52 protein-coding genes and 4 pseudogenes are annotated in these 55,402 nt (G+C 72.7%); 30 read left to right on the forward strand and 26 right to left on the reverse strand.

Going from position 1 to position 55,402, the window contains the following annotated elements; genetic code table 11:
- Positions 1-276: 276 nt before the first annotated feature.
- On the reverse strand, positions 277-2,115 hold the full coding sequence (locus ACIRL2_RS35715; protein ID WP_402237859.1) for a cytochrome P450: 1,839 nt from the start codon (positions 2,113-2,115) through the stop codon (positions 277-279).
- Positions 2,116-2,179: 64 nt separating this feature from the next.
- On the opposite strand from ACIRL2_RS35715, the gene ACIRL2_RS35720 reads away from it, so the two are divergent.
- From ACIRL2_RS35720 to ACIRL2_RS35730, 3 genes are all read left to right on the forward strand, one after another.
- On the forward strand, positions 2,180-2,788 hold the full coding sequence (locus ACIRL2_RS35720) for a TetR/AcrR family transcriptional regulator (protein WP_395860934.1): 609 nt from the start codon (positions 2,180-2,182) through the stop codon (positions 2,786-2,788).
- A 505-nt stretch (positions 2,789-3,293) separates the two neighbouring features.
- The gene (locus ACIRL2_RS35725) at positions 3,294-3,653 is read left to right on the forward strand and encodes a RidA family protein (RefSeq protein WP_402237862.1); all 360 of its coding nucleotides are present in this window, start codon (positions 3,294-3,296) and stop codon (positions 3,651-3,653) included.
- Positions 3,654-3,878: 225 nt separating this feature from the next.
- Positions 3,879-5,111, forward strand: coding sequence for a sensor histidine kinase (locus ACIRL2_RS35730; RefSeq protein WP_395860930.1), 1,233 nt, complete (start codon positions 3,879-3,881; stop codon positions 5,109-5,111).
- A gap of 16 nt (positions 5,112-5,127) precedes the next feature.
- Here the strand turns inward: ACIRL2_RS35730 and ACIRL2_RS35735 are convergent, their stop codons facing one another.
- Both ACIRL2_RS35735 and ACIRL2_RS35740 read right to left on the reverse strand, forming a co-directional pair.
- Entirely contained in the window at positions 5,128-6,564 is a 1,437-nt protein-coding gene (locus ACIRL2_RS35735) for a sensor histidine kinase (protein WP_395860928.1), read from the reverse strand.
- Positions 6,558-7,289 carry a response regulator transcription factor gene (locus ACIRL2_RS35740; RefSeq protein WP_395860927.1) on the reverse strand — a complete coding sequence of 244 codons (732 nt, stop codon included), beginning with the start codon at positions 7,287-7,289 and terminating at the stop codon, positions 6,558-6,560. The genes ACIRL2_RS35735 and ACIRL2_RS35740 overlap by 7 nt, the downstream gene beginning before the upstream one ends.
- Before the next feature lie 308 nt (positions 7,290-7,597).
- Between ACIRL2_RS35740 and ACIRL2_RS35745 the strand changes: the two genes are divergently transcribed.
- The 3 genes from ACIRL2_RS35745 (at position 7,598) to ACIRL2_RS35755 (ending at position 11,658) form a co-directional block, all read left to right on the forward strand.
- The gene (locus ACIRL2_RS35745) at positions 7,598-9,943 is read left to right on the forward strand and encodes an MMPL family transporter (protein ID WP_402238042.1); all 2,346 of its coding nucleotides are present in this window, start codon (positions 7,598-7,600) and stop codon (positions 9,941-9,943) included.
- Positions 9,944-10,089: 146 nt separating this feature from the next.
- Positions 10,090-10,521, forward strand: a complete 432-nt coding sequence (locus ACIRL2_RS35750; protein ID WP_402237866.1) for a hypothetical protein — start codon at positions 10,090-10,092, stop codon at positions 10,519-10,521.
- A 159-nt stretch (positions 10,522-10,680) separates the two neighbouring features.
- Positions 10,681-11,658, forward strand: a complete 978-nt coding sequence (locus ACIRL2_RS35755; RefSeq protein ID WP_402237868.1) for a S1C family serine protease — start codon at positions 10,681-10,683, stop codon at positions 11,656-11,658.
- Positions 11,659-11,694: 36 nt separating this feature from the next.
- On the opposite strand, the gene ACIRL2_RS35760 is transcribed toward ACIRL2_RS35755, so the two are convergent.
- Complete coding sequence (locus tag ACIRL2_RS35760) at positions 11,695-11,967, reverse strand: hypothetical protein (RefSeq protein ID WP_402237871.1); 273 nt, start codon at positions 11,965-11,967, stop codon at positions 11,695-11,697.
- A gap of 141 nt (positions 11,968-12,108) precedes the next feature.
- Here ACIRL2_RS35760 and ACIRL2_RS35765 point away from each other — a divergent pair, with 141 nt between their 5' ends.
- Positions 12,109-12,429, forward strand: coding sequence for a hypothetical protein (locus ACIRL2_RS35765; RefSeq protein WP_402237873.1), 321 nt, complete (start codon positions 12,109-12,111; stop codon positions 12,427-12,429).
- A gap of 291 nt (positions 12,430-12,720) precedes the next feature.
- Entirely contained in the window at positions 12,721-13,968 is a 1,248-nt protein-coding gene (locus tag ACIRL2_RS35770) for a malic enzyme-like protein (RefSeq protein ID WP_402237875.1), read from the forward strand.
- 200 nt (positions 13,969-14,168) lie between these two features.
- On the opposite strand, the gene ACIRL2_RS35775 is transcribed toward ACIRL2_RS35770, so the two are convergent.
- Together ACIRL2_RS35775 and ACIRL2_RS35780 are read right to left on the reverse strand one after the other, a co-directional pair.
- Positions 14,169-15,437: a serine hydrolase domain-containing protein gene (locus ACIRL2_RS35775; protein WP_402237878.1), complete on the reverse strand. Its 1,269-nt coding sequence runs from the start codon at positions 15,435-15,437 to the stop codon at positions 14,169-14,171.
- A 141-nt stretch (positions 15,438-15,578) separates the two neighbouring features.
- Positions 15,579-16,802, reverse strand: a complete 1,224-nt coding sequence (locus ACIRL2_RS35780; protein ID WP_402237881.1) for a serine hydrolase domain-containing protein — start codon at positions 16,800-16,802, stop codon at positions 15,579-15,581.
- Positions 16,803-16,887: 85 nt separating this feature from the next.
- Between ACIRL2_RS35780 and ACIRL2_RS35785 the strand changes: the two genes are divergently transcribed.
- Genes ACIRL2_RS35785 through ACIRL2_RS35795 form a run of 3 tightly spaced genes read left to right on the forward strand, consistent with a single transcriptional unit; the run spans position 16,888 to position 19,050 of the window.
- On the forward strand, positions 16,888-17,559 hold the full coding sequence (locus ACIRL2_RS35785; protein WP_331770445.1) for a response regulator transcription factor: 672 nt from the start codon (positions 16,888-16,890) through the stop codon (positions 17,557-17,559).
- The gene (locus ACIRL2_RS35790; RefSeq protein WP_395860911.1) at positions 17,544-18,797 is read left to right on the forward strand and encodes a sensor histidine kinase; all 1,254 of its coding nucleotides are present in this window, start codon (positions 17,544-17,546) and stop codon (positions 18,795-18,797) included. Before ACIRL2_RS35785 ends, ACIRL2_RS35790 begins: the two co-directional genes overlap by 16 nt.
- A gap of 40 nt (positions 18,798-18,837) precedes the next feature.
- On the forward strand, positions 18,838-19,050 hold the full coding sequence (locus tag ACIRL2_RS35795) for a DUF4287 domain-containing protein (protein WP_395860909.1): 213 nt from the start codon (positions 18,838-18,840) through the stop codon (positions 19,048-19,050).
- Between the two features lie 255 nt (positions 19,051-19,305).
- Here the strand turns inward: ACIRL2_RS35795 and ACIRL2_RS35800 are convergent, their stop codons facing one another.
- From ACIRL2_RS35800 to ACIRL2_RS35810, 3 genes are all read right to left on the reverse strand, one after another.
- A complete protein-coding gene (locus ACIRL2_RS35800; RefSeq protein ID WP_402237885.1) occupies positions 19,306-20,316 on the reverse strand; it encodes a Gfo/Idh/MocA family protein in 1,011 nt (336 codons plus the stop codon).
- 217 nt (positions 20,317-20,533) lie between these two features.
- Positions 20,534-21,523 (reverse strand): ornithine cyclodeaminase family protein, encoded by a 990-nt coding sequence (locus tag ACIRL2_RS35805; RefSeq protein WP_402237888.1) that lies wholly within the window; start codon positions 21,521-21,523, stop codon positions 20,534-20,536.
- A gap of 188 nt (positions 21,524-21,711) precedes the next feature.
- A complete protein-coding gene (locus tag ACIRL2_RS35810; RefSeq protein WP_402237889.1) occupies positions 21,712-22,659 on the reverse strand; it encodes a LysR family transcriptional regulator in 948 nt (315 codons plus the stop codon).
- A 72-nt stretch (positions 22,660-22,731) separates the two neighbouring features.
- Here ACIRL2_RS35810 and ACIRL2_RS35815 point away from each other — a divergent pair, with 72 nt between their 5' ends.
- Positions 22,732-23,658 carry a dihydrodipicolinate synthase family protein gene (locus tag ACIRL2_RS35815; protein WP_395860901.1) on the forward strand — a complete coding sequence of 309 codons (927 nt, stop codon included), beginning with the start codon at positions 22,732-22,734 and terminating at the stop codon, positions 23,656-23,658.
- A gap of 106 nt (positions 23,659-23,764) precedes the next feature.
- Here ACIRL2_RS35815 and ACIRL2_RS35820 read toward each other — a convergent pair whose 3' ends face one another.
- Positions 23,765-24,208: a protein-tyrosine phosphatase family protein gene (locus tag ACIRL2_RS35820; RefSeq protein ID WP_395860899.1), complete on the reverse strand. Its 444-nt coding sequence runs from the start codon at positions 24,206-24,208 to the stop codon at positions 23,765-23,767.
- Positions 24,205-24,795, reverse strand: a complete 591-nt coding sequence (locus ACIRL2_RS35825) for a CGNR zinc finger domain-containing protein (protein WP_402237892.1) — start codon at positions 24,793-24,795, stop codon at positions 24,205-24,207. The genes ACIRL2_RS35820 and ACIRL2_RS35825 overlap by 4 nt, the downstream gene beginning before the upstream one ends.
- A 356-nt stretch (positions 24,796-25,151) precedes the next feature.
- Here ACIRL2_RS35825 and ACIRL2_RS35830 point away from each other — a divergent pair, with 356 nt between their 5' ends.
- Positions 25,152-25,748, forward strand: a complete 597-nt coding sequence (locus ACIRL2_RS35830) for a GNAT family N-acetyltransferase (protein WP_331770435.1) — start codon at positions 25,152-25,154, stop codon at positions 25,746-25,748.
- Positions 25,749-25,876: 128 nt separating this feature from the next.
- Here ACIRL2_RS35830 and ACIRL2_RS35835 read toward each other — a convergent pair whose 3' ends face one another.
- From ACIRL2_RS35835 to ACIRL2_RS35845, 3 genes are all read right to left on the reverse strand, one after another.
- Positions 25,877-26,587 (reverse strand): hypothetical protein, encoded by a 711-nt coding sequence (locus ACIRL2_RS35835; RefSeq protein ID WP_402237895.1) that lies wholly within the window; start codon positions 26,585-26,587, stop codon positions 25,877-25,879.
- A 16-nt stretch (positions 26,588-26,603) separates the two neighbouring features.
- Positions 26,604-27,644 carry an NAD(P)/FAD-dependent oxidoreductase gene (locus ACIRL2_RS35840; RefSeq protein ID WP_402237898.1) on the reverse strand — a complete coding sequence of 347 codons (1,041 nt, stop codon included), beginning with the start codon at positions 27,642-27,644 and terminating at the stop codon, positions 26,604-26,606.
- A 163-nt stretch (positions 27,645-27,807) separates the two neighbouring features.
- Positions 27,808-28,500 carry a hypothetical protein gene (locus ACIRL2_RS35845; RefSeq protein WP_402237901.1) on the reverse strand — a complete coding sequence of 231 codons (693 nt, stop codon included), beginning with the start codon at positions 28,498-28,500 and terminating at the stop codon, positions 27,808-27,810.
- Between the two features lie 734 nt (positions 28,501-29,234).
- Here ACIRL2_RS35845 and ACIRL2_RS35850 point away from each other — a divergent pair.
- From ACIRL2_RS35850 to ACIRL2_RS35860, 3 genes are all read left to right on the forward strand, one after another.
- Positions 29,235-29,894 carry a TetR/AcrR family transcriptional regulator gene (locus tag ACIRL2_RS35850; protein WP_395860890.1) on the forward strand — a complete coding sequence of 220 codons (660 nt, stop codon included), beginning with the start codon at positions 29,235-29,237 and terminating at the stop codon, positions 29,892-29,894.
- A gap of 423 nt (positions 29,895-30,317) precedes the next feature.
- Entirely contained in the window at positions 30,318-31,331 is a 1,014-nt protein-coding gene (locus tag ACIRL2_RS35855; protein WP_402237904.1) for a phytoene/squalene synthase family protein, read from the forward strand.
- Between the two features lie 243 nt (positions 31,332-31,574).
- Positions 31,575-32,012 (forward strand): hypothetical protein, encoded by a 438-nt coding sequence (locus ACIRL2_RS35860; protein WP_395860886.1) that lies wholly within the window; start codon positions 31,575-31,577, stop codon positions 32,010-32,012.
- 149 nt (positions 32,013-32,161) lie between these two features.
- Here ACIRL2_RS35860 and ACIRL2_RS35865 read toward each other — a convergent pair whose 3' ends face one another.
- Together ACIRL2_RS35865 and ACIRL2_RS35870 are read right to left on the reverse strand one after the other, a co-directional pair.
- The gene (locus tag ACIRL2_RS35865; RefSeq protein WP_402237905.1) at positions 32,162-32,935 is read right to left on the reverse strand and encodes an alpha/beta fold hydrolase; all 774 of its coding nucleotides are present in this window, start codon (positions 32,933-32,935) and stop codon (positions 32,162-32,164) included.
- Between the two features lie 100 nt (positions 32,936-33,035).
- Positions 33,036-33,350 (reverse strand): annotated as a pseudogene (locus ACIRL2_RS35870) (hypothetical protein); the annotation flags it as partial.
- 8 nt (positions 33,351-33,358) lie between these two features.
- Between ACIRL2_RS35870 and ACIRL2_RS35875 the strand changes: the two are divergent.
- Both ACIRL2_RS35875 and ACIRL2_RS35880 read left to right on the forward strand, forming a co-directional pair.
- Positions 33,359-33,784, forward strand: a complete 426-nt coding sequence (locus ACIRL2_RS35875; protein ID WP_402237908.1) for a nuclear transport factor 2 family protein — start codon at positions 33,359-33,361, stop codon at positions 33,782-33,784.
- Positions 33,785-33,937: 153 nt separating this feature from the next.
- Positions 33,938-34,810: a Ku protein gene (locus tag ACIRL2_RS35880; RefSeq protein ID WP_402237911.1), complete on the forward strand. Its 873-nt coding sequence runs from the start codon at positions 33,938-33,940 to the stop codon at positions 34,808-34,810.
- Positions 34,811-34,861: 51 nt separating this feature from the next.
- Here ACIRL2_RS35880 and ACIRL2_RS35885 read toward each other — a convergent pair whose 3' ends face one another.
- On the reverse strand, positions 34,862-35,131 hold the full coding sequence (locus ACIRL2_RS35885) for a hypothetical protein (protein ID WP_395860880.1): 270 nt from the start codon (positions 35,129-35,131) through the stop codon (positions 34,862-34,864).
- A 115-nt stretch (positions 35,132-35,246) separates the two neighbouring features.
- Between ACIRL2_RS35885 and ACIRL2_RS35890 the strand changes: the two are divergent.
- The 4 genes and pseudogenes from ACIRL2_RS35890 to ACIRL2_RS35905 form a co-directional block, all read left to right on the forward strand.
- Positions 35,247-35,714: pseudogene (locus ACIRL2_RS35890) on the forward strand (LuxR C-terminal-related transcriptional regulator); the annotation flags it as partial.
- Positions 35,715-35,770: 56 nt separating this feature from the next.
- Positions 35,771-36,313 (forward strand): HAD domain-containing protein, encoded by a 543-nt coding sequence (locus ACIRL2_RS35895; protein WP_395860877.1) that lies wholly within the window; start codon positions 35,771-35,773, stop codon positions 36,311-36,313.
- 165 nt (positions 36,314-36,478) lie between these two features.
- Positions 36,479-37,072: a type I-E CRISPR-associated protein Cse2/CasB gene (gene casB / locus ACIRL2_RS35900; protein ID WP_395860875.1), complete on the forward strand. Its 594-nt coding sequence runs from the start codon at positions 36,479-36,481 to the stop codon at positions 37,070-37,072.
- Between the two features lie 308 nt (positions 37,073-37,380).
- The gene (locus ACIRL2_RS35905; RefSeq protein WP_402237914.1) at positions 37,381-37,821 is read left to right on the forward strand and encodes a hypothetical protein; all 441 of its coding nucleotides are present in this window, start codon (positions 37,381-37,383) and stop codon (positions 37,819-37,821) included.
- Between the two features lie 52 nt (positions 37,822-37,873).
- On the opposite strand, the gene ACIRL2_RS35910 is transcribed toward ACIRL2_RS35905, so the two are convergent.
- From ACIRL2_RS35910 to ACIRL2_RS35930, 5 genes are all read right to left on the reverse strand, one after another.
- Entirely contained in the window at positions 37,874-39,058 is a 1,185-nt protein-coding gene (locus tag ACIRL2_RS35910; RefSeq protein ID WP_402237916.1) for a hypothetical protein, read from the reverse strand.
- Between the two features lie 7 nt (positions 39,059-39,065).
- Positions 39,066-39,584, reverse strand: a complete 519-nt coding sequence (locus tag ACIRL2_RS35915) for a SigE family RNA polymerase sigma factor (protein WP_395860869.1) — start codon at positions 39,582-39,584, stop codon at positions 39,066-39,068.
- Positions 39,585-39,684: 100 nt separating this feature from the next.
- The gene (locus tag ACIRL2_RS35920; protein ID WP_402237919.1) at positions 39,685-41,475 is read right to left on the reverse strand and encodes a glycosyl transferase; all 1,791 of its coding nucleotides are present in this window, start codon (positions 41,473-41,475) and stop codon (positions 39,685-39,687) included.
- Entirely contained in the window at positions 41,472-42,248 is a 777-nt protein-coding gene (locus tag ACIRL2_RS35925) for a glycosyltransferase (protein WP_402237921.1), read from the reverse strand. The genes ACIRL2_RS35920 and ACIRL2_RS35925 overlap by 4 nt, the downstream gene beginning before the upstream one ends.
- 265 nt (positions 42,249-42,513) lie before the next feature.
- A complete protein-coding gene (locus ACIRL2_RS35930) occupies positions 42,514-42,924 on the reverse strand; it encodes a hypothetical protein (RefSeq protein WP_402237924.1) in 411 nt (136 codons plus the stop codon).
- A 619-nt stretch (positions 42,925-43,543) separates the two neighbouring features.
- On the opposite strand from ACIRL2_RS35930, the gene ACIRL2_RS35935 reads away from it, so the two are divergent.
- The 3 genes from ACIRL2_RS35935 to ACIRL2_RS35945 all read left to right on the forward strand — a co-directional run bounded on the left by ACIRL2_RS35935 (position 43,544) and on the right by ACIRL2_RS35945 (position 48,711).
- Positions 43,544-44,314, forward strand: coding sequence for a hypothetical protein (locus ACIRL2_RS35935; protein ID WP_395860862.1), 771 nt, complete (start codon positions 43,544-43,546; stop codon positions 44,312-44,314).
- Between the two features lie 558 nt (positions 44,315-44,872).
- Positions 44,873-47,017, forward strand: a complete 2,145-nt coding sequence (locus ACIRL2_RS35940; protein ID WP_402237926.1) for a hypothetical protein — start codon at positions 44,873-44,875, stop codon at positions 47,015-47,017.
- Entirely contained in the window at positions 47,014-48,711 is a 1,698-nt protein-coding gene (locus ACIRL2_RS35945) for a purple acid phosphatase family protein (RefSeq protein WP_395860858.1), read from the forward strand. Before ACIRL2_RS35940 ends, ACIRL2_RS35945 begins: the two co-directional genes overlap by 4 nt.
- A gap of 193 nt (positions 48,712-48,904) precedes the next feature.
- Here ACIRL2_RS35945 and ACIRL2_RS35950 read toward each other — a convergent pair whose 3' ends face one another.
- The gene (locus tag ACIRL2_RS35950) at positions 48,905-49,378 is read right to left on the reverse strand and encodes an RrF2 family transcriptional regulator (RefSeq protein ID WP_395860856.1); all 474 of its coding nucleotides are present in this window, start codon (positions 49,376-49,378) and stop codon (positions 48,905-48,907) included.
- An 83-nt stretch (positions 49,379-49,461) separates the two neighbouring features.
- Between ACIRL2_RS35950 and ACIRL2_RS35955 the strand changes: the two genes are divergently transcribed.
- Positions 49,462-50,205 (forward strand): SDR family oxidoreductase, encoded by a 744-nt coding sequence (locus ACIRL2_RS35955; protein WP_395860855.1) that lies wholly within the window; start codon positions 49,462-49,464, stop codon positions 50,203-50,205.
- A 91-nt stretch (positions 50,206-50,296) separates the two neighbouring features.
- On the opposite strand, the gene ACIRL2_RS35960 is transcribed toward ACIRL2_RS35955, so the two are convergent.
- On the reverse strand, positions 50,297-50,818 hold the full coding sequence (locus ACIRL2_RS35960) for a GNAT family N-acetyltransferase (protein WP_402237930.1): 522 nt from the start codon (positions 50,816-50,818) through the stop codon (positions 50,297-50,299).
- Positions 50,819-50,961: 143 nt separating this feature from the next.
- On the reverse strand, positions 50,962-51,534 hold the full coding sequence (locus tag ACIRL2_RS35965; protein ID WP_402238051.1) for a hypothetical protein: 573 nt from the start codon (positions 51,532-51,534) through the stop codon (positions 50,962-50,964).
- On the opposite strand from ACIRL2_RS35965, the pseudogene ACIRL2_RS35970 reads away from it, so the two are divergent.
- The 4 genes and pseudogenes from ACIRL2_RS35970 to ACIRL2_RS35985 form a co-directional block, all read left to right on the forward strand.
- Positions 51,478-51,630, forward strand: a pseudogene (locus ACIRL2_RS35970) (alpha/beta hydrolase fold domain-containing protein); the annotation flags it as partial. The gene ACIRL2_RS35965 and the pseudogene ACIRL2_RS35970 sit on opposite strands and share 57 nt — an antisense overlap.
- 103 nt (positions 51,631-51,733) lie before the next feature.
- Positions 51,734-51,808, forward strand: a pseudogene (locus tag ACIRL2_RS35975) (hypothetical protein); the annotation flags it as partial.
- Positions 51,809-52,330: 522 nt separating this feature from the next.
- Positions 52,331-52,780 carry a phospholipase gene (locus ACIRL2_RS35980; RefSeq protein WP_395860851.1) on the forward strand — a complete coding sequence of 150 codons (450 nt, stop codon included), beginning with the start codon at positions 52,331-52,333 and terminating at the stop codon, positions 52,778-52,780.
- A 723-nt stretch (positions 52,781-53,503) separates the two neighbouring features.
- Entirely contained in the window at positions 53,504-54,124 is a 621-nt protein-coding gene (locus ACIRL2_RS35985; protein WP_395860849.1) for an HdeD family acid-resistance protein, read from the forward strand.
- 17 nt (positions 54,125-54,141) lie between these two features.
- Here the strand turns inward: ACIRL2_RS35985 and ACIRL2_RS35990 are convergent, their stop codons facing one another.
- Complete coding sequence (locus ACIRL2_RS35990; protein ID WP_402237934.1) at positions 54,142-54,687, reverse strand: cupin domain-containing protein; 546 nt, start codon at positions 54,685-54,687, stop codon at positions 54,142-54,144.
- Between the last annotated feature and the right edge of the window lie 715 nt (positions 54,688-55,402).

A 55,402-nucleotide genomic window follows, 5' to 3' on the forward strand; every position in this document is an offset into this window, starting at 1 on the left:
CACCGACTCGATCAACGCCAAGAAGCAGGCCGGCGACGCCAAGGAAGACCTCCAAGTCGTCGACGTCGCACAACTGCTCCTGCAATCGGTCAAACACCCCGAACCACCGGCGGCCCGGGGGGAGTCCGAGGATGCCGCGGAGCCGGCACCGGAACCGGTGAAGTGACGCGGGACCCGGTGCGGGAGCACCGGAGCCGGTGAAGTAACCCGCGGCACGAGGCTTTCCCTCGATGTCGCGACGCAGCCCCTGTTCCCGGTCGACGCCGGGGGCGGGGGCTACTGCGTCTTCAGGTGCCGTTCGAGCGCGGACAGCGTCGCGCGCATCGACTGTTCGTTGTGGTCGGCGCGCGGGCCGGTGCGCAGCGCCGCTTCGGAGAGGCCTGTCATCAGCGTGCCGAGCGGGCCCACCCGGCGGTCCCGCCAGGTCTGTTCGACGAGGGTGCCGGTGGGGGTCGGGGAGAGCACGAACGACCAATGGGCGAGGGGGATGCCGAGCCGGGTGTCCCATGCGATGGCGCGGCCGGGGCGGGCGTCGGTGATGGTGCACCGCGTGGTCCAGCGCAGCAGACCCTTGCGGTTGGTGCCGATGAAGCGGGCGCCGACGACGGGCTCACGGCGGGCGCCGAGCCAACTGCCGCCGGTGCATTCGGGGCTCCACTCGCCCATGCGGGTGATGTCGGCGAGCGCGGCCCAGACGACCGCGGGGGCGGCGGCGACCTCGCGGCGCACGGTGACGGCGCGTCGGGCCGGCAGGTCCTCGGGAGGAACGGCGCTGTCGCGGGGGCGGGCCACCACGACGGTGCGCTTGGCCGGGATGAGCGTGACGTGCCGCGCCCGCGGCCGTTCCGGGGTCGGATCGGGGGCGGTCAACTCCAGGCGGGTCAGCACCTCACGGATGATCACCGTCATTTCCAGGACCGCGAGTTGCGCGCCGACGCAGTACCGACGACCGCCGCCGAAGGGCATCCAGGCTCGTTGTGCCCGGGCCGCGTCGGGGCCGAGGAAGCGCTCGGGGCGGAACCGGGAAGGTTCCGGGAACACTTCGGGGTCGTGATGGATGAGGGTGATCACCGGCGACGCGAACGAGCCCGCGGGCACCCGGAATCGGCCCAGTTGGAGTGGCTCGTCCAGGAGGCGCGGGGCCTCGTACACCACGGGACGCGAGCGCAGCGCCTCCTTGACCACGGCGTCCAGGTAGGTGGTGTGGCGGCCGTCGTCGATCTCCTCGCGGAGTTCGGCCAGGACGGCGGGGGTGCGCAGGAGGCGCTCGAAGGTCCACGCCAGGGCGGTGGCGGTGGTCTCGTGGCCGGCTTCGAGCATGGTGATCAGTTCGTCGCGCAGTTCCTGGTCGCTCATCGGCCGGCCCTGCTCGTCGCGAGCCTGCAACAGCCGGGACAACACGTCGGTGGCGCCGGGGACCGGTTCGGTACGGCGATGCGCGATCTCGTCGAACAACATCGCGTCCACCGCGTCGCGGGCGCGCTGGAATCGGGTCGTGGGCAGGAAGCCGAGCCGGGTCGCCGGTGGGCTCTGGGTCCAGGCCCGAACCCGTGGCGGCAACATCAGCATGACCGGCGAGCCGCCTACCTCGATCAGTTCGGGGATGGCGGTGCGCAGCCGGGCCAGACGATCGTTGTCGCGGATCCCGAACACCAGCCGCAGGATCACCTCCAGGGTGATCTCCTGCATGCGGTCGCGCAGCGCGAACGGCCGGTGTCGCGGCCACTCGGCGATGTGTTCGGCGGCTATTCGGGCGATCTCGTCGCCGTAGTCGGCGATGGCCTTGCCGTGCAGGGGTGGGCTCAGCAGTCTGCGGTGCCGCCACCAGGGGTCGCCGTCCAGCGTGAGCAGCGAGTTCCTACCGACCATGCCCTCCAGGAATTGTCGGCGCACCTCGCCGGCCCGGCCGCCGCCGGCGTCGACGGCGTAGACCTGCTGGGCCAGTTCGGCCGTGGTGACGTAGGTCTGCGGCGGGAACCCGAGGAACCTGGCCTGGAAGACCGGCCCATGGCGACGCCGAGCCGCCCGGAGCGAACGGCCGGGGGCGGCGAGGTAGAGCGCGGTCTGGATCCAGCTCGGCAGCCGGGAACCCGGCGGCGGGGTGGCAGACGTCATCGACTCGCTCCTGATCCGAGAGAAGTCTGAACATTCGTGCTGCACGCTTGTCTAACATGGTGGGATGCCCAAGTCGCCCCTGTCCAGGAGTCATCGGGAGCGAGTCCTCGCCGGGGCCGTGCGCTGTCTGCGGGAGAAGGGCTACGCGCACACCACCGCACGCGATATCGCGCAGGCCTCCGGAACCAGCCTCGGCTCGATCGGCTACCACTTCGGCGGCGTGGACGCGCTTCTGGAGGAGGCGGTCGGGCAGTGCTTCGAGGTGTGGACCCGCCGGGTGCGGGACGCGGTGTCGGCCGCCGTCGCCGATGGTCCTCGTGCGCAACTGGCCGCGGCGCTCGTGGCGTTGATCGATTCGTTCGAGGAACTGCGCCCGATGGTGGTCGCGTGTGTCGAGTCGTTCGCGCCGGCCATGCGCTCGACGGCGCTGCGCGAACGCCTGGCCGCGGGATACGCCGACGCCCGTCGGGCCGGACGCGCCATGACCGACCGGGCGTTCGCGGATTCGGGAGTCGAGCCGCCGGCGGGCGCCGAGGCGATTCCGGCGCTGCTCATCGCGATCTGCGACGGCCTGATGCTCCAGTGGCTGGTCGACCCGGAGCACACCCCCGACGCGCGCGGGATCCTCGATGCCCTCACCGTCCTGGCGCCGGTCCTGGCTCCCCCGCGCTGATTCGTGGCGCATGGCCGTGACCGGTGACGCGCCGGCGGCATGGCGACGCCGTGGCGGGCGCTTCTGCTTCCGCGAACGATGCGGTGGTACAGCGGTATTCGGCCAACCCGGGCGAGTGTCGGCGCCGGCGCGTCCCGACCCCGGCGGGCGCCCGAGGGGCCGTTTCGATCCGGCCGCGACCGACCCGCGGTCCCGGAACCGGGCCGGGTGCGCGAGTCGGGCAACCGACGGTTTGTGTCGGTTGGCGCGGGCGGCAAGGCCGGCTTGTTTGCCGCCTGTTCCCCGGCCGTGACCGGGGCCTAAAGTCGTGTTCACGGGTGGTGACGAGGTGATCACGCAAACGTGATCGACTTCGTTGCGGCCCTGGGGGGCGACCGTGATTCCCGTGTCACGCCGGGAGTCGATGGTCGGATGGGGGAGGAGCGCTCGACGATCCGTCCGGAGACGTTGCGAGCGACACTCGACGGGTGGGAACCCGCCGAGGTCGCGGGCAAGGTGTCGGGAGGTGGCTCGCAACGCGTCCGAGACGAACCTGCCGGGGTGGCGGGCCGTCTCGGCATCGTCCGGTCGGTATCGAGGGCGCGCCCGCGTGGTGTCCGGGTACGGCGGCACGCTCGCCGTACCCGGAACCGCCTGCGCCACCGTGTCGGCCGGTGTCGGCGGATCCTTCGACGACGTGGCGAAGCCGACCGTGTACGTGGTCGACTGGACCCCCGACAAGATGCCGCTCCTGGGCGAGGGAGTGATCCGGGCGGCCGCGAGACTCGGCGTCGACCCGGTCAAGCCGATCACTCTGCTCGGCGTCGCGGCCCTGGGCGAACCCGACCTGCTGGTCGAGGTGGAGGCCACCGCCGTACTCGACTGACATCCCGTCGGATTCGCGGGCGGCTCGACGCGCGTTCGAAGACCGGCTCGCCCCGGGGCGAGCGGTGCCACCGAGTGGCCGGTGGTGCCGTGTCGTCAGCCTTCGGCCGGATCCGCCGGGGGCGTGGGAAGGAGGCACCGCCCGCGAGGGTGAGACCTGGGGACGACGGGCCCGCTCGGCGCACCGGATGACGCCCGCGCGGGCCCCCGCCCGTAGCGTCCCGGTGTGCAAAGAATCTACGCCTGGCTGCGCGGGCACCCGTTGGTCGTGGACGCGATGATCATGCTGCCGGTGTTGTTGCTGAGTGCCGCTCAGGTCCACGACGACGACACCACACCGGCCGGCCGGGTCCGGTACGGGCTGTGGGTTCTCATCGTGCTCCACGGGCTGGGCGCGACGCTGCGCCGAGTGCGGCCCCGGACCGCGTTCGGGCTGGTGATGCTGGGCAGCGCGGGCCAGCTCGTGGTGAGCTCGGAGATCATGATGACGAGCATCGCGGTGCCGATGGTGCTGTACACGGCGGCGAAGATCGGCTCGCCGCGCCGGGTGCGGCTCGCTCTGGTCTGCGTGTTCGCGGTGCCCGGGCTCTACTTCGCGCGCTGGGGCACGAGCGTGAATCCGGACGTGCGCGAAGGCGCGTTCGTGTATACCTTCATCGCGATCACGCTCGGCATCGCCTGGGTGCTCGGCGACTCGATGCGGACCCGCCGCGCCTATTACGCCGAACTCGAAGAGCGAGCGACCCGGCTGGAGTTCGAGCGGGACCAGCAGGCGCTGATCGCCGCTGCGGCCGAACGCTCGCGGATCGCAAGGGAGTTGCATGACGTGGTGGCGCACAACGTTTCGGTGATCGTGGTGCAGGCGGACGGTGCGAGCCGGGCCATCGCCACCTCCCCCGACAAGGCCCGCGAGGCCCTGGAAACGATCGCGAAGACCGGACGCGAGGCGCTGGTGGAGATGCGCCGACTGCTGGGGGTGCTGCGCGCGCAGAACGAGACCGAGGGCCTGGTCCCGCAGCCGAGCCTGCGCCACCTGGACGATCTCGTCGACCAGGTCGGCCGCGCGGGCCTGTCCGTGCGGGTGGTCGTGGAGGGCGAGCCGATCGACCCGTCCCGGACCGTCGCGCTCACCGCGTACCGGATCATCCAGGAGGCGTTGACCAACACCCGCAAGCACGCCGGTCCGACGGCCGGCGCCGAGGTCCTGGTCGGGTACCGCGGGGACGCGCTGGAGGTGCGCATCAGCGACGACGGGCGGGGCGCGCAGGCGCCGGGCGACGGAATGGGCCACGGCCTGATCGGCATGCGCGAGCGTGTCGCGATGCTCGGCGGCCGGCTCGACATCGGCCCCGGCCCCGACGGCGGCTGGGCGGTACACGCGGTACTGCCCTACGGAACGACCCGCGGCGTGCCCGCCACGGCCACTCGATCGACGCTCGGGAAGAGGACCGGCCCGTGAGCGACGTCGACGTCGGTCATGCCGACGCGGGAGGCGAACGGGTGTCGCCGAGGGCGGGGAGGCGGACCCTGACCACGGTGCCCCGATCGGCGGCGGGGCCGATGTGGATGCTGCCGTGGTGCATGTCGACGATGGCCGCCACGATGGACAGGCCCAGGCCGCTGCCGCCCTGGGCGCGGCTGCGGCTCTTGTCCGCGCGGTGGAAGCGGTCGAAGACGTGTGGGAGATCGGCGGCCGGTATGCCCGGGCCGGCGTCGCGCACGGTCAGTTCCACGTGATCGCCCGTACGGCGCAGTTCGACCGCGGCCGGGGCGTCCGGCGGGGTGTGCATGCGGATGTTGCCGAGCAGGTTGGCCACCAACTGCCGCAGGCGGTCCTCGTCGCCCAGGACCAATACCTCCGCCGTGGACGCGGTGGCGGCATGGGTCAGCGGCCGGGCGGGTTCGACCGCGGCCGCGTCGCGGCAGGAGTCGGCCACGACCCGGGCCAGGTCCACGGGTTCGAGGTCGGTGTCCTGTTCCTCGTCCAGGCGGGCGAGCAGCAACAGGGCCTCCACGAGGCCGTTCATGCGCCGTATCTCGGCCCGCATCCGGGACACCGCGTCGTCGACCGAGGCCCGGTCCGGAAGCGCGCCGCGCTGGTACAACTCGGTGTATCCGCCGATCGACTGGAGCGGGGTGCGCAGTTCGTGGGAGGCGTCGGCGACGAAGCGGCGCAGGCGTTCCTCGGAGGTGTCCCGGGCGGTGAACGCGGCCTGGATCTGGTCGAGCATACGATCGATGGCGATGGCCAGTCGGCCGACCTCGGTGCGCGGGCCGATCAGCGGATTGCGTACCCGCCGCCCGTAGTCGCCCGCCGCGATCGAGTCGGCGACCTGGGCGGCCTGTTCCAGCGGCCGTAGTTCGCGCCGGACGAACAGCGCGCCGAGCAGGCCCAGGGTCGGCAGGGCGATGCCGACGGTGATCAGCACCACGTACAGCGCGTGGTCGGCGGCCCGTTCGGCATCGTTGGTGCTCAGCGCGACCAGTGCGGTGCGCCCGTCGGTCAGGTCCTGGACGCGAACCCGGAATTTCTCACCGGACCCGGGCTCGGCCGAGGGCGCGGTGACCGTGCTGCCGGTGGGCGGCAGGACGCCGGTCAGCCTCGGCCCCGGGCCCTGCGGCGGGCGGCGGCCGGGGGCGGCGAGGGCCACGCGCAGGCCGCCCGGGTACTTCAGCCAGATGCCCGGATCCAGGCCCAACCGCTGGTTGTTGCGTTCACGCTGGTCCAGGGCGCGCAACGCGGCGACGGTGGTGTCGAGTTGGTTGTCGAGACGGTCGAAGAGCGAGTCCCGCAGCACGCCCACGGTCACCGCCGCGCAGGTGTTGAGCACCACGGTGCACACCAGGACGAGCACGATCACCAGGCGCCGGCGCAGCGGTTGCCGGCGCATCCTGGGCCGCAGGCTCAGCACGGCGGTGTGCGCAGGCAGTACCCGACCCCGCGACGGGTGTGGATCAGCGGTGTGCCCTGGCCGTCGTCGATCTTGCGGCGCAGATAGCTGATGTAGGTGGCCACCACCGTGTCGTCGCCGTTGAAGTCGTAGGACCACACGTGCTCCAGCAGGCGGGCCCGGGTCAACACGTGGTCGGGATGCAGCATCAGGTAGCGCAGCAGCCGGAACTCGGTCGGCGAGAGGTCGATGGGGCGTCCGGCGCGGCGCACCTGGTGGGCGGCGGCGTCGAGTTCGAGGTCGGCGACGCGCAGGACGTCGCCACCGGGTGCCGCGCGCCGGGTGCGGCGCAGCACCGCCTCCACGCGCGCGGTGACCTCGTCCAGGCCGAACGGCTTGGTGATGTAGTCGTCGCCACCGGCGGTCAGGCCGCGGACCACGTCCTTGCGGGTGTCGCGCGCGGTAAGGAAGACCACCGCGACCTGGAGTTCGTCCGAGCGCAGTCGGCGCAGCACCTCGAAGCCGTCGCCGTCGGGGAGCATGACGTCGAGCAGGATCAACTCGGGCAGAAAGTCCCGGGCGACGGTGAGCGCCTGAAGGCCGGTGGCGGCGGTGCGCACGTCGTAGCCGACGAAGCGCAGGAACCGGGCGACGGTGTCCACGATCGCCGGTTCGTCGTCGACGACCAGGAGGCGGCCCCGGTCGTGGGTCGCTGGTGGGCCGGCCTGCGGATCCGGGATGCTCATCGGTGCCTTCCTCGCGACGCGCTCCGCCGGGTGCGGCGGGTGGGTTGGGGTCGGTGGGCGTGATCGCCGCGAACACTACGGTGCGCCGCGCCCCCGTCGGCACCGTACCCGGGCCCCGACCTCCGCAGGCGCCGGCGCGGCGGCCCGCACCTCTCCAGCGTGGCCTACGAACTGGGTCCGTTCTATGGGAGTTGCGTGTGAATGGCCCCGTCTGCGGGCCGGATCGCGGTGGTCGGGCCGAGTCGGCTCCTAGCGTGGCCAAGGCCGATCCGCCCCGCTACAAGCAGCGCACCGTCCGGGAGTTCGTGATGTCCACGTTGTTGTATCGCCTGGGCCGCTTCGCCTATCGGCGCCGCCGCCTCGTCATCGCCGGGTGGCTGGCGATCCTGCTGCTCGCCGCCGCCGCCGCGATCACCCTGATGCGGCCCTTCGCGTCGCAGAACAACATTCCGGGCACCGAGTCGCAACGCTCCCTCGACGTGTTGGAGGCCCGATTCCCCACCGCAGACGGAGCGGAGGGACGGATCGTCTTCCGCGCGGCGGAGGGGAGCACGATCACCGCCGACCCGGCGCGGCGGACGGTACTGGCCGCCACCGGCGCGGCCGCGGCCGTACGCGGGGTGGCCTCGGCCGAGGACCCGTACGACGCGGGCGCCGTCTCGGCCGACCGCAGCACCGCGATCACCACCCTGACCTTCACCGAGGAACCGGCCGAGGACGTCCCGGCGGGCACACGCGACGCGATCGAGGACATCGCCGAGCGAGCCCGGGCGTCGGGCCTGACGGTGGAACTGGGCGGGGATGTGTTCGTCGAGCAACCCGCCCCGTTCGGCGTCGGCGAGATCGCCGGCCTGTTCGTGACGCTGTGCGTGCTGGTGTTCGTCTTCCGTTCGTTGCGCGCCGCGGTCATCCCGCTGGTCACCGCGCTGATCGGGGTGACGGTCGGCGTCCTGCTCGTGCTCGCCGGCAGTCGGTTCGTGACCATGGACAGCAGTTCGCTGACGTTGGCGATGATGCTGGGCCTGGCGGTCGGCGTCGACTACGCGCTGTTCATCGTCTCCCGACACCGCGATCAGGTGCGGGGCGGCATGGCGCCGGAGGAGTCGGCGGGACGCGCGGTGGGCACCGCCGGGACCGCCGTGGTCTTCGCCGGCGCCACCGTGGTGATCGCGTTGGCCGCGCTCGCGGTGGTGCGCATTCCGTTCCTGACCGTGATGGGGGTGGGCGCTGCCGGCACCGTGGTGGTGTCCGTCCTGGTCGCGCTGACCCTGCTGCCGGCGCTGCTGGGCGTGCTGGGCACGCGGGTGGCCGCGAGTTCGATCCCGGTGCTGCGCCGGTCGGCGGATCGAGCCGATGGCGGGCGGCCGGGTGGGCGGCCGGGTGGGCGGTCGGGCGGGCAGTGGAAGGGGCGGTCGGGCAGGCGGCCCGGCGCGCCGGCGTCGGCCGGCCTGCGCTGGGCGCACGCGGTGACGCGCCGGCGGTGGGTGGTCCTGCCCCTGGGCGTCGCGGGCCTGGCCCTGTGCGCGCTGCCCGCCCTGGACCTGCGCCTGGGCCTGCCCAAGGACCGCGGCGACAGCACCGCCGTGCGGGCGCAGGATCTGATCGACGCGGGCTTCGGCCCCGGCTACACCGGGGCGCTGATCGTGGTCGTGCAGGGCTCGACGATGAACGTCGGGCCCGCCGCCGAGCAGATCGCCGGGCGGGTGACCGCACTGCCGCACACGGCCTCGGTCGCGGCGCCGGTGCCGAACGCGACCGGCGACACCGTGATGATCGAGGTGATCCCGGCGGCCGGGCCCGATTCCGCGCACACCCAGGATCTCCTCGACGACATCCGCCGGGCGCGGGACCCGATCGCCGCGCTCACCGGGACCCGGATCGACGTCACCGGCAGCACGGCGGTCGACCTGGACGTGGCCGCCAAACTCGCGTCCGCGCTGCCGGTGTACTGCCTGGTGGTGATGGGGTTGGCGATCCTGCTGCTGACCGTGGTCTTCCGCTCGATCGTGGTGCCGGTGAAGGCGGCCCTGGGGTTCCTGCTGTCGGTGGTCGGCGCGCTGGGCGCGGTCGTCGCGGTCTTCCAATGGGGTTGGCTGTCCGGCCTGGTCGGTCTCGACGGGACCGGCCCGATCGTGAGCTTCCTGCCGATCCTGGTGATCGGCATCCTGTTCGGCCTGGCGATGGACTACGAGGTGTTCCTGGTCTCGCGGATGCGGGAGGAGTACACCCGCGGCCGGCCCGCGCGGGAGGCCCTGCGGGTGGGCTACGCGCACAGTGCGAAGGTGGTCGCCGCCGCCGCGCTGATCATGGTCTCGGTGTTCGGATCCTTCGTGCTGTCCGAGAACGCGGTGGTCAAGGGCATGGGCTTCGCGCTGGCGATCGGTGTCCTGTTCGACGCCTTCGTGGTGCGGATGACGCTGGTCCCGGCCGTGATGGCGATCCTCGACCACCGGGCCTGGTGGCTGCCCGGCCTCCTGCACCGGTACCTGCCGCACATCGACCTGGAGGGCGAACGGCTCGCGCGACACCTGGACGGGGGGTTCGCGCCGGGGAACGGCACCCGCGAGCCACGCCATGCGGCCCCGGAATCGGCGCTCGCCGAGGATCCCCACGCCGGCGCGCGCGGCGGGCGCGGCGTGCGAGGCGACGGATGAGCGAACCCGCGCCCGCGCCGGCCGTCCGCGCCACCTCGTCGGGCGCACGCGTCGGCCCGTCCGCACCTTTGATCCCACCCTCGAACACCGACCGACACGACCCGGCGGTACGGGCCCACCATGTCACGGGAGCGAGTGCACACGCGATGAACGAGACCGAATTCCCGCTCTGGGGACCCGGCTTCCACATCCGCCTGGCGGAACTGGTCGAGGTCGTCCCGGACAACGACTGGCAGTGGAGCGTGCTGGAATGCATCGGCATCGGGACCATGCCGTGGGAGTCGAGATCCGGCCGGGCGAACGAGCTCGTGTTGGCCTCTCAGGTCGGATTCCTGATGTCCTGGCGCGAGTTGAAGGAATTCGCGGGCGGACTCGAATGGGTCGAGGAGTTGCTCGTCGTGGCCGCCGAATCCCGCGACCTGCTGATCCCGGAGCAACTGAGCGTGGACGACTTCTCCGGCTGCCTGATGATGCTGGAGGTTTTCGGCAACACCACGTGGACCGTGGCCGGTCGCTCCGGTCTGTTCGACGACATCGACGTCGTCGACCTGTTGCGGGCGCGGTACGGCGGCAGCTGACCCGAGGCGGCCCGCGGCCGGGTCCAAGGCTCGGGCGGGTGGGCGGGTCGGATCCGCGAACGGTTCTGCGCCGATTCCGAGGCTGCTCTCAGTCTTTCTTCATGCACACGTCCGACAGTCGTGAGCATGACGACAGAAGAGGCAAGGACTCCCGAACCCATGTCGACTCGCTCCGGCCCGGTCCCGTCGGGGGACGAGCACGCGGTGCCGACGATCCCGCCGCTGCCCCGGGTACCGCCGCCGGAAGCCGGCCGGCACCGGCCGTCCGGTCGGCGGGTCCACCGGGCCTCGGTCGCCCTGGTCGCCGCGGCGGTGGCGGCCGGATTGCTCGGAGGGCTCGCCGGGGCGACCGCCGTACACCGCTTCGGTGGATCCGACGGCGGGTCACCGGTGGCCATCGGCGCGCCGGCGCGGACCGCGGCCGACACCGACGCGGCGGCGCCGGTGTCCGCGGTGGCCGCCGCGGTCCAGCCGAGTGTGGTGGAGCTGCGGGTGACCACACGTCGCGGCTCGGTCACCGGCTCGGGCCTGGTCCTGGACACCGATGGCCGGATCCTGACCAACAACCACGTCCTGGCCGGGGCGAACGCGGGAACCGTCACGGTCGCGTTCGCCGACGGCCGGACCGCCCCCGCGGGTGTGGTGGCCGCCGACAGCGCGCACGACCTCGCCGTGGTGCGGGTCACCGGCGTCTCCGGTCTCACCCCGGCGACCCTCGGCGACTCGGGCTCCGCACGGGTCGGGGACGAGGTGGTCGCCTTCGGCTCACCCCTGGGCCTGACCGGGACCGTCACCTCCGGAGTGATCAGTGCACTCGACCGCCGGGTCACCGTGTCGGGGGACAGCGCGGTCGGCTCGTCCGAGGACGGGAGCGGTTCGAGTACCTCGCCCGTCGCGACCGGCGGGACCGACACACTGACCTACCCGGCGATCCAGACCGACGTCGCGATCACCTCGGGTAGCTCCGGTGGACCGCTGGTCGACCTCTCCGGCCGGGTCATCGGCATCGACTCGGCCATCTACAGCGCCACTCCCGACACGGGCACCGGCACCGAGGCGGGCAGCGTCGGCATCGGCTTCGCGATCCCCATCGACACGGTCAAGACCTTCCTGAACACGCTTCCCCGGGACAAGTAGCCGACCTCACACCGGGTACGAATCCGCCGGTACGAATCAGTGCGTGTACAGGTAGATCAGCCCTTGCGGGCCGTCGGCGCAGAAGAAGCTCGGGCCCCACAGTTCATAGCCCGCCTGGCCCGCCGCGTGGCACTGGGCCTGCGTGTAGTACACGCCTCGGATGTGGAACTCGCCCGCGGCGCTCGCCGAGGTAGCGCCGGCGAGCGGCAGCAGGGTTGCGGCGGCGCCCGCGACGAGCAGTCCGATGTGTTTCCGGCAACCCGAAGCGGGCCCGAGGCGCCACCGTCGCCCGCCTCGGACGGGTGACAAGGCCGTGTCGGGGCGATCCGGACGAAAGCGCGCTCCGATACTGAAGAGGTTTCCCGCCGGTCGCCGCGTGTACGGCAGGCACCCGCCGCGGCGGCGGAGTGCGCGCCCGATCGGCGACACGCCTCTCGACAAGGACGCGACATGACCTTCCTGGCCCGCATCACCACGGTCGCCGGGCTGCTGGTCGGCAGCGCCGCCGTACTCGGCCCGGGTGCGGCCGACGCCGCTCCCGGTGCGATCCCGATCGTCTGCGCCGGCACGGTGACCGACGGGCCGGACATCGTGGTGGCCTACGCGTGCGACCGGGCCCGGGCTGCGGGCGACGACACGGTCGCCACCCCCTCCGCGACCTACCACTGCGCGGGTTCGGTGCACTTCTTCGTCGACCCCTTCCGCGAACTGCGAGCGCAAGGCGTCGACCCGGGCCACACCTTCCTCGGCGGTCGCTGTACGAGGACCTGACCCACCGGGAGCCCCGACCCATCGGGAGCCGATCCGGAGCCCGGCCTCCGAGCCGTCCCCGCGGCCCCTTGCGACCCACCCCGCGACCTGCCCCGGGCAGGCCGCACTACGCTGGGCCTCAGCGCGCGACTTGTTAACGTAAGCACCTGCTCGATCCGCGGGAAGTCGGAGGGGAATCCGCGCCATGAACGACCGGCGGGACACATCCGACACCACCGGGCACACGCCGCCCCGAACGGCGCGCGTGCCGACCGGCCGGCGATCGCGGGCGTTGCCGTGGTGAACCGCGACATGTCCGGACCCAGGCATCCCGCCACCAACCCGGCCTTCAGCGTGCGGATCCACGTGCCGCCCGGTGCCGCCGCCGCGGTCGCGGGCGTACTGGCCGAAGCCCCCGGCACGGTGACGAGTCGGATCGACGAACCGGACGCCATGGGCACCTGTCGGATCACCCTCGACGCCGACGGTCCCCGGACGCTGGCCTGGCTCACCCGGACCCTGACCCGACGCCTGGGCACGGACCTGCTGCTCACCCAGGATCCCGTCTTCGTCGCCGCCTCCACCGGCAAACTGACGCTGCGCGTGTGCGCGGCCACCACCACCGGCCACGACATCGCCCTGCTCGACGCCGACGCGGATCGCCGCGTCGTCTCGCACCTGGCGGCACACCCCGAACACACCGACGACTACACCGGGCGCCGGCACCGCGTCGCGCTGATCAGCGATGCCAGCGCCGTCCTGGACTTCGACGCGCTGCCCGCCGACGCCGCGCTGCCGGCCCTCGAATCCCAGGCGGTACACCTGCGCCGGGCCACCGGGCTCGACGTCTTCCCGTTGCCCATCGCGACGCCGCACGTCGAGGACATCGCGCAGGCGGTACGGCTGCTCGCCCCCGGCTTCGCGGCAGCCGTGCTGGTGCACACCCGCCCGGAGCACGTGCTCACCACCCGCGCGATCCTGGGCGCCACCCCGCCGCTGCTCCTGCTGGACACCCTCAACGACGGCCTCGCCGTCGCGATCGCCGCCGCGACGATCAACGCCCTGAGCAATCGGGGTGTGCGGCCGTCGAGCGGCCGGGTGGTCCTGGTGGACCCGGCGCGCGGCGGGGATCTGGCCGGGCTGTTGATCGCCTCCGGGATCGCCGACCTGACCCTGTTCGACCCCTTCGGCCCCGGTGGCGGGAACCTGCGCGCGATCGCCGCCGAGGCCGATCTGATCGTCGACCTCACCGGGTTGGCCACACCGCCGGAGCAGGTCCCGATCCTGCGCGCCCGGCCCGAGGCGCCACCACGCTTCGCGGCGGCCACCACCGGTCCCCGCCCGCTACACGCGCTGCCCGGGCTGCTCACCGCGGCCACCACGACCCGGCGGCCGATCACCGCGCGCGCACGGGTGGCCGCGGTGCACGCGCTGGTCGAGGGCACGCCGCCGGACGCGCTCCTTCCGGCACCGGATCAGCCCGGCCTCACCGCCGCCGTCGCGGCCGCGGCGACCCACGCTCTCGACTCCGACAACGGCATCGGCATGGGTAGCGCCTGATCCATCCGGAGGCCCCGGACGGGCCCGGCGCCGGCCGGCCCGCTCGGGGCGCCGCGCGCGTCGCCGCTCAGTGAGTGATCGGAGTCGTCGCCCGGCACGAGCCAAGGCAGGTGTGAGCAACTCGCCACCGTATGTACTCGAAGCGAAGTCGACCCCGGATCGCCGGTACGTCGGCCGGGGCGGGAGATCGAAGACAAGCCCTATCCGGCGACGGCGACGAGACGGCGGGCCATGCCGACGACGGGACGCACCGTGTCCTGGTCGTAGTTGCTGAGCACGACGATCACCCATTCGCCGTGCGGGAACATCTCGATGCCGGTCGACTCACCCGGGGCACCGCCGCCGTGGCCGAACGTCCACCGGTCGGCGAGCACCGCGCCGATCGGCCCGTAGCACTGGAACATGGCCTGTGGGCGGGGGTCGCCTCCGCCGGGAGGCGGGTCGGCCGGACCGGTGGGGGACGGGCCCGTGGGCGACGGGTCCTTCGGCGGTGGGCCGGAAGTGGGCGGCCCCAAGGGGAGTTTGCCGCCGAGGAGGGTTCGGGTGAACGGCGGGGCGAGCAGTTTGTCGCGGAGTAGGGCTCGGGCGAAGCGGTCCATGTCCGAGGCGGTGGAGAACGCGTCCCCGGCCGGTGTACCGATGAACACCCGTCCCGCGACGTCGTCGACGCGCTCTCCCGAGGGCTGCTTGACGTACGGGTGGGCGATGCCCGGGTCGCGGCGCCAACGGGGCGCGGTGACGAAGTCGGTGTCGGCCATGCCCGCCGGGCGGAAGATCCGTTCGCGGGCGTAGTCGAACCAGGACCGGCCACAGACGCGGGCCACGATGGTTCCGAGCAGGTGATACCCGGAGTTGCTGTACAGGTTCGCGGCGCCGGGCGCGAAGGACAACGGCATCCTGCGGATGAAGTCGAGCGTGCCGTCCATGACTTGGTCGGCCGTGGTCCACGTGGCCGCGGCCTCCTCGAATCCCGGCGCCTGCTGATGGTTGCCCAGGCCCGAGGTGTGGGTGAGCAGGTGATGCAGCGTCACGTGGTCGGCGATCTCGGCGGGCAGGCCGTCGAGGTAGGTGCCCACGGTCGACGCGTAGGAGAGTCGGCCCCGTTGCACGAGTTGGGCGACCGCGACGGCGGTGAACAGCTTGGTCACCGACGCGAGCGCGAAGAGGGTGTCCGGTGTGATCGGTACGTCGCGTCGCCGGTCGGCCATGCCGTAGGCCCGGGACAGCACGGTCCGGCCGCGTCGGGTGATCAGCAGGGTGCCGGAGAACTCGTCCCTGGCCGCCAGGTTCGCCACGAACCTGTCGAGTTCGCCCCCCGGCCGGAGTCCCTCGGGGATCGGGCCGGGGGATCGGGTGTCCCGATCGGCCCGGGTGTCGCCTCGCGCCGTGCCCTCGGCGCCGAGCACGGTTCCCGCGGCGAGTGGGGCCGCGCCCAGTACGCCGAGCATCCTTCGTCGAGTGGAGGTCATGATGGTTCGGTCTCGCCTTTCGTCGCGCTGATGCGGTGCGGATGGTGGCCTGGACGGGAAGCGGGAAGCGGGAAGCGGGAAGCGGGAAGCGGGGGCCTGAAGCGGCAGCGGCGAGCGGCCGGCGGCAGGCAGGCGCGCCGACTACGCCGTGATCAGCTTTCGCCCCAATTCGACGATGGGATCGATCCGGTCGTCGTAGTTGCCCAGCACGATCGACACCCAATTCAGGTCGGGGAAGATGTCCAGTTGATTCGCCATGCCGGGTCCACTGCCCGAATGCCCGCACAGGCGTTGTCCGTTGACCATCAGGTCTTCGAATCCATAGGCGTGGAAACGATCCTGGGTCGGCGGACCGGGCCGCTGCGCGGGGGTCAGGGCGACCTTGCCGGTGGTGACCAGGTCGGTGAGCGCCGGGGAGAGGAGGCGGCCCGCCGTCAGGGCACGCGCGAAGCCGAGCAGGTCGGGCGCGGTCGCGTAGGCGCCGCCCGCGGGGCCGTTGGTGTACGGAAAGAACGGGCTCGTCGAGGCGTCGATACGGGGGCCGGAGGGTTGCGTCCAGTACGGGTGGGCGAGGTCGGCGACGGACGGCAGGTCGGGCTTGCCGTGGAAGGCTGCGCGGGTCATGCCGGCCGGTTCGAAGACGTGGCGCCGGATGTGGTCGACGTACGACATGCCGGAGACCTTGGCCACGATGGCCCCCAGCACCCAGTACTCGTCGTTGGTGTATTCGTACCGGGTGCCGGGCGCGAACCGCGGCGGTGTCGCGCGGACGGCGGCGAGCGTGCCCTCCAGCACCTTGTCGAAACTGTCCCAGTCGGCCGGCGGGCCGTCGCTGCCCAGCGGGGGTCGGCCGACGCCGGAGGTGTGGGTGAGCAGTTGATGGATCGTCACATGGTCGGCGATCTCGGCGGGAAAGCCGTCGAGATAGGCCCCCACGGTCGCCTGGAACGCGACCTTGCCCCGGTGGGCGAGTCCGGCGATCGCCAGGCCGGTGAAGGGCTTGCTGATCGAGGCGAGGTTGAACACGGTGTCCGGCCCGTTGCGGATCGCGCGGACCCGGTCGGCCATGCCGTGTGACCGGGTCAGGACCGGCCGCCCCCGGTGGGCCAGCAGCACCGTGCCGGAGAACCGGTCCTCGGCGGCCAGCCGGGTGATCAGCCGGTCGTACGCACCGCCGGGGCGCAGGTCCTTCGGGACGCCGGATCCGTCCGGACGGGCGTTGGCGTCGGCATTGGCGTCGGCGTCCTCGGACGCCACGAGGATGCCCGCGCCGGCGAGCGGAACCGCCGCGAGCAGGCCGATAATCGAGCGTCGGGACGGTCGTACCGTCGATCGAGCGGAGGTCGAGGGGGTGTCGTGGGCCATGACCGTTGTCTAGCGGCGCGGGCCGATGGGCGGCCGATCGTCCGGCCATACGGGATCCATATGTGCCGGCCGGCATGCTGCGCGCATGCGAGTGCTGCTGGTTGAGGACGAACAACCGCTGGCCGGCTACATCGCCGCCGGATTGCGCAAACACGGATTCGCCGTCGATGTCGCCGGTGACGGCCAAAGCGCCTTGGACAGGGGCGAGTCCACGCCCTACGACGTGGTGGTGCTGGATCGGGACCTGCCGGTGGTGCACGGCGACACGGTGTGCCGACGGATGGCCGAACGGGGCACGTCGCGCATCCTGATGCTGACCGCCTCCGGCGCGGTCGAGGACCGCGTCGACGGGCTCACCCTCGGTGCCGACGACTACCTGGGCAAGCCGTTCGCGTTCTCCGAGCTGATCGCCCGGGTGCACGCCCTGGCACGCCGCAGCGCGCCGGCCCGACCGCCGATCCTGCGCGCCGCGGACGTGACGCTGGACCCGGCCCGGCGCACCGTCGAGCGGGCCGGCCGGCTGCTGTCGCTGACGCCGAAGGAGTTCGGTGTCCTGGCCCAACTGCTCGCGGCGGGTGGGGACCTGGTCAGCGCGGAGACGCTACTGGAGAAGGTGTGGGACGAGCACGCCGATCCCTTCACCAACGCGATCCGGATCACCGTGGGCACGCTGCGCCGCAAGCTGGGCGATCCGCCGCTGATCGAGACCGCGACCGGCGCCGGGTATCGGATCGGCGGACCGTGGCCGTGCGATTGAGCGCGCGCGGCCGGTTGGCGATCCTGTACACCGCGCTCGTGTTGGCCGCGGGAGTGGCATTGACCGCGCTGACCTACGCGCTGGTGCGGCGGAGCATGCGCCATCGGATCGTGATCGACATCAGGACCGAGTCGCCCGGCGCCCCCGGGCCTCCGCCGACGGGCCTGCCGAGGCCGGAGGCGCTCGCGGATCGGGTCCGCGCCACGACGCTGTCCGAACTACTGACCCAGGCCGCGATCGCACTCATCCTGGTGGTCGTGCTCGCCGCCGTGCTGGGGTGGCTGGTGGCGGGGCGGGTATTGCGGCCGATCCGCGCGATCTCGGCCACCGCCCGCCGGTTGTCGGCGGAGAACCTCTCGGAGCGCATGCCGGTGAGCACACCGGCGGACGAACTCGCGGAACTGGCCGATACCGTCAACGGCATGCTGGACCGCATCCAGGCCGGCATCGCCGAACGCGACCGGGCGCTGGCCGGCCAACGCATGTTCACCGCGAACGCCGCGCACGAACTGCGCACCCCGCTGACCACCATGCGCACCGCGATCGAGGTGACGCTGGACGGCGAGCCGGACCGGGACGAACTGCTGACCATGGCCGAGGACGTCAGGACCGCGATCGAACACAGCCGGCGGACCCTGGACGGCCTCCTGGCCCTGGCCCGCGGCCGGATACTCCCCGACACGCACCGTGCGGTGGACCTCGCGGAGGTCGCGACGGGCCTGGTGGCGGGTGCCGCGGACGAGGCCGCCGCCCGGGGCATCGAACTGCGTTCCGACCTGCGGCCCGCCGCGCTCGGCGGCGATCCGATCCTGATCGAGCGTTTGGTCGGCAACCTGCTCGACAACGCCGTCCGCTACAACCGGCCCGGCGGGCACATCGCGGTGACCACGGGCACCGAGGACGCCCGCGCGTTCCTGCGCGTCGACAACTCCGGCGCGCTCGTCGCCGCCGAGGACGCGGACGGGCTGCTGGAGCCGTTCGTACGCGGCGAGGGGGTGCGCACCCGCGCCGACGGCGGGGCGGGACTGGGCCTGTCCATCGTCCGCGCGATCGTCATCGCCCACCGGGGCGAGATCACCACGACCGCCCGCCCGACCGGCGGCCTGGACATCACCACCCGGTTCCCCGCCTCGCCCCCGGCGCCGAGCCCGCCGGCACGAACGGGCGACAGGACGTGTGACCCGGATCTCTTTCCGAGGCCGATGAGTTCGCGGGTGCACGGCGGTCGATACCCATGACAACACCATCCGCCGCATGCGCCGAGAGGACACCGGGAAAATGAGCGAGACCCCGAACGGCCCCGCAAGCTACTTTCCGTCGATCGAGAAGAAGTACGGCCGCACGATCGCGGACTGGCAGGCCCTGATCCGGTCCTCGCCGCTGACCAAGCACATGGAACTGGTCACCTGGCTCAAGGCCGAGTACGGCATCGGACACGGCCACGCGAACGCCCTGGTCAAGCACACCCTCACCGAGGACCTCGCCCGGTAGGGCGCACCGAGCGAGCGGATGGCGGGACGGGCAAGCGCCCGTCCCGCCGCGGGTCGGTGGGTGTGCGCCGCCTATGTGGCGCAGGGCAGCGTGCCGGCGCGCAGGGCGTGCCCGCCGCCGTTCCCAATGCGTTCGCAAGGTAGCCAGTCCTTTGTCTCAGTGGGTCGGGCAGCGCACACGCCCTCCCATCGAAGGTTCCGGCACACCGACGACCGACGCCTGAACACGGCACGAACACCGGGCGAAGCACACCGGTCAGGCCACTCCCGGGTAGGTGACACCGATGCGTTCGCGCACGGCGTCCAGTGTGCGCATGACCGCGAGGGTGCCGTCCAGGGGTACGAGCGGGGATTCGGTCTCACCGGCGCGCAGGCACCGCATCACCTCGGCGGCCTCGTGCCGCATCGTGCCGCGTTCGGGGTCGTCGGTGACGTCGGCGAGCAGGACCGATTGCGGTTCGTGGCCCGGGCGGTGGATGACGAAGCGGTCCGGATAGAAGAAGCCGTCGGCGAACTCGATCCGGCCCCTGGTGCCGGTGATCGTCGCGGGCGCGTCGTTATCGGCGGTGAACGTGCACCCGAGCGTGGCCACGGCGCCGCCGTCCCAGCCGAGGACGATGCCCGTGTTGTCGTCCACGCCCTCGGGGGTCAGATGCGCCCAGGCCCGGATCGCGTCCGGCTCACCCAGCAACAACTGGGCGAAGGACACCGGGTAGACGCCGAGGTCGAGCAGCGCGCCGCCACCCTGCGCCGGGTCGCGCAGCCGGTGCTCCGGCGGCAAGTCCCCGGCGAACCCGAACGCCGCCGAGACGCCCCGCACCTCGCCGATCACGCCGTCGGCGATCACCTCGCGCAGCCGGCGGATCAGCGGGTGGCAGTACGTCCACATCGCCTCCATCAGGAACAATCCGCGGTCGCGGGCCAGATCCACCAGTTCGCGGGCCTGGCGGGAGTCGAGCGTGAACGCCTTCTCGCACAGCACGGCGCGGCCCGCCTCCAGACACAGGCCGGCCGCCGCGCGGTGCGCGGAGTGCGGCGTGGCCACGTAGACGACGTCCACCTCGTCGTCCGCGGCCAACTCGGCCCAACTGCCGTGGGCCCGCGCGATGTCGTGGCGCTCGGCGAACGCCTTCGCGGACTCGAGGCGGCGTGAACCGACCGCGACCACCTCGGTGTCCGGCAGGCCGCGCAACGCCTCGGTGAATTCGGCGGCGATGCCGCCGGTGGCCAGGATTCCCCAACGTATGACCCGCGTGCCGTCGCTCATCGGTGCCCCACAAATCGGTCTCGGTCGTGCGCGATCGCCGACAGGCCGGCGAAGGGCGCGCCTGCTCCGATGGAGCGTGCCATACCGCCCACCGGCCCGGGCACGCCGGCGTCGCGGACGGGGCCGTACGGCACACGGGTGCGTCGGAGCCGGCCACCCCGCCGCACGGGCACGGGCACGGGCGGGCGTACGCGCATCGCGCCGTACGGCGGCGGCGCTACCGCAGCGAGATCTCCCGGCCGATCGACTGCTCGCGGGCGGCGGTGACGACCAGAGCCGCGGCGGCGGCGTCCTGTACGGCCACGCCGACCGATTTGTACAGCGTGAGCTGCTCCGGCGAGGTGCGGCCCGGGCGGCTGCCGGCGACCACTTCGCCCAGTTCGGCGTGTACGTGTTCGGCGGTGATCACGCCGTCGCGGATCGGCATCAGCAGGTCGTTGCTGCCCGCCGGGAACGGCGCCAACACTGCTTGCCGCGATTCGACGCACACGAGCGCATCGGCAACGGTGGCATCGTCGAGTTCACGGCCGGCCGGGTTGAAGCCCACCGACGTGACGTGTGTCCCGGGCGCCAACCACGCGCGCCGGACCACGGGTTCCACGGCGTTCGTTGCCGCCGCGACGATGTCCGCGCCGTCGACCGCCTCGGCGTAGTCGGCCGCCGCATGTACCTCGGCGGGCAATTCGGCGGACAACTCGTCGGCCAGCGCCGCCGCCCTGGCCCGATCGCGCCCGGCCACCCGGATCTGCCGGATCGGCCGGACCCGGCACATCGCACGGGCGTGCGAGCGGGCCTGGACCCCGGTGCCCAGGATCGCCAGCACCGTCGCGTCCTCGCGCGCCAACAGCCGCGCCGACAGCGCCGAACAGGCACCGGTGCGCACCGCCGTGATGGCGGTGCCGTCCAGCAACGCCGTGGGTTCACCGGTCTTCGGGTCGAACACCACGATCAGTGCCTGGTGGGTCGGCAGGGGCGTTCCGGCGTTGCGCGGGAAGAGCGTGACCAGTTTGCTCATCAGCGCCCCGGACGACGGAACGTGTCCCGGCATGGCCGCCAGGAAGGCGTCCCGTTCGGCAACCACGGCGGCGATCCGGTCCGGCGCCGAGGCACGGCCCGCGCTGAGGTCCGCCATCGCCGCGGCGAGCGCGTCGATCAACGCGTCCGGCTCGAGCAGGGCCTCGACCTGCGCGTATCCGAGCACCAGCATGTGGCCCACCCTCCTCGCGGCGATCGTCCGGCCGAGACCGCTCGTCGCCGACAGCGTCGCCCGCGCAACGCCGCGACCCCGACCGCGACACGCGGGGCGGCGGCCATGATCGTCCGTCCGGACCCACCCGGACCCACCCGGACCCACGCGCCGGGGGCATCGCCCGCGAAGCCCGGGCCCAGGGGATCTCACCCCTGCGGTGGGGCGGGCGAGTGCGCCGGCGGGGCGGTCTGTGCGGGGGCCAGTTCCGCCGGAACGCACGTGCGCAGCGCGTCGGCCGCCGCGAGCACCGCGGGGTGTTCGGCGGCGCCGCCGCGAAAGGCGATCGTGGTGCGGCGGTGGATCGGCAGCCTGGTCAGGGTCACCTCGGGGGGCGGATCCACGATGCCCAGGTGCGGCACGACGGCGACGCCCTGATCCGCCGCGACCAGGGCCAACACCGTGGCGAAGTCGTCCACCTGGTGTCGCACGTGTGGGGTGAAGCCGGCGGCCTGACAGGCGCGGATGGTCATCGCCTGGCACAACGTGCCTGAAGTCGAGGTGATCCAGGGCGAGTTACGCCAAAAGCCGAGCATCGACGCGTCGGCCGTCCGGTCCGGTGCGGGTGACGTCGAGGCCAGGTACATCGGCTCGGTGTACAACGGCAGGCCGGCCAGGCCGACCTCGTCCACCGGCGGTACGAAGTCGTATTCGTGGATCAGCGCCACGTCCAGGTCGCCCGCCCGCAGCGCGCCGGCGACCTCGGCCGGGTCGATTTCCAGCACCATCGGTTCCAGACCCGGATGCCGTCGGCCGAGGCAGGTCAGCGCGCCGAGGACGATGGTCCGGGTCGCGCTGGGGAAAGTGCCGATCCGCAGGGGCCCCGCCAGGCCGCGGCGGGTGCTCGCCAGGTCGGCCGAGGCCTGTTCCAGGTGCGCGAGGACGGCCTCCGTATGGCGGACCAGGTTGTGTCCGGCCGGGGTGAGGGTGACCCGGCGTCCCGTGCGCTCCAGGAGCGGGACCCCGGCCTCGCGTTCGAGGACGCCGAGTTGCTGGGAGACCGCGGACGGGGTGAAGGCGAGCGCCTCGGCGACCGCGGCGATCGTGCCGCGCAGGGACAGCTCGCGCAGCAGGCGCATACGGCGGACGTCGAGCATCAGTACAGCTTACGCTCACGTTCACGAATGTGAACTGGACCTGAAGGATCCGCGCGGGTCACCCTCGAAGGCATGACCCAGCACCCGCCCCGACACGGGGTCCACGTACCGCTCGTCACACCGTTCGCCGCCGACGGAGCCGTCGCGCGGGACGCGCTCGAAGAGCTCGCCCATGCCGTGCTGGCGGCGGGCGCCGAGGGGATCGTCGCCCTGGGCACGACCGCCGAGGCCGCCACGCTCGACGCCGACGAGCGGGTCGCGGTCGTCGACGTGTGCGCCCGGGTCTGCGCGGAACACGACGCGGTACTGACCATCGGCGCCGGCGGCAACGACACCCGGGCCACGGCGGCGGCTCTCGCGGACCTCGCCCGGTGGCCGACGGCCGCCGCCGCGCTGGTGCCCGTCCCGTACTTCACCCGTCCCTCGCCGGCCGGCGTGATCGCGCACTTCACCCATCTGGCCGACAACAGCCCCGTACCGCTGATCGTCTACCACATTCCGTATCGCACCGGGCAGTCGCTGGACGCGGCCGACCTGCGCGCGTTGGGGCGGCTTCCGGGCGTCGCCGGCGTCAAGTTCGCGCCGGGCGGCATCGATCAGGACGCGGTGGACCTGCTCGGCGACCTTCCGCCGGACTGCGCGATCCTGGCCGGCGACGACCTGTTCCTGTCACCGCTGCTGGCGTTGGGCGCGTCCGGCGGCATCCTCGCTTCGGCGCACCTGGCCACCCACCGATTCGTGGAGCTGTGCGCCGCGTGGCGCGACGGCGACCTCGCCCGCGCGCGGGACCTGGGTCACGCGCTCGCACGGTTGTCCGCCGCCGCCTTCGCCGAGCCCAATCCCACCGTGATCAAGGGCGTGTTGCACGCGCAGGGCCGGATTCCCACCGCGGACGTGCGACTGCCGTTGTTGCCCGCGGGGCGCGCGTCGGTCGAGCGCACGTTGAAGCAGTTGGCCGATTCGGGCGGCTCGGCCGACCTCGGCGAACCGGTCGTGTAGTGCGCACGGATCCGATTTTCGTGCCGGCACACGGAGTTCGCGTCCCACCCGTGCTCGGACTGCGCGTCGTGCGCGTCGCCCGCGCGAGGAACGATCGCGGGTGCGGTCACGAGGTGGGAAATCGGGTTGCCCAGCGGCGTTGCCAGGGTGTCTCGACGGCGCGCGGGTGGTGGTGCCGACGGGTCCAGTCCACGGCTTCGGCGGGGTCGACGCCGGACAGGATGGCGAGGCAGGCGATGACGGTGCCGGTTCGGCCGACGCCGCCTCCGCAGGCGACCTCGACCGAGGCGCCCGTACGGGCCCGTTCGTGCAGGGCACGGATCTGCCGCACGGCCGCGTCCCGGTCGCGGGGCAGGCGGAAGTCGGGCCAGTCGAGCCACGTCCGCGGCCACGGCAGCGCGTCCTCGTGTCGACGGCGCAGGCGGTCGGAGCCGAGGTAGAGGCCGAATTCCGGCGGCGGTCCTTCGGGCAGTGGGTGGCGCAGGCCGCGACCGCGGATCGAGGTGCCGTCCGGGAGTCGGAGGGCGCCCACGAGGGGGGTGTGGCTCATCGGTTCACGCTCTCTTCCCTGTGGCGCGCGCGGTGGTTGGCGACATTGACCCGATTGCCGCATCGGTCGGGCATGCAGTAGCGGCGGCGCCCGGCCCGGCTGGTGTCCACGAACACACCCCGGCAGTCCGCGGTGGCGCAGGCCCGGAAGCGGTCGTGGCCGAGCACCCGGACGACGCCGAGCAGCCCGACGCCGATCAACGCGGCCAACTCGTCGGCGAGGTCGGCGTCGGGCGCGGTCGGGACGCACCACTGCCACCGGCGGTCGCCGTCGCGCACCAGCGTCGGGGCGCGCCCGGCGCGGGCGACGAGCACGGTCGCACCCGCGACGGCGTGCTCCTCGGTCTCGGTCTCCACGATCACCCGCACCTCGCGGCGCAGCAGGCCCACCGCGTGGAGATCCGCGGGGGTCGGTGTTCGCCCGTCGGCGACAGCGGCCGGCCGAAGGTCGTGCTCGGCCAGGAAGTCCGCCAGGGCGCCCGGGTCGGGGAGGGCGTCGCCGGTGGTGGGCCGCACGGTGGGTGAGGTGTTGATCAGGTCGGTCGCGATCGCCGCGCCGACGGCGTAGTCGGTGATGGGGATCCGCACGTGTTGCCCCCGTGATGGCGGTAACTGGTCAAGCGAGACTATAACCCTTACGCGGTGTGGTTGGGAATCCTTGTGATCCCGCGGCACGCCGGCGCGACCGGTGTGTGACCCGTGTGTGACCGGGGCGCGACCGCGATGTGGCCGGGCGGGGCGGGCCCGCCGCCACCGCGAGCGCCACGCCCGGCGCCGGGCCCGGCACCGGGCCCAACTCGACCGCGCGGAGGCGTTGTTCGGCACCGGTTCCGGTCGACCCCGGTCGAGTGGGTTTTTCGTGGCCACTGTTCGCGGGGTAGGGGCTTCGCGGACAATCGTTGCGAAGCCCCGACGCACGGGGTCGGCGGGAAGGGAGCAGGTCGTTGATCCGTTTCGCGCACCGCGCCAAGGGCGGGTCCGTGCTGGGGGCGGCACCGGGCCACCACGGGCCGTTCGGCGCCGACCTGCCGGTCGGCCATGCCGACGTTCGTCTCGTGCCCCGGGCCTACACCCATCCGGACACCCAGGTCCTCCTGCACGCGTTGTACGCGGAGCAGGTCGGCCTCTACGGGTTCGCCGATCATCCCGACACCAGCGAGCCCCGCGATCTGGAGCCCCCCGAGGGCCTGTTCGTGCTCGCCTACAACGGACACGCGCCGGTCGGCTGCGGCGGTTGGCGGACCATGCCCGGTCGGGCGGCGGAGATCAAACGCCTCTACGTCAGCCCGGAGCGGCGCGGGAGCGGCTACGGACGCCGCCTGCTCGCCACGCTCGAACACACCGCCGCCCAGGCCGGCGCACTGCGACTGGTGGTGGAGACCGGCAACCGCAACATCGGGGCGCTCGCCCTGTTCGCCGCGAGCGGCTACACCCTTCGCGACGCCTACGTCCAGGGCCGCGATCCGGCCGTCAACCGCGCCATGACCAAGCCGCTGCTGCGCACGGCGGGTCGGGGCCCGCTCTCCGCGCCGCCGCGCTGATCCGTCCGGGCGGCGTACCCGCGGCGGACGCGTCCGGACGGTTCACGGGGTGCGGCGCACGGTTTCGACGACGGCGACGTCGTCGACCCGCCCGGTGCCGCGGCGGCGTACTGCCGACATGCCCGGAGTCAGTCGAACAGCGATTCCTGCACGTCGAGCGGGGGCATGAACTCGGGTTCGAGCGCGGGCGGGGACGAGCCCGCGACGCGTGCGAGGTCTTCCAGCGTCGACCAGCGGCCGACGGCGACGCCCTGCGCGACCACGGTGTGGAACAGGTGTGCCAGCGCGTACGCGTCCCACGTGACGGCTCGTTCGGGCGGGGGGCGCAGGCCGATCCGCTGGAGCCGGGCGTCGAGGGACTGCGGCGCGGCGGTCGGGGCGACGATCGCGGCGAGGGCCGGCACGTCCAGGACGAGGGACGACGCGAGCAGTGGGCAGTAGGCCCGCTGCTCCCACACGAGCGTCTTCTCCGCGAACGGCGACACCCCGAGCAGCGCGTGCGGGATGTCGCGCACCAGGTGACGCTCGACGCCGGCCAGCGCCTCGGCGAGCGAACCGGGGGCGGCCGGCGGTACCGGGACGCCGATCGGCGCGGGCGGGGGGCTTCCGGGCGGCGGCGGTTCGATCGGAACGTACGCCCGCCAGGCGACGTGACCTCCGGGCCCGTGGTGGGTGAGCGCGGCGACCTCGACGGGGACCGGGCGATGCAGCCCCCGGGTCTCCAGCCGAAAGCGCAACCCCACGAAGCGCACACCCGACAGCGGCGTCGTACTCGTTCGTTCGGCCACCCCCGGAGTGTAGGCGCCGGTGTCCCGGTCCCCGCGGAGCCACTCGCTCATGTCGCGCGGGGTCGGTTCACAGACCGTGGCGGCGGTTGCCCAGGACCAGTTCGCACACTCGCGCCTCGTTCGCGGCCGAGAACGGATCCCGGTGAGCGGCGACCGCCGCGCGGGTGGCCTCGTCGGTCAGGTCGCCGTCGATCCGGATCGCCGCCGTGGCGCCCGCCGCCGCGGCGGCGCCGACCTGGGCGGTCGGGTCGGTGACGTTGCCGGCGACCCACACCCCGGGGATCCCGGTACCACCGCCCGGTTCGGACGGGATGTACTCACCGGCTCCCGACGGATGTTCCACCGTCCGCAAGCCGAGCCCGGACAGGAACCCGGCACGCGCGACCATCCTCGGCGACACCGCGAGCGCATCGATGCGGACCGATGTGCCGTCGCCCAGGCGTACGCCCACAAGGCGATCGTCGACGACGTCCAGGGAGGACACCTCGCCGGCCGACACGCGGACGCCACGGGCGGCCAACCGCTCGGCGTCCTCGGCGGTCGGCGACAGGGTGTGCGCGAAGAACGTGACATTGTCGCTCCATTGGCGCAGCAGCAGCGCCTGGTGCACCGACCGCGGCCCGCCGCCCAGCACTCCGATGGCCAGATCGCGAACCTCCCAGCCGTGGCAGTACGGGCAGTGCAGCACGTCCCGGCCCCATCTGGCCCGCAGCCCCGGCACGTTGGGCAACTCGTCGACCAGTCCGGTGGTCACCAGCAGTCTGCGGGCGCGGACCGTGCGGCCGTCGGTCAGCGCCACGTCGAACCGGCCGTCGACCCCGGTCACGGCATCGACCTCGCCGGACACCACATGACCGCCGTACGCCCGGACCTCCGCCCGCCCGCGCTTCGTCAACTCCGCCGGCGACACGCCTTCCCGGCCCAGCAGCCCGTGGACACCTCCGGCGGGCGCGTTGCGCGGGGCGCCCGAGTCGACCACCACTACCGAACGCCGCGCCCGGGCCAGCATCAGCGCACCGTTCAACCCAGCGGCGCCGCCGCCGATTACCACCACGTCGTAGCTGTCCCGCAACCGATCGGTCATCGTGACCACCTCCACGACGACCATGCGACCGCAACGGTGATTTCGGCAAGATTCGTTGCCGGTTCGGCAAAGACGGCGACATCGACGACGTGGTGACGTCGGTGTCGATCATGATCGGAAACCGGTCGGAACCGCTCGGGGTCGGCCGGAACCCGGCCGGCCCCGAGCCGTCACGTGCACGGGACGGTCAACTGCCGGGGATGTCCCACACGGTGACCTCGAGGCGGACGGGTGCCTCCCCGGCGGGCGGGCCGATCAGTCGGAAGTACGCGGTGCGCCCCTCGTTGGTGATCGCGCAGAAGCCGGAGCCCTGCGCGAGTTCGCCGGCCAGATAGGTGCCGCGCTTGGCGACCGCTTCGGCGCAGGAGGCGGCCGTCGGCTCCGAACCGCCCTGCGGAAGTGCCGCCAGGGTCGGGGTGGAGCCGACGGTGACGAGTTCGGGCTTGGCGAAGGTGTAGAGGAACACGATGTCCGCCGCCTTGTTCGACGGGCCGACCAGCGGGGGTTTCGTGTCGAGATCGACATAGCGGCTCGACGGGTCGACGGTGACCGTGCCGGGTCCGAACAGGACCGGAGGCGGCTGACCGCCCGACGGCCGTCCGCCCGTCGTCTGCCCGCCGGGGCCCGGCGGGCTCGACGCCGACCGGCCGCTCTCCGGCGGATTCTGTTGGGCCTGCGTGCCGGCCGGGGTGCTCGTACTCGTGGACGAGTTCTTCGAGTTCGAATCCGAATCGGACCCACTGACGGCGATCGTGACGAAGATGCCGATCAGCGGGATGGCGATGCCCACCACCCACCAGGCCCATCTGGGCTGGGACGGATGCGGCGGCGGAGGGGGAGGGTAACCGTACGCACCCTGGTTTCCCGGCTGGTTGGTCAAGTCGCCTCCGTGGAACGGGTGGCCGGTCGGCGCCGGCACTCTACCCAACGATCCTCCCCGACCGCACCCCGCGATCATCCCCGTCGGCGCGAGCCGCGCGGGCGAACGGGGACGTGCTCACGTGGCCGAACGACCACCGTCGCCCCCGGCGAGCCGGGCCACGTCGCATTCGCGGCGCGGGGCGGCACACCGAGCGGGGAGGAACGCCGTCCCAGGCTTCGAGAATTGCGCCCTGAGGCTCCGGATCCCGTGGCGCCTCGGGCTCGGGCGTTGTTGGTTTCAGGGCCTGACCGCGGGTTCGGTGGCCGCTCGATCCCGGACGGGAGGCGGAGGTCGGGGGTCGAGGGCCGGGGTCGCCAGGCGACGAGCCGCTCACCGGGCACGCCGTCCGCCGTCGTGTGCGAGGCGTGTGAGGCGTGCGGCGCCGCGACGCCGGACCGGACCTCGTGTGCGCAGCCGGGGTGGCCTCGTGCCCGAGCGGTGGGTTGTCATGCGCGGAGGTGCGTGCGCGAGGTCGGCTTCATGGCCGGCCACGGCCACTCGGATGGCATGCCCATGGGCGCGCGGGATGCGCCGGGCACGCGATCGACCCTTGTGGGACTACGTGTTGCGGGGCGTGGTGGTGGACGTGGAACACTTCCTCTCGCGAGGGCGGTGGGCCCTCGGCGTCGGGCGGGTGTGGTCTCGTCGGTCGTGCCGTGCGTGGCCACGAGCAGCGGAGGAGGCTGGACGCGATGCCCGAATCCGCGCATGTGGCCCACGGGTTCGGCGTGCCCGGACGCGCACCGCATCCGCGCGCGGTGCGCAGCCGCGCCGCCGTGTTGAAGGCCGCGCGCGAGTTGTTGCTCGAGGACGGCTGGGCCGCGGTCACCCACGTGGGCGTCGCCGCCAGGAGCGGCGTGGGCCGGACCACGGTGTATCGGCACTGGCCCGAGCCCACCGCACTCATCCGCGACGCGATCGTGCAACTCGTCGCCGAATACCGGGATCGGCTCGGCCCGGCCGTCGGCTCCCGGCCGGGCAGCCGGACGGGCGGCCTGCGGGAGGAGTTGGTGGCCGCGCTCGACGGCACCCGGTTGCTGCTGCACGACCGTGAGGGCGAGCGGGCCATGCGGGTGTTGATCGAGCGCGCGTCGGACCCGGCGTTCGTGGGCGTCCGGGAGATCCTGCAACGCGCGGGTACCCATCCCTTCAGGGTGATCCTGGACGCCGCGAAGGCTCGTGGCGACCTGCCCGTCGACCTGGACGCGGACGCGGCGATCGACCGCCTCGTCGGGCCGCTGGTGTTCCGCCGACTCCTGGCCAACGGCACGATCGGCAAGGCGTACGTACGGCAGGTGGTCGACGATTTCCTCACCGCGCACGCCGAGCGCGGGCGACCCCGGGAGCGCTGACCCGAGCCGACGTGCCGCCCGCGTCGCGCCGAGGGCCTCGCGCCTCTTCCCGCTCCCCCGCGGGCCGAACCGACCCCCGCCGGAGCGGGTACTGCCGTTCCGTCGCGTCCCGCCTCGGGGCGTCGGTCCGAGGCGGCCGCGGTCTTGCGCACGGACGGTCGTACGGCGGATCGTTGCGAGTGCGCCGACAACCCCCGTGGTCGGCGCCCGGGCTGCCCGGCGATTTCACCCCCGGTCGCCGGGCGGCTCCCCCGGGCGGGTACAACTCGTCCGCGGCGGACGGCGAGCGCCGCCACAGCCCATGCGCCGAGATCCGACCGGACTCCCGCCGGCTGATACTGTCCGTGCCGTCGGACAAGGCTTCGGCTGATCGAAATCGGGGGGCTCATGCGGTCGTGGCGGTATTGTCTGGACGCTGCGGGTGTGCGGGAGAGCACGCTGCGCGCCGACTACACGGCTGCCGAACGGTTCATGCGCCGGAGGGAGACGGCCGGTTGGGGCGCCTTGCGCTTCCTGACCCCGCCGGAGTTCCTGCCCCACGCGGTCGCCGGAGCAGCCCTCGCGTACTTCACCGACGACGTGTGCGACCGGGGTGACGCCGAGGGCCGCGCTCGGCGGTTCGAGGCATGGGCGACCCGGGTGCGGGCGGCGCTGGACACCGGGACCGCGACGCACCCCCTGCTGCGCGCATACCTGCACGCGGCCCGGGAGAACGGCCTGCCGCGCGACTGGGCCGACGCCTACATGGCGGGCACGCGGGCCGAGTTGACCTTCCCCGAGTTCGCGGACGAGGCCGAATACCAGTCCTACGTCGACACGTTGACCTGGCCCGGCGCGATGCTCAGCACCGGTATGACACCCCATCTGGTCTCGGACGAGGACTTCGCCGCCTCCGTCCGCCAGTTCGCCGACGGCTTCCAACGCACCGACCTGGTCTGCGACCTGGCGGAGGACCTGAGCGAGGGCCGGCTGCGGCTGCCCAGGTCCGATCTCGACCGGTACGGCGTCACCCGCGCCGACCTGGAGTCGGGCCGGGACACCCCGGGCGTGCGCGCCCTGCTCGCGGCGACCGTGGCCACCGCCCGTGCCGCACTCGACGCCGGTACCCGTATCGTCGACGAAGTGCCGCACGAGTACCGTCCATTGGTGCGCGGCGTCATCGACATCAGTCACTACCGCCTGGACAACGCGTGCGACCTGGGTCCCGCGATCACCCAGCGCTCGGCCCGCGACAACCCGGCCGTGTGCGTACGCCTGCTCGTCCGGGCCCGCCGCATGGCCCCACCGATCCGGCGGGCGAGCTCCCCGCAGGATCCGAGCGGCACGGTCACCGCGGTGCTCTCGACACCGCGAGCCGACCCGGACGCGGTCGCGCGAACGGGATCGCGCCCGACGGTGATCACCGCGTCGGCAGGCCCGGAGCCGACGACGCGGTAGACCCGGCGCCGGTGGTCCTGGCGTCGCCACGACGTCCGGTGTGGGTACATGTGTGCGGCCCGGGGCCCTGCCCGCGCTCCGACCGCGCCGCACGTGTGCCCGACCACTCGCCCGTCGGCTCGCCCGGCCGTCCCCATGCCCGACGGAGGACGCCGACCGGAGGTGCGTGCGTCCGGCTGCAATGGGTGCGACACACCCGTGTGGCGCACCGATCGTGTCCGGCCGATATCGCACAATGGCTCGATGATTCCGGATGACGAGTATCTGTTGAAACTGGGACGAGTGACGTACAGCCTTGCCCTGCTGGAGAGCGTGGTCATGGGCGAATTGGCCCAACTTCCCGGTCTGCCTCCGGCTTTGGTGGCCCGCAAGTTGGCGGGCAAAAGCATCGAGGCGATCGCCCGGGCGCTGACCGACTCCGCGAACACCGACAAGGTCGCGGACGCGACCACACGGGCCTGGCTCCAGGTCGCGGGTGGCGAACTCGCGGCGGCGGGGCGCATCCACCACGCGCTCAAGCACGCCCGTGCGGCCGAGGAGGGTGAGGTGGCGCAGCTCCATCGGCGAACCGGCGAAGCGGGCGACGCCGTGGACATCACCGCGGCCTGGCTGCAACGGGCCCAGGCCGACCTCGACGACGCGCTGCGCCAGGTCTCCGGAGCCCGGGCGAAGGCCGCCTGACTCTCGAGCGAGGTGCGCATCCGGCGTGATCCGCCGCCGGATGCGCCCGGCACGCCCGGGCGTTCGCCCCCGGCCCACCCCCACCCGTCGACACTCGCCGACGCCCGGCCGGCACGACGACCGCGCGGGTCGCCGCGGCCGGCGCGTCGTCAGGGGTTCGTCGGGGCGAACGCCTCGATCATCGGGATCAGCAGATCGGCGCGCGTGATCGCGCCCATGTGCGTGGTGCCCGGGAGGACCGCCAGCCGGGCCTTCGGGATGAGTTCGTACATACGCACCGCGTGCTCCAGCCGGATGAAGTCGGTGTCGCCGAGGACCAGGAGCGTGGGGGCGGTGATCGCGCGCAACTCGTCCTCGGTCCACTCGACGAAGCCGTGGGCCAGGGGCTGGAGCCTGGCCAGGGTGGCCTCGAAGCGGGTCGGGTCGGGGGCGACCCGGGCGTATGCCTCGACCATCGCCTTGAAGTCGGCCTCGGTCGGCAGGCGCTCGGAGGTCTGCTCGGGGGCGGTGATCTCGGCGTGATAGCCGTCGTGGCGGTAGTGCGTCGACACCAGGACCAGACGGTCGACACGCTCCGGGTGCCGCACGGCGGTGCGCAGCGCGACCAGGCCACCGAGGCTGTAGCCCAGCAGGTCGGCACGTGCGATGCCGAGCCGGTCCAGGAGCGCGACGACGTCGTCGGAGAAGAGCTCCAGGGACATGTCGCGGTCGGTGTCCGCGGTGTGCCCGTGGCCTTGGAACTCGACCGCGATCACCCGCCGCCGCGCGGCCAGTGCGGGCAGCAGTGCGGCGAAGCTCAGGTCGATGGTCTGGGCGCCACCGTGCAGGATCACCAGCGGCGGCCCGTCGGTGCCGTGCGACTCGTAGTACATCTCGATGCCGTTCACCGAGGCGTATCCGACGGTGGGGGTTCCGATCGTCATGGTGAGTCCTGCTTTCCGGTCGGGGCCGAGCGGGTGCGAGCGGTGCTCAAGTGATTTGACCGTTCGCTCACCGAAAACTCGTCGCGACACACCCGACGGATCACGCGTCGGCGCCGAGACCGCCCGCTCCGCCTGTCGTGAGGTCGACCTGCCCGAGGGTCGCCGGTGAGTCGGGGGCGGCGGCCCACGGCAGGAGGTCGGGCCGCTTCGCGGTGCGGCCGTCGCCGGAGGAGCGGCCGCGCACCCGCCGTGCCGGCCACGGCCCGAGGAACGCGGCGCCCCAGCGCACCTCGGCCATCGCGGCTCGCGGTCCGGTCGGGACCGGCAACGGGGGCAGCGGGAGCGTCCAGGTGTCGTCGCTGCCGGGAAGCCCCAGGGCGTCGGCGATGGCCGCGGCGATGCGGTCGTGGCTCACCGCGGGGTGTGGACTCGGTCGTTCGCGCCGCCGTCGAGGCGCAGGACCGCGCCGCGCTCGAGGACCTCCTGGCCGACGACGTGCGCCTGTACAGTCCGGTGAAGTTCAAGCCCTTCGAGGGCCGGGCCATGGTGCTCGGGCTTCTGGACGTGCTGCTGCGCACCTTCGAGGACTTCCGCTGTGTCGGACGGTTCGAGGGCAGCACCGATACGGACTCCGGCGGGACCGACGCGGCGGCGGAGATCCTCGTCTTCCGCGCCGCCGTGCGGGGCACCCGGATCCACGGGATCGACCTGCTCAGGTGCGACGAGACGGGTCGGATCGAGGAGATCACCGTCATGGTCCGTCCGCAGTCCGCCGTTCTCGCGTTGGGCGAGGCGGTACTCGCCGGGCTGGTGGCGGACGGCCTGGTGCCCGGGCCGGTCGATCGTTGACGTGCGGGAGCGGCGCCCGAGCGATCCGGTGTTCGGCTCGGGTCGAGGCGCCGAGGCGGCGGCCGGCCTACCGTTGAAGATGGTCATTTCCCATCAAAACGGTCAGGGGTCGGTATGCGGGCGTCGTGGAAGGGTGCCATTTCGTTCGGGCTGGTGAGCATCCCGGTCCAGCTTTACTCGGCGGTGTCCGAGCATCGCTCGCCGGGCCATCAGGTGCATCGGGAGGACGGTGGCCGGATCCGGTACAAGCGGGTGTGCGAACTGGAGGGCGAGGAGGTCGCCTATGCGGACATCGCCAAGGCGTACGAGTCCTCGGACGGTCGTCAGGTCGTCCTCACGGACGAGGACATGGCCGAGCTGCCGCTGCCGAGCAAGAAGGTCGTCGACGTCCTGGCCTTCGTCGACGAGGCCGCGATCGACCCGCTGACACTGTCCAAGCCCTACTACCTGGGGCCCGCGACGCCGGCGGCGACCAAGCCGTACGTGCTGATCAGACAGGCCCTGGCCGGGCAGTCCAGGGCGGCGGTCACCAAGATCACGCTGTCCACGCGCGAGAGCCTGGCCCTGGTCCGCGCGCAAGGCGACATCCTCACCCTCCAGACCATGTTGTGGCCGGACGAACTCCGGGCCCCCGAGGGCATCGCCCCCACGGAGAGCGTCACCATCCGCCCCCAGGAGCTGAAGATGGCGGCCTCGCTGATGGACACCCTCAGTGAGGACTTCGACCTGGGTGACGTGCGGGACGACTATCAGCGCGCCCTGGACGCCCTGGTCGAGGCCAAGGCCACCGGTGCCCATCCCGACGAGGTCGCCGCGCGCTCGACCGGCGAGAGCAATGTGGTCGACCTGATGTCGGTGTTGACCGCGAGCGTGGAGGCCGCCGAGAAGGACCATCCCAAGCCGGCGAAGCGCACCGATACCAAGGCGCGCGCGACGACGAAGACCCGGGCGTCGGCGAAGGCCGCGACCGGCCGCGCCTCGGCGAAGAAGACCACGACGACGCGGCCGGGCAGGAAGACGGGCTGACGCGGCGGCGGCCGTCGGTCGCACTCGCTCCGGCTCGCGCCGTTGCCGTCGTCAGGTGGCCTCGGAGGACTCCCGGGCGAGGGCCGCCAAGGCGGCGAGCTTGAGCACATCGCGATCGGGGGCGCTGTCGGCGCCCGCGGCGGCGCGAGCGGTGATCAGGGCTCGCATGGCGTGCAGACGGGCGGCCCGGCCCCGGTGGAGTGCGTCCTCGTCGCCGAGTTCGGCCGCCCGGAGGCAGGCGAGGTGGGCACGCTCGAACCCGAGCTGGAAGTCGAGCAACGGCAACAGGTGGTCGGGCAGTGGTTCGGGTTGTTCGGACATGTGTTCGAGAATAGAGCCTGCCGCTCCGACCTGTCCCCGCGCCGACGCAGATGGGTGGATCACCCGCCGAGCCGCGGGCCGGGGCGTGTCTTCGATCCCCCGCCGAGAGGGGACAACCGACGACGGCCTCCGCGCGGCACTCGAAGGCCGCCGCCGAGTGCCGGGACTGCCCGTACTGCTGCTGTCCCAATACGTCGAGCCGCTGTACGCCCACGAATTGCTCGCCGACGGTGCGGGCGGGGTCGGCTACATCCTCAAGGACCGCGTCTTCGACGGCGGACAGTTCGTCGACACCATCCGACGGGTGGCCGACGGCGGTACCGCGATGGACCCGCACGTGGTCTCGCAACTGCTCACCGGCAAGGACCGCGACACCCACCTGGGCAGCCTGACCCCACGCGAACGCGAGGTGTTGGAATGGTTGGCCCAGGACCGCTCCAACGCGGGCATCGCCGAGGGCCTGTTCATCACCGAGAAGGCGGTCGCCAAGCACATCGGGAACATCTTCACCAAGCTCGATCTCCAGCCGTCCGACAGCGACAACCGACGGGTCCTGGCGGTGTTGGCCCACCTGGACCACTGAGTGCCCGGTCCCGCCTGCCCGGTCGGCCCGTCGAGCGGGGTCGCTATCGTGCGGTCGTGACCGGCTCCGTGCAGCGTCCGCTGCTCTTTCTCGACGTCGATGGACCGCTGCTTCCCTTCGGGGCGGCCGAGTATCCGACCCATGGTTCGGATCCGGAGCGCACGGATGCCGACGCGAACCCCCTTCTGGCCAGAGCCGATCCGGAGCACGGGCGGCGACTGCTGGGGCTGGCGTGCGAGCTGCTCTGGGCCACGGCGTGGATGGAGGAGGCGAACCGATACATCTCCCCTCGGATCGGTCTACCGGAACTCGCCGTGGTGATCTGGCCGGAGCAGTCCGCCGTCGACGACCAGGACGAGCGCGACGGCCTGCATTGGAAGACCCGCACACTCGTACTCCGGGCGGCGGGCCGCCCGTTCGTCTGGATCGACGACGAGGTCACCGACACCGACCGAGCATGGGTCGCCGCCCACCACGATGCCCCCGCCCTCCTCCACCACGTCGACCCCCACCTGGGGCTCACCGAACGAGACTTCACCACCATCACCGCGTGGCTGGACACCCTGACGAGCCCACCCGCCCCGCGCGACGCGGGGTAACGGCGACTGTGTCGAGGGTTCGTGTCACACGTGCGGACCGTCGTGCGTCTTTATGGGGACGGGGCGATGCCGGCCATGGACGGGTCGGGTCGGGTCGTTTCGTCTTCGGTCGGTGGACGACGGCAGTAAGGACGACGGCATGGCTCTCACGACGTGGTGCGCGCGATGACGGCGCCGTCGATCGCGCGCGTCTCCGCCTACTGGGCGCCCTGGGAGCACGCCCTGCACGCGCTTCTTCTCCGCGTACACGGCGATCGCACCCTGGCGGGGCGCTTTCCACCCGGCGCCGACGCGTGCCTGTCGGCGTCCGCCGTGGAGCCGATCACCGTTCACCTGCCGCACACCCTCGAACCACGCCGCGCGCGTCGGACCGTCTGCCAAGTGGTCACGCTGTACCTGCTCCACCAGGGAACGACCGGGACCTCGCCGCACCACCCGGACGGCACCTCGATCGGCGCCGCCTGTCGGGACCTGTCGCTGCTGATCGCGCCCGAGCGGACCCTCGTGCAACGGCGACAACGCACCCGCTTCGACGCCGCCGTCGAGGCCGACACGGTCGACGAGTTGGCCGCCCACCTGCGCACGCTCATGCCCCTGCTGCGCCGCAAGGGCATCGCCCTCGACCACGTCCGCCTGGCCAAGGACCTGTTGTGGTGGGAGACCCCGGTCGGCCGACGCTACGCCCGGAACCGGTGGGAGGAGGACTTCCACGACCTGCACGGGACTCCGGCCGGAGGTGGTGACATCCGGCGCCCGTGACCGGCCCGCGGTTTCGCGCGTGGGGGGCGAAATCAGCTGCTTTGCCCGGGAGTTGGCTTCGGGTGGAACGAGGCATCCGTGGTCGCCGGTCGTGCCCGGGATGCGCAGCGTCCGCCCTTCGCGGGTAGGGATCGGTCGAGGCCGCGACGACGTGTGCTCGGGACACGACGCCGGCCGTCGTTCGTACCGGGACGTGAGGTGTTCGGAGGAGCGGGATGAAGTGGTCGACCGGAACCGTCGGATGCCTTCTCGCCGTTGTCGTGCTGTCGACGCTGACTGGTTGCGGAACGCGGGCGCCCGACTCGGACATGACGATCGACGAGGCGTTCGCGACGGCGAACCCCGACGTCGAGGGCGCCTTCGACGCGGTGTTTCCCAGGTACGAGCCCCTGAGCAAGGTGCGCGAGGACGCCTGCGGCGACCGGCAGTTGCTGAACAGCCGGAAGGAGAACCTGATCCGCACCAGGCATTCGCTCGACGTGACACTGCCGCCGACCGACCGCCGCTCGCCTGCGGAGATCCACGACCTGATGGTCGGTCAGTTGCAGATGCGCGGTTGGCTGCCGACGGAGCGCACCGCACCTCGCGACGACTCCGCCTCGGTGTCGGCGTCCCTGTCGAAGCAGGGCACTCCGGCCGGCGTCCGGATCGCGTCGACCCGTGAGCGGTCGAAGTCCGGCCCGGACACGGTGATCGTGCGTGTGACGATCTCCAGTGGCTGCCTGAACAACCCGAAGGCGAAGCTCTAGCCGAAGCCGGGCCGGGTGCCGCGGGGGGAGCCGTAGCTCGCCCCGTCCCCACTCACGGAGCCCACGAGCCCGCAGGTGTCGTCGGCCCATTCGAGGAAGAGGTCGAAGCCGGGGCAGTGGTCGAGGAAGAGCCCGTACTCGTGTCGTTCCCCGTCGGCGTGGTCGCGGTCCCGCTCGGCGAACCGGCCGTCTCGGTCGCCTCCAAAACCGAGGAGGGCGCATCCGACGGCCGCTCCGAGTAGGTCGGCGACGGCGGCGTGCGCGTCGGCCCGGTGGGGCCGGTCGACGGAATCTCACCCACCCGCACGGCGGCCAGGATCGAGGCCGAGCGGTCCTGATCGACAGCCGGATCGAATTCGACGAAGGCCCCGTCCGAACGGGTGACCTGCTCGAGCCGTCGCTGGTCGACCCCGGGCGGCCGGTCTCCGACGCCCACCTCGAACCAGGCCGGCTCGGTGCCGTCCGCGCCCGGCGGGTCCACGGTGCCGTAGCGCAGCGAGTAGCGCGGCGACCCGGCGGTGTTACCCATCGGAGCCACCACCGCGATCAGGTGTTCACCCGCGGCGAGCACGGCCTGATCCAGCGACACCGGACCGCGCGCCGGTTGGCGAACCCCCGGCACGACGCTTTCGGCCACGTGGTGGACACGTTCGGCGTCGGCGGCCGGACCGGCGAGCGTGGCGACCGCCCACGCGTTCGGCGCCCACTGCCAGAGCAACTCGAGGCGATCCGCCGACGGTTCGGGGCCGGCCGGCCACACCGCCGCATGCCCGTTCACCGGTGGGGCGGGAGTGCCGAGCGGAGGCTCGCCGCCCGGGAGCCGGCCCGGCGCGTACATCGTCACCATCGCCCGCGTCGCGCTCAACTCCGCCGGGCCGTTCGGCTTCTCCATGCCCAGCACGACCCGCTGGCGGAACTTGCCGGTCTCGTAGGACACGGGCGTGAAACCGCCGGCCGAGCCGACCCGGAACGCCCGTTCCCGAACGTCGAACGCGCCGCCGGAAGCCGGCCCGGTCCCGTTGTCGTGCGTCGGCGCGACCACCAACACGGTCATCAGCACCACCAGCGCGACGGCGATCGCACCGCCCGCCACCGTGAGCGCACGCCGAACCCGGATCGTCCGCCGGCCGTCCCGGATCGCACGGGCGACGTCGACACCGGGCTCGTCGGACCCGGTCCACGGCGTCCCGCGCAACGCGCCAAGCAGTCGGGCGCCCTCTTGCTCGTCGGTGTCCATGGCCGGTCTACTCCCCTTCCCAGCGGGCCACGACCGGCCCGTCCAACAGTGTGCGCAGCCGCGCCAGTCCCAACGCGGTCTGACTCTTCACCGTGCCCTGCGATCTGCCGAGGATGTCCGCGACCTCGGCGACCGGCAGATCGCACAGGAAACGCAGCACCAGGACGACCCGTTGCCGAGGCGGCACCCGGGAGAGCGCGATCCGGACCGCGTCGCGCGTCTCCACGTCCGGCCCCGGGGGCGCGGCCGGCAGCGGGGTGTCCTGGGGAGCGCCGACGAGTCGGACCCGAGCCCAGGCCAGGCGGCGTTCGTTGAGAAACGCGCGGACCAGCATCCGGTGTACGTACCGGTCGATATCGTCCGCCGCCGCCGCGCGCCGCCAATGCACGTACAGGCGCGTGATCGTGTTCTGCACGATGTCGTCGGCGCGGTGCGGATCCCCGCACAGCAGGTGCGCGACCCGGCGCAGCGCGGGCAGCCGGGCGGAGATGTACTCGGTGTACGCGTGCTCGTCGGTCGTCCGCACCCGACCGGCCTCCGTTCTCGCGCCCACACCCGTCGGCGATTGTCCTGCCTCCCCACCGACCGCGATCTCGCCCTCCCCGGTTCGGTACGGAGTCACCTGCTCAGCCGGCACCGGCCGCACCTCCCGCCCGCACGTCCCACAACCAGACCCCGCCGATCGGGACGCCCGGACCGAGCAGCCGGTCGAGCGTGGCGCGCAGCGCCTCCCGGCGGTCGTGCGGCCCGAGCACCACCGCGTCCGCGCGCCAGAAGGCGAGGTCCGCGCGGGCCTGGGCACGGTCCGCGTCGCTCACCTCCGGTACGACCCCGCCGTCGCGCACCTCGCGCAACAACTGCGAGGTGGCCCTGGTGACCGCGCCATAGCCGCCGAGCCGGTCCGGCCCGAACGGGCCGACGAAGTAGCCCTCGGCGAGCGGGAATCCCAGCCCCGCGTCGACCTGCCAGGTCAACGCGCGCGCGTCGCCGGGGTCGGGCAGCGGTACGGTCACGATGGCCCGGCCGGGACCGGTGAAGCGGCGCCAGGTCCCGTCCGCGAAGAACGCCGGCGTCGGCTCGCGCGGCGCGGTGGCCAGGGGCTGGGGCAGCAGCGGCAACAGCGCCTGGACGACCACGACGCACCACAGCAGCCGGATCCGTCGGTCACCCGCGCGGCCGGCGGCCTGCGCGCCCAGGGCGAGCAGGATGCCCAGCACGGGCACGCACACCATGGTGAATCGGCTCTCCAACACCGATTCGTACAGCGGGAGTCGGCCGAGCAGTTTCCACGGGCCGAAGATCCCGGTGGCCTCGCCGTCGACGATGATCTCCGGGCCGAGGGAGAACAGCGCGGCACCGACCAGGACGGCCGCGAGGGCCTTGGTCAGGACCGTCCGCCACAGTGCGACGGTGATCGCGACGGCCAGCACGAGCAGCGGCCAGCCGAAGAACGCGTTCTCCTCGGTCCGGTTCATCGACAGGCGGGCGGAGACGTCGATGTCGCCGGCGAGCGAGCGGTCGGCGTACGCGGTCAGCGCCGCGAGGTCGTTGCCGGCCGGGCCGTGCAGCAGGTTCGTATAGCTCTGCGGGCCGGTGAACTGCCACCACAACGGATACGCGACCAGGACACCGCACAGCGCTGCACCGACCCCGACCCCGCGGGCCAGGTGCGGCAGCGCGGCGCGTGCGGCCCCCGGCGCGACGCACGCGTAGGTCAGCGCGAACAGCGCGATGCCGGTCGCGGCCAGCAGCAGGGCCTCCTCGCCGAGGAAGATCTGATACGTGGTCAACAGACCGAGGAGCACGCCGTCGCGGATCGGTCGACGACCGGCGGCGACCCGGATCAGGCGATCGATGATCAACGGGAGGACGAACAGTACGGCCAGGTTGGGGTGCGCGTTGGCGTGCGAGACCATCGGCGGGGCGAACGCGCAGAAGGTTCCGCCGAGGGCGGCGGCCGGGCGCGAGGCGACCAGGTGACGGGAGATCAGGTGGTACCAGGCGGCGGCCGTCGCGGCCAGCCCGAGGGTGAGCACGACGGCCCAGGTCGCGGACGGTCCGAACAGCCAGGTGATCGGGGCCAGTGGGATGGACAGGCCCGGCATCGAGGTGTTCGCCATCAGATTCACCCCGTCGGGGTGGTTTTGCAGCGTCGTGGTCAGCGGGTTCTCGCCGTGCGCGACGGCACGCGCGGTCACCGCGAAGAACCACTCCCACTGGCGCTGGTCCTGACCGCTGTCCACGAGGTAGCGCCCGGCCGGCCCACCCGCCCACAGCCCTCGGAACAGCAGCAGCGCGGCCACCAGATACGTGCCGCACGCGAGCGCGTCGGCGACCCGTCCGGAGCGGGGGAGTCGGGGAAGCCGGGGGAGTGCGGGCGGGCGCGGCGGCGCGACCACGTCGCGTACCGCGGTCACGCCGCCCGCCTCGGAGGCAGCGGAAGCGGGAAAGGGTCGCGGGGCGAGCCGGTACCGCCCGCCGGCCGCCGCATCCGCGCCGACGGGTCTCCGGCGCGCCCCGGCCGGCCGTGCCGCAGGCGCACCCGGGCCAGGTCGGTGAGCACCTCCAGGCAGTGGCCCGGCCGCAGCTTCGAGCCGCTCTGATGGGTCCACGCCACCGGGACCTCGACGAAGCTCCAACCGCAGCCGAGGAAGAGCCGGAGCACCTCGATGTCGAACGCCCATCCGTCCACGTCCGCGCACGCGAACGCGGCGCGCGCCTTGGCGCCGTCGAACAGCTTGAACCCGCACTGGGTGTCCACGGTGCCGGGCAGCGCGACCGCCCGGATCAGCCGGCTCCCGACGTCGGACAACACGCGCCGGATCGGCGGCCGGGCCACCGCGAACGCCTCGCCGCGCGAGCCGATCGCGGCGTCGAAGCCGTCGTCCAGCACGGCCTGGAGCCGGGCCAACTCGGCGATCGGGGTCGCCAGATCCGCGTCGCAGACCAGGACCCGGTGCCCGCGCGTGACCTCGACGCCCCGGCGTACCGCGTGTCCCTTGCCTCGATTGCTCGGGTGCCGCACGACGCGCACCCTGGGCTCGTGCCGGGCCGCCGCCGTGGCTATGGCGTACGTATCGTCGGTGGACCCGTCGTCGGAGACGACCAGTTCCCAGTCGATCCCGCTTTCCCGGAGGTGGTCGAGCACGGTGACCAGCGTCGCCGGCAGCCGCCGCGACTCGTTGAACACGGGTATCACGACCGACAGCTCGGTCCCGCAAGGAGTTCGGTTCACACCTGCGTGACACCGCGAGGCCTCGGCCGCGTTGTGTGACGTGGGCCACATTCACCGTGACGGCCGTATCCCGTGAGGGCTGTGTCCACTGTGCCGGTCCGCCCGGTCCGCCCGGTCCGCCCGGTCCGCCCGGTCCGCCCGGTCCGCCCGGTCCGCCCGGTCCGCCCGGTTACCGCGTCCGCCGGCCGTTGGTGGGTCGATCAGGCCGTTCGCGGGTCGGTCAGAAGGAGATCACCGCGGTGAGAACGAAGCCGGCGACGATCACGAAGAGGATGAAGCCCACCGCCACGAGCACCGAGCGCACGCGGCGCGAGGCCTTGGCGCGCACCCGGGCGCCGGTGGTGAGGTCGTCGAGCTCCTCGGCGTGCAGGGCGCCGTCGCGCCAGGTGCCGCCGACCCGTACCTCGTCTCCCTCGCTGACCGTTCCCGCGAAGCACAACCCGCGCATTTCCACGGGCACCGGCACGAGCCGCTCGCCGTCCGCGTCCGGACGCTGGACGTGGAAGCTCCAGACCTCCAGGTCGGCGTCGAGGTCGTCGATCCGCCGCTCACGGCGGATCCGGAAATCGCGGACGAGGCCGGTGAACTCTCTGCCGTGCCCCGGCAGGTCCCCGGCCCGCCGATGCGGCACGTGCCCGGTTGTTCCCACGGCCGGGGCCAACGGCGTCGAGAGCGGAGCCGTCGTCGCCCCGCACCGCGCACATTCGGCAGTGCCTACGGGGTTCTCGTATCCACAGGACTGGCAGCGCATGAGCATGCTCCCTCACCTCCACGCTAGCTCGCGGCCCGGGGGGACGCGACGGCGCACGATCGCTCGTGTCGGCGCCGCTCCGCCGGGGTGATCCGGGCCCGGCGACGGCGTCGCCCCTCGGCGCCCGCCCACCGCTCGCGCACCTGGCCGCGACCGGGCAGGCACCGTGCCGGCGGCCCGGACACGCGGGACCCGCCCGGGCCCGCTCGACCCCGTCTCGGGCCGGGGACGCCGGGCCCAAGGGTCGATGCGTCGCGGGGCCATCGCCCGCCATGTGGCCGTGTGGGCCGCCGGTGCCCGGACGGCCGTATGGGGGAGGAGCGGCGTCGGCCGTCGGATTCTACGAATGGGCAGGTCGTGCGGTGACGCCGGTTGGGCGTGCCGGTCACCAACCGTGGCGCTGAGTTGCGGTGCGTCATCGGCCGCCACAAGGTGAACGAGAAGTACCTCGAAAGTCCCCCACCCCACCCCACGCACCCCATCGAAGGGTCATATCGGCATGCGCACCACCAAGTTCACCTCCGTGATCGTGACCACCGCCGTGTCCGGGGCGCTCGTCGCCGGCGCCGTCGGCCCGGCCGTGGCCGCCACCTCCACCGAGACCCGGGTCGCCGCCGCCCACCAGCGGTTCGACACGGTCGATCGCCTCGGCGAGACCCTGTCGACGTTCTCCGAGATCGCCGCCGAGGCCCGTTCCGGCCACCCGGACGCGGCCAAGCTGGAAACCCTCAGGGAGCGGCTGCGCGTGTCCGGCGACGGCCTGGTGGCCTCGGCGCCGGTCTCGCCCGGGGCGGATGCCGCGGTCACCGACGCGGTCGCCGAACTCAAGGCCGCGTTGGACAAGTTGGTCGCCGACGCCGGCAAGCTGCTCGAGCGCGTGTTGGCCAACGATCTGAAGGGGGCCCAGGAGGCCCTCGCCGCCGCCATCGCGGACGTCAAGGACCTGCTGCTCAAGGTGCCGGCCCTGCTGAAGACGCTGCCCGGCCTGCCGACGCTGCCGACGGCCGCGGTCCCGGTGCGCGGCGAGACGACCGAGCCCAACGCCGCCCGGGCCGACGGGGCCGGCCCGGTGGCCGCCACCGATGTCGTCGCGGACCTCAAGGCGGCGTTGGACAAGCTGATCGCGGACATCACCAAGCTTCTCGACGACGTGAAGAAGCTGGACGTGGCGGCTGCCACGGCCGATGCCACCGCGGTGCTCGCCGGTCTGAAGGACCTGCCGGTCAAGGCCCTCGCGGTGCTCACCGGTGGTGTGGCGCTGCCGGTCTGACCCGGCACCCCTCGGCGCCGCCGGTCTGACCCGGCACCCCTCGGCGCCGCCGGTCTGACCCGGCACCCCTCGGCGCCGCCGGTCTGACCCGGCACCCCCGGCACCCCCGGCGCCGCCGAACGGGCCCGGCGACCACGGTCGTTGACACCGGACTCGCGCCGACCGGCCTCCCGACATCAGTCGGCGGGGCCGGTTCGGCATGCCGTGGGCCCTTCCGGCCCGCGGCACCACCCGACTTCGGTCCGCCGAACCGCTACGGCGCGTAGTCGGGTCGGTGGTCGCCGGCGAGTATCGCCGGAGCTTGGTGAACCCTGGGACCATCGCGCGGGAACCATGGGGCAATTCCCGCCGAAGGTTGATCTTCGGCCGGATTCGCGGCCCGCCCGTCTTGCATACTCACGATCGTCGTCGACGTTCTCCGATCGGAAATCGTCGACTTCGGTTCCTTCGGCTTCCCGTTCCCACGCACGCTCCCGGCGGTCACACCACGGGCAGCCGCCGGCACCGGGACGAGTGACGGGTCTTCACCTCCACATGGGCACAACGCGTAGTCGTCCCTTGCTCACCGCTCTTCGGCCACGACGGGTCGCGGTCGGTCTGATGGTGCTGGGACTGCTGGTCCTGCTCTTCCCGCTGATCTCCTCGGCGGCCGAATCTCCGCCGACCCGCACCGCGCGGGCCGAATACCTGACCGGTGAACAACGCGCCATGACACCGGGACTGGTCACCCGATCCGGGAGCTACAGCGAACTGGCCTCCGGACCGGACGAGAACTTCGGCGACACGCGCTCGCGCGCCGCGGACTGGCTGACCGTGCCCGCCGCCGGGTCGGACGGCACCGCCTCGGCCGAGCGATCGGTGCCGGCCGGTACACCGTTGGGCAAACGTACGCCCGCGATCGCATCGGCGACGGCGAACGTCTCGCGCACCGGGCAGAGCCTGAACGCCGGTTCGGAGGTGACCGGGTTCGACCACCCGCTGAACCAGTTCCGCGAACTCGACCAGGTGGTCGGCGTGAAGTCCCTCGTGCACATCGACAGGGTGCGCACCGAGGTCGGCGCCCCTGCGGAGGCCGGCGCCCCCGGCGCCGACGTCCCGGCACCGCGTGCCGGCACCGAGGTCACCGGCCTGACGTTCTTCCCCGGTACCCCGCGCGAGGAGCACGTGGACCTGCCCGCCGGCCGGATACCCGGCGGCCTGGTCACCCGTGCCCTGCACTTCCGCACCGACGACGACGGCCTGGTCATGAAGAGCCTCTACAAGGGCGATCCGGCGATGTACCGAGCCATGCTCGGCGACGGCACCGGCTTCCTGGACGCGACCTGGACCGTGATGGTCGCCGACCTCGCCTCGACCACGGCCGACTCCGCGCGGGCCGGGCTCGGGGTGACCATCGACATGCGGTGGCGGGTGGGCATCGACGCGGGGGACACTCTGCGCCTGCGCATCGACGGCAACGAGCGGTACCTGGACACCAGGATCGCCGAGGTGACCGCGGGCGACACCGCCGCGGTGTTCCGCCGACCGGCGCTGCCCACGACCACCGTGACCGGGTTCGGGCCGCCTGGGGCGGGGCCGGGCGACACGGTGACGGTGAGCGGGTCCGGCCTCGACGCGGGCGGGGTCGGCGTGTACGTCGACGGTTCGCCCGAGCGCGTCGCGGACGGCGCGCTGCACGTGGCCGCCGACGGCACGTCGCTCACCTTCGCGGTGCCCGCGGGCGCGACACCGGTCAAGGGCGTACTCGTGGTCGGCGACCACGGCGAGGGTCGGGCCGGGTCGTTCCCCTCGCCCGGTGCGGGCACCTCGGGGCCCACCGACACCGCGACCGGCGCGCCGCCGAGCCCGACCGATCAGGGCCCGGTCCGGCACGCCTCGTGGCAGGGCCCCGCGGTCAAGGCGGGCGACCTGCCCGAGTCCTGCGTCACGGCCGCGCAATGGCGAGTCCCCGCCGACCGCGCCGTGTTCACCGCCGCACTGGGCGACGGCGGCGTGCGCGCGCCGGCGATCGACTCGGCGGTGTTCACCTTCGCCGACGAAGCGGGCGCGCGGCACGAGGTGGCCACCGACGCCGGGCCGAGCTGGGGGCAGCCGTGGCCCGCCGGGCCCGCCGCACACGTGGTCGGCACCCGGCCCGCGCAGGCCGCGGCGGTGGTGCCGAACGGCTGGACCCTGGTCGCGCTGCGTGCCGAGCACCACGGCGACGTCGCGAAGCAGGCGGCGCTGGGGCCCGTCGGCGGCTGCTGGGCCCTGGGCCGGGAACGGCCGACCACACCACCGACGAGCCCCGACCCGAGCGGGCCGCCGACGACGTCGCCGCCGACGAGCAAGCCGCCGACCAGCGGGCCGCCCACCGGCAAGCCACCGACGCTTCCCCCGACCGGTGAACCCTCGGGCGGGTCGACCCACACGCCGGCGCCGACCGCTCCCACCGATGTCCCGTCCACCGGGACCTCGACGCCGCCGGGATCCGACTCCGGCGGGTCGGACTCCGGAGGTTCCGGTGGGTCCCGGGGTGCGGGCGGCTCGGGCAACTCGGGTACCGGCGGCTCCCGTTCCGGCACCGTCCCGGAGACCGCGACCGGCGGCGGCTCGTTGTCGCGCACCGGCGCCGACGTCGTCCTGCCCGTCCTCCTCGGCACCGCCGCGCTCGGTGCCGGCCTCGTCCTGTTGTTCGCCGCACGTTCCAGGAGCACCCGATGAGCCCCGCCCCCGGCCGGAACCCGCACCTGCCCCGCTCCGGCGTCCCCGACCGGCTCGCCGCGACCATGAGCATCGCCGAACAGCACGAATACCTGCGCAGTCGGCGCCGCACCGTCTCGCGCCGCAGCGTGCTCACCGCGATCGGCCTCGGTGCGGCGGCCGTCCCGCTGTTCGGCACCTCGTCGTCGGCCGGCGTGCGCCGCGCGCCCTCCCTGCTCGTGGGCACGAACTACGTCGACGGGAACGCGCTCAAGCCCGCCGGCCGCCACCTCGCACTGGGCGCGGACCCGCGCAGCCAGGCGGCGATGAGCTGGCAGGTGCCGCAGCCGGTGCGCCGGCCGTACCTGCGCCTGGGCACCTCGCCGGGGCAGCTGGACCAAGTGGTGCCGGCCGAGATCCGGCACCTGCACTCGCACCTGATCGAGTACGCCGACAACCCCGCCTCGGCCTATTTCGACCACGACCAGTACCACCTGCATGCCGCGCTGGACGGGCTCGACCCCGGCACGCGCTACCACTACGCGCTGGGCCACGACGGCCTCGACTCGAACTCCGTTGCCGCGACCGTCGGTTCGTTTCGTACCGCACCGGCGGCCGGCGGCGTGCCGGAACCGTTCACCTTCACCGCGTTCGGCGACGAGGGTGTGGAGTTCGGCGCCGCCGCCAACCAGACGCTGATGCTCCGGCAGAACCCGGTGTTCCACCTGCTGGCGGGCGACATCTCGTACGCCGCGTCCGGTGCGGGACTGCCGTCCAGCCACCACAGCGCGGAGGGCGCGGACAAGCTTCAGCCGGAGGTGTGGGACGAATACCTGCGGATGATCGATCCCGTCGCCGCGTCCGTGCCGTGGATGGTCGCGATGGGCAACCACGACATGGAGGCGCTGTACTCGCCGGACGGCTACGGCGGTCACCTCGCCCGCTGGCACCTGCCCGGCAACGGGCCGCGCAACGCGCACGCCACGTACGGCTTCAGCTATGGCAACGTCGCGGTGGTGAGCCTGGACGCCAACGACATCTCGCACGAGATCCCGCACAACCGCGGCTACACCGCCGGCGCGCAGACGACCTGGCTGGCCGGGGAGTTGGCCCGACTACGGCGTACTCCCGGGATCGACTTCATCGTCGCCTTCTTCCACCACTGCGCGTACTGCACGGCGACCGACCACGTCTCGGACGGCGCGATCCGGGAGGAGTGGATCCCGTTGTTCGATCGCTATCAGGTCGACCTCGTGATCAACGGGCACAACCACGTCTACGAGCGGGCCGATCCGATGCGCGGCGGTGTGCGCACGCGCCGTGCCGCGATCGGCGACCGGATCCGGCCCGCGACCGACGGCACCACGTACCTGACCGTGGGCAGTGGCGGGAAGAGTGGTTACGAGTTCTCCGCGCCGGAGACCTACGCGGGCGGTCCCGCCGACGTCACCGACGCGGTCAAGGGTGGTTTCCACGTCAAGGGCGCCAGGGTCGACGAGACCGTCGAGTGGTCGCGCGTGCGCTTTCGCGGCAACGCGTTCATCGCGGTCGACGTCCGTCCGGCCGCCGCCGGGCGCGAGACCACGATGACCATTCGCACGCTCAGCGCCACCGGTGCGCAGGTCGATACCGTGACGCTGGTCCGGGACGCGGGTACGGCGATCCCGTCCGCGAACGCCACCGAGCGCGGGGCGAGCGGGGGCGGGCGCGGCTGAACCCGGCCGGGGTGCGGGATCGGGCGGGGCGGCGGGCCGGCGCCCCGCCCTACGCCGTTCCGGCACCGCCCGATCCGCGGGTTCGCGCGGGGTTTCGGCGTCAGGACCTTCCGCCTCGCGTTCGTGCGGGCTCGGCGGCCGGGGCCGGTCTTCGATTCCCGTCGTGGAATCCGACGGGGATCGAAGAACCGCCCTACGCCGTGCCGGTCAGGCGCAGCCGGGTGCGGGCCGGTGCGGTGGGGGGCAGGTCGGCGACGATGTCGGCGAGGCTGACGCCGGCCAGGCTGTGCTGCCACGCCTGGTGCGCGTCGGCCATCTTCGCGGCGAGGATGCAGTCCCGCCGGCATTCGTCGGCCGGCAGCGCACCGCGCCCCTGCTGCCGGATCTCCCGGCACTCGTACGGTGAGGAAGTGCCGTCCACGGCCTCGACGATGTGCAGAAGGGTGATCTCGGCGGCGGGTCGGGCGAGCCGAAATCCGCCTCTGGGACCGGTGGTCGCGGACAACAGGCCGGCCCGGACCAGGGTCTTGAGCTGCTTGGCGAGGTAGGGCGCCGGCAGGTCGTAGTACTGCGCGAGTTGGGTCGTCGACGCGCTGGTCCCGGGGTCGAGTTGGGCCAGCGTGGTGGCGCAGTGCAGGACCCATTCGGTACTCCCGGGCAGCTTCATGCCTCGAGTCTATCGCAGACTTTGTGGACCTATTTAGTCCGTGATAGCGTCGGTGTTCCTGGCAGCGAGAGAAAGAGATCACCATGCGGATCGCAATCGCCGGCGCGACGGGAAACATCGGGGCGCTCACCGTCGCCGCTCTCGAGCGGGACGGGCACGAGGTGGTGCGGATCAGCCGCTCGCTCGGTGTCGACCTGACCACCGGTGACGGCCTCGACGATGCCCTGGCCGGCGTGGAGGCGGTCGTCGACGCGACCAACGGGCCGGCCGTCGACCCGGCCGAGACGGTGGCCTACTTCGGCACCACGACGCGGAACCTGCTGGCCGCCGGGAAGCGCGCCGGGGTCCGGCACCACGTGCTGCTCTCGATCGTCGGGATCGATCGGGTCGAGGGCAACGCGCACTACGCGGGCAAGCGCGAGCAGGAGCGCCTGGTGGCCGAGGGGACGGTGCCGTGGACGATCGTGCCGGCCACGCAGTTCCACGACTTCGCCGAGATGGTGACGAGCTGGACCGAGCAGGACGGTGTCGCCACGATCGCGCCGCTGTTGGTGCAGCCGATCGCGCCCGCGGACGTGGCAGACGTCCTGGCCGAGGTCGCGACCGGTCAGCCGCGCGGGCGCTACGCCGATATCGCCGGGCCCGACCCGCAGGACCTGGTCGACATGGCCCGGCGCACGCTCGCCGCGCGTGGCCGCTCGGTGCGGCTGGTGCCGACGTGGTCCGGCATGTTCGGACCGGCGATGGCGGGGGACGCGCTGCTGCCCGGCGAGGGCGCCCGGATCGCGCCGACCACGTTCGACCAGTGGCTCGCCGAGCAGAAGTAGCGCGGGAAGTCGTGACTTGGGCCCGGTGGCCGGTGAACCGGGCGAGCCGGGGGCCGGCGGCGGCGGATGGCGCCGCCGCCGACCCGATCGACTACGGCTGCTGCCGGTTCGGTTCCGGTGCCGTGGCGCGGAAGCGGGCGGTTGACGCGTCGCCGCTCCAGCGCCGCAACCCGGCCTTCTCCAGTACGCGGACCGAGGCCGGGTTCGACAGTTCGACGTCGGCGTACACGGTGTCCACCTGTGGTGAGGTCAACGCGTACGCGACCAGGGCCCGAGTGGCCTCGGAGGCGTAGCCTCGGCCGCGCCGGGAGGCGACGACGCCGTAACCGATCTCCAGAGCGCCGTCGTTCGGCGGCCAGAGCAGGCTGATGCTGCCGACCACGAGCCCGGTGGCTCGCTCGACGATCTGACGGTGCCCGTACAGCCGCGGCACATCCGACTGTTCGGCGATGACGCCGGCGATCACCTGATCGCCCTCGGCGGGGAAGTCCTCCGCCCAGTCCGCCGACCGCGCGTCACCGAGAACGGCGGTGATCTCGTCGGCGGACCACGGCCGCAGGACGAGGCGATCGGTGGTCAGGTCCGTACCTGCGGGAAAAGAAGATGAAGACACGCGACACTCCTGGTCGTTCGGGACGACCGGGCCGACTACGACGAGCGCGCGACCCGGACAAGGGCATGACGAATAAGCTCCGAGCGGGCCATATTCATCAACCTCCCTTGTCGCGGCGGCGATCACGCACCTCACGTGTCCCGTCAACGGTACCGCCTCGGGTGGACGGGGCGTCCCCGGGGGTGCGGCCCAGCCGTTCTCCGGTGCCCGGTGCCCGGTGCCCGGTGCCGGGTGCCGGGTGCCGTCGGGTCGTGGCTCGTCTTCGAGCAGCCGCCAGGTGGCGAGGGCGAGGCCGGCGGGTTCGGTGAGTGTGATGCCCAGGACGCCGCCGATCTGTTCAGGCGACGGGAGACGCTGCTGTCGTGCAGGCGCAGTATCTCGGCCGCACGGCGGAGCGAGCCGGTGGCGCAATAGACCTCCAGGGTCTCCAGGTCGTCCGGGTTGCGTGCCAGGCGGGCGATGGCGGCCACCTCGACGTTGCCGCGCGCGGCGTCCCGCGGGATCTCCGCGAGGAGGGCCAACGCGCCGAGTTCGTCGTATCGCACGATGGGCTCGCGCGCGGTGGTGAAGCGCAGCGCGGCACGGGCCTGATGCCAGGACCGGTCCGGTCGGTCGGCGCGATCGAGCACGACGCCCAACCGGGCACCGACGCCGATCACATCGCGGTCGGCGGCACCAGCGCCGGCGCGGGCATCACGGCGGCCGTCGCGCTGCAAGCGCGGGACGAACAGGGGCCGCCGATCCGCTTCCCACTGCTCTGCCGGCCCAGTTTGGACGACCGGATGACCACGGTGTCGGCGCGGACGTTCACCGGCACACCGCGGATGGACCGCGACAACATCGCCGACTCGTGGCGGCACTACCTCGGTTCGGTGCAACCCCACGTGGTACGCGGCTGCCGCGCGTGCCCACGACCTGTCCGGCCCGCCGCCCGCCTACGTCGCCACGGCCGAGCTCGATCCGGTCCGCGACGGCATCGGCTACGCGATGCGCCCCTCGGAGGCGGGCGTATCGGTCGAACTGCAGCAATGGGCGGGCACGTTCCACGGATCGCGGGCCATTCTCACCGCCGATGTGTCCCAGCGCCGGATCGTCGAGGTCACCGCGGTGTTGCGCCGGGCGATGGCGGCGCAGCGCGGCGACGGGGCGGGTGCGGGCGCGGACCCGGGCGCGTTGCGGGCCGGTGGAGCGGGCGGGTCACGGGGACGCCCGGCCGATGCGCAGCCGCGTCGAGGCCGGTTGCGCGCGTGGATGCGACGCAACGTGTCGCCGACGTGGATCGTGGCGAACGGGAGACCCGAGGCGGATGAATTCTCGATTGTGGACGGCCGGATTGTGGACGGCCGGCTCCTTCGTGCTGTGGGATGGTCTTCGCCCTCCGCTCGCCCACCGTTGTCCGGCCCGTCTTTCCGGACCGCGATGGGGAGTTCGAGGGTTCGAGCTCGGAGTTCGGCTGCACACCCCTGTCCCCGACGTCCCATCGAGGGAGCGTCGGCAATCTGGAGGTATTCGATGCGTCGGCTGACCACAGTCCTTGCCGCCACCGCGACGGCGGTCGTTGCCGGAGTCGGTGTGACCACACCGGCCCAGGCCGCCCCGGCGGACAAGCCGCAGGTCTTGTCCAGTTGGACCCAGACGAGCGTGAACAGCTACAACGCCTGGAACTCGGCGCGGCAGAACCAGGGATCCTGGTCGGCCTACGGCTTCGACTGGTCCACAGACTACTGCTCCAGTTCGCCTGATAACCCGTTCGGCTTCCCGTTCCAGAACTCCTGCGCCCGGCACGACTTCGGATACCGCAACTACAAGGCGGCGGGCACGTTCGCGGCGAACAAGGCGCGGGTGGACAGCGCCTTCTACGAGGACCTCAAGCGCGTGTGTGCCCCCTACGGCGCGGTGACCCGGGCCACCTGCAACGGCACGGCGTGGACGTACTACCAGGCGGTCAAGCTTCTGGGTTGACGCGCGTCGACCCCGGCACGCGGCCCCGTCGTCGAGGGGCCGCGGTGTCGGGGTGGTCCCGGCGAACCCAGCGTGATCAGCCGTGATCCCGCTGTCGTGAACCACACGTTCGAGGGCGCGGTTGTCACCTGATCGGGTGGCGCGTGCGCCGGACGGCCTCGGCTGGTGGCCCTCCCGAACTATCAAGGGGGCATGGATGACAAGTCGAGGTTGACGACGACGCGCCCGAGTGGGTCGTGCGCGGGGTCGTATGGATGTGCCCCCGTGTCGGCGCGAGTGTGGTCGATCGGCATGGGCGCGACGCCGGTGTTCGATTCGCTGGTCCGGGAATGGGCTCGTACCACCCGCCAACTGCCGCAAGCGGCACCCAGGTTCTCGTGTCCGGCCTGTCGCTTACCGCATCCCCCGGCGCCGTAGGCCGGCAGGCGATGGGCGGGCCGATGCGTGATCGTGCCGCCGCGAGTCCCGGACGCGCCGGGCAGCCGCCCGTGGTGTGGAGCCTGCGGTGTGGAGCCCGGCCGGTCCCGGGGTGAAGGCGAGGTCGGAGGGCGGCCGGCGCGTGCCCGTCCCGGAGCGGGTGTGCCGCCGAGGCCGTGCGCTCATTTCCCCCACGGGCGGGCGTTCTCGTGGCGTGCGTGCGACGGTGGATGGGAGTGGGCGGGGGACTGCTTGCCGGATCCAGGTGGGTGCGGACGTCGAACGCCGGGAGGAACGATGTCTCCGATGTCGCGTGGTCTTCGGTCCCGGTCGCCGGGATCCGGGTGGGGGTCGGTCGGCCCGCCGCGGGTACTGCTCGTGCTCGCGGTCGCCTCGGTGGTCCTCGGCGTGGTGGTGCTGGCCTGGCCGACCCAGACGGTGCGGGTGGTCGCGATCCTGTTCGGGTTGTACCTGCTGGTCAGCGGCCTGATCCAGGTGGTTTTGGGGGCCGGAGGGCTGTTCTCGGGCGGCATGCGGGCGGTGCTGATCGTCAGCGGTCTGGTGTCGGTGGTGTTCGGTGTCCTGTGTCTGGGCGGGGGCTCGCGCTCGGTCACCGTGCTGGCGATCTGGATCGGCATCGGCTGGCTCGTCCGGGGCCTGGCCGAACTCGCGGGTGGTGTCGTGCACAAGAGCCTGCCGGGCCGTGGCTGGGTGATCTTCTTCGGATGCGTGGACATCGCCGCGGGCATCGTCCTGATCGCCGCCCCCGTGTCCAGCACGACGGTGCTGGCCGTGCTCGCCGGAATCACCCTGATCGTCCTGGGGCTGATCGGCGCGGTGACCGCGTTCGGCCTCGGCCGAGGTCCGGCGAGTGGAGGTACGACGTGGCATGCGGGGGCGACCCGGGGAACCTCACGGCGGCTCTGAACGCGGCTGGACGAGGGTCACGTCGGCGGGTTGTCGAGGCGGGGGTGCAGGCCGGGAAGGTTGACCACGATGGCCTCCTGGGTGCTGCGGGCGATCACGACCACGGCTTCGGAGTCCGGGTCGGGGTTCTCCTCGCGGTGGGGCACGAAGGGTGGGACGAAGATGTAGTCGCCGGGGCCCGTTCGCAGGCGCACTTCGCGGGGTTCGCCGGAGGAGTCGTCGGCGAAGACGAAGACCGGGTGGCCGCTGATCACGTGGATCGCGGTCTCGGATTCGCCGTGGTGGTGATTGCCGGAGGCGGTGGCCGGGGCGACGTGGGTCTGGCCCATCCACAACTTCTCGGCGCCGACGGATCGGCCGCTGATGGCGGCGAAGCGGCGCATGCCGTCGGTTTGTGTGGTGTCGGCGTCGAGCGCGTCGGCGCGAATGTGGTGGATGCGCAGTCGCGGTGACCCGGGCTCGGCGGCGGGACGGTCGGGCAGGTGCGGATGGAAGCCGGTGCCGGCGACGGTTTGCCCGTCGGCGGATGGGGAGGACGGCGGCGGAGTGTGCGCTGAGGTCATGGCACGTCCTTGGCGGTAGGCGGTCTCGGGGTGGATCGGCCCGGAACTCGCACCGGGCACGGGGCGAGGGGCCGGCCGGCGGCACCCGCGGATCGGCCTTCGGGCGCCTCGCCCGGCGACGAGGGCCTGCGGCCGACCGGGAGCAGTGACGATGACGGCCTGCGACCGACACCGACCGGGAGCGGTGGCGACCGGTGCGGGTGGGGCTGTGCGGTACAGGTGCGCGCACGACCGGACATGACCCGATGCTAGCGCCGACGCCGGACCGCTCACCGATCCCCGCGCCCCCGGACACGGCTGCGTTCCCGACGCCGCTGGGCCGCCGGATCGCCCTCGCCGCGTCGCCGGATCGCCGCGTCCCGACACGGTTACGCTCCTGACGCCGTTGCGCCGCCGGACTGCCGGACTGCCGGACTGCCGGACTGCCGGACCGTCCCATTTCGTCGCGGCGCCCCCGAGGCGACGGCGCTGCGGGATCGCCGTGCCACCGACGTGGCTGCGTTCTCGACGCCGCTGGGCTGCCGGATCGCCCCCTGCCGCGCCCTGAGGCGACGGCGCTGGCGGATTGCCGTGCCTCGGCAGTGGCTGCGTCTCTGATGCCGCTGTGCCGCCGGATCGCCCCGCCACGCCCTGAGATGACTGCGTTGCGGGATCGCCGCGTTGCCGGACGTCGGATCGCCGCGTCCCCGACATCCCCGTGTCCGGAGCGCCGCGT

The organism is Embleya sp. NPDC127516, from assembly GCF_044765325.1.
Taxonomy (GTDB): domain Bacteria; phylum Actinomycetota; class Actinomycetes; order Streptomycetales; family Streptomycetaceae; genus Embleya.

Excerpts from the sequence above, each read along its gene's own strand:
- ACIRL2_RS35715 (WP_402237859.1), bottom strand. The coding sequence starts at position 2,115 with ATGACGTCTGCCACCCCGCCGCCGGGTTCCCGGCTGCCGAGCTGGATC.
- ACIRL2_RS35720 (WP_395860934.1), top strand. The coding sequence starts at position 2,180 with ATGCCCAAGTCGCCCCTGTCCAGGAGTCATCGGGAGCGAGTCCTCGCC.
- ACIRL2_RS35740 (WP_395860927.1), bottom strand. The coding sequence starts at position 7,289 with ATGAGCATCCCGGATCCGCAGGCCGGCCCACCAGCGACCCACGACCGG.
- ACIRL2_RS35745 (WP_402238042.1), top strand. The coding sequence starts at position 7,598 with ATGTCCACGTTGTTGTATCGCCTGGGCCGCTTCGCCTATCGGCGCCGC.
- ACIRL2_RS35750 (WP_402237866.1), top strand. The coding sequence starts at position 10,090 with ATGAACGAGACCGAATTCCCGCTCTGGGGACCCGGCTTCCACATCCGC.
- ACIRL2_RS35755 (WP_402237868.1), top strand. The coding sequence starts at position 10,681 with ATGTCGACTCGCTCCGGCCCGGTCCCGTCGGGGGACGAGCACGCGGTG.
- ACIRL2_RS35765 (WP_402237873.1), top strand. The coding sequence starts at position 12,109 with ATGACCTTCCTGGCCCGCATCACCACGGTCGCCGGGCTGCTGGTCGGC.
- ACIRL2_RS35770 (WP_402237875.1), top strand. The coding sequence starts at position 12,721 with ATGTCCGGACCCAGGCATCCCGCCACCAACCCGGCCTTCAGCGTGCGG.
- ACIRL2_RS35775 (WP_402237878.1), bottom strand. The coding sequence starts at position 15,437 with ATGACCTCCACTCGACGAAGGATGCTCGGCGTACTGGGCGCGGCCCCA.
- ACIRL2_RS35780 (WP_402237881.1), bottom strand. The coding sequence starts at position 16,802 with ATGGCCCACGACACCCCCTCGACCTCCGCTCGATCGACGGTACGACCG.
- ACIRL2_RS35785 (WP_331770445.1), top strand. The coding sequence starts at position 16,888 with ATGCGAGTGCTGCTGGTTGAGGACGAACAACCGCTGGCCGGCTACATC.
- ACIRL2_RS35795 (WP_395860909.1), top strand. The coding sequence starts at position 18,838 with ATGAGCGAGACCCCGAACGGCCCCGCAAGCTACTTTCCGTCGATCGAG.
- ACIRL2_RS35800 (WP_402237885.1), bottom strand. The coding sequence starts at position 20,316 with ATGAGCGACGGCACGCGGGTCATACGTTGGGGAATCCTGGCCACCGGC.
- ACIRL2_RS35805 (WP_402237888.1), bottom strand. The coding sequence starts at position 21,523 with ATGCTGGTGCTCGGATACGCGCAGGTCGAGGCCCTGCTCGAGCCGGAC.
- ACIRL2_RS35810 (WP_402237889.1), bottom strand. The coding sequence starts at position 22,659 with ATGCTCGACGTCCGCCGTATGCGCCTGCTGCGCGAGCTGTCCCTGCGC.
- ACIRL2_RS35815 (WP_395860901.1), top strand. The coding sequence starts at position 22,732 with ATGACCCAGCACCCGCCCCGACACGGGGTCCACGTACCGCTCGTCACA.
- ACIRL2_RS35820 (WP_395860899.1), bottom strand. The coding sequence starts at position 24,208 with ATGAGCCACACCCCCCTCGTGGGCGCCCTCCGACTCCCGGACGGCACC.
- ACIRL2_RS35835 (WP_402237895.1), bottom strand. The coding sequence starts at position 26,587 with ATGAGCGAGTGGCTCCGCGGGGACCGGGACACCGGCGCCTACACTCCG.
- ACIRL2_RS35840 (WP_402237898.1), bottom strand. The coding sequence starts at position 27,644 with ATGGTCGTCGTGGAGGTGGTCACGATGACCGATCGGTTGCGGGACAGC.
- ACIRL2_RS35850 (WP_395860890.1), top strand. The coding sequence starts at position 29,235 with ATGCCCGAATCCGCGCATGTGGCCCACGGGTTCGGCGTGCCCGGACGC.
- ACIRL2_RS35860 (WP_395860886.1), top strand. The coding sequence starts at position 31,575 with ATGATTCCGGATGACGAGTATCTGTTGAAACTGGGACGAGTGACGTAC.
- ACIRL2_RS35865 (WP_402237905.1), bottom strand. The coding sequence starts at position 32,935 with ATGACGATCGGAACCCCCACCGTCGGATACGCCTCGGTGAACGGCATC.
- ACIRL2_RS35885 (WP_395860880.1), bottom strand. The coding sequence starts at position 35,131 with ATGTCCGAACAACCCGAACCACTGCCCGACCACCTGTTGCCGTTGCTC.
- casB (WP_395860875.1), top strand. The coding sequence starts at position 36,479 with ATGACGGCGCCGTCGATCGCGCGCGTCTCCGCCTACTGGGCGCCCTGG.
- ACIRL2_RS35905 (WP_402237914.1), top strand. The coding sequence starts at position 37,381 with ATGACGATCGACGAGGCGTTCGCGACGGCGAACCCCGACGTCGAGGGC.
- ACIRL2_RS35910 (WP_402237916.1), bottom strand. The coding sequence starts at position 39,058 with ATGGACACCGACGAGCAAGAGGGCGCCCGACTGCTTGGCGCGTTGCGC.
- ACIRL2_RS35935 (WP_395860862.1), top strand. The coding sequence starts at position 43,544 with ATGCGCACCACCAAGTTCACCTCCGTGATCGTGACCACCGCCGTGTCC.
- ACIRL2_RS35945 (WP_395860858.1), top strand. The coding sequence starts at position 47,014 with ATGAGCCCCGCCCCCGGCCGGAACCCGCACCTGCCCCGCTCCGGCGTC.
- ACIRL2_RS35950 (WP_395860856.1), bottom strand. The coding sequence starts at position 49,378 with ATGAAGCTGCCCGGGAGTACCGAATGGGTCCTGCACTGCGCCACCACG.
- ACIRL2_RS35955 (WP_395860855.1), top strand. The coding sequence starts at position 49,462 with ATGCGGATCGCAATCGCCGGCGCGACGGGAAACATCGGGGCGCTCACC.
- ACIRL2_RS35980 (WP_395860851.1), top strand. The coding sequence starts at position 52,331 with ATGCGTCGGCTGACCACAGTCCTTGCCGCCACCGCGACGGCGGTCGTT.
- ACIRL2_RS35985 (WP_395860849.1), top strand. The coding sequence starts at position 53,504 with ATGTCGCGTGGTCTTCGGTCCCGGTCGCCGGGATCCGGGTGGGGGTCG.
- ACIRL2_RS35990 (WP_402237934.1), bottom strand. The coding sequence starts at position 54,687 with ATGACCTCAGCGCACACTCCGCCGCCGTCCTCCCCATCCGCCGACGGG.